This window comes from Paracoccus sp. AK26, from assembly GCF_011801365.1.
In the GTDB taxonomy this organism is placed as follows: domain Bacteria; phylum Pseudomonadota; class Alphaproteobacteria; order Rhodobacterales; family Rhodobacteraceae; genus Paracoccus; species Paracoccus aerius.
In genome coordinates this window covers 342122-397383 of the sequence record NZ_CP041045.1, presented here as the reverse complement: position 1 = coordinate 397383, position 55262 = coordinate 342122, and the positions used below count along the sequence as shown (strand labels likewise).

54 protein-coding genes and 1 other annotated feature (1 of these 55 cut by a window edge) are annotated in these 55262 nt (G+C 66.9%); of the genes, 29 read left to right on the top strand and 25 right to left on the bottom strand.

The genetic code is table 11. The features are described from left to right. The 5 genes from FIU66_RS17630 to FIU66_RS17610 form a co-directional block, all read left to right on the top strand. Nucleotides 1-1152 carry the 3' portion of an LTA synthase family protein gene (locus FIU66_RS17630; protein WP_167624188.1) on the top strand. 399 nt of this gene lie to the left of the window's left edge, so only the last 1152 of its 1551 coding nucleotides appear in the window; its start codon lies beyond the left edge, outside the window; it ends in the stop codon at nucleotides 1150-1152. 62 nt (nucleotides 1153-1214) lie between these two features. After that, the gene (locus FIU66_RS17625; protein ID WP_167624187.1) at nucleotides 1215-2207 is read left to right on the top strand and encodes an ABC transporter substrate-binding protein; all 993 of its coding nucleotides are present in this window, start codon (nucleotides 1215-1217) and stop codon (nucleotides 2205-2207) included. Then, on the top strand, nucleotides 2200-2985 hold the full coding sequence (locus FIU66_RS17620; protein ID WP_167624186.1) for an ABC transporter ATP-binding protein: 786 nt from the start codon (nucleotides 2200-2202) through the stop codon (nucleotides 2983-2985). The genes FIU66_RS17625 and FIU66_RS17620 overlap by 8 nt, the downstream gene beginning before the upstream one ends. After that, nucleotides 2982-4517 carry an ABC transporter permease gene (locus FIU66_RS17615; RefSeq protein WP_167624185.1) on the top strand — a complete coding sequence of 512 codons (1536 nt, stop codon included), beginning with the start codon at nucleotides 2982-2984 and terminating at the stop codon, nucleotides 4515-4517. Before FIU66_RS17620 ends, FIU66_RS17615 begins: the two co-directional genes overlap by 4 nt. Further along, on the top strand, nucleotides 4514-5560 hold the full coding sequence (locus tag FIU66_RS17610; protein WP_201281143.1) for a glycosyltransferase family 4 protein: 1047 nt from the start codon (nucleotides 4514-4516) through the stop codon (nucleotides 5558-5560). The genes FIU66_RS17615 and FIU66_RS17610 overlap by 4 nt, the downstream gene beginning before the upstream one ends. On the opposite strand, the gene FIU66_RS17605 is transcribed toward FIU66_RS17610, so the two are convergent. Then, the gene (locus FIU66_RS17605) at nucleotides 5557-7053 is read right to left on the bottom strand and encodes a phospholipase D-like domain-containing protein (RefSeq protein WP_167624184.1); all 1497 of its coding nucleotides are present in this window, start codon (nucleotides 7051-7053) and stop codon (nucleotides 5557-5559) included. The genes FIU66_RS17610 and FIU66_RS17605 overlap by 4 nt on opposite strands. Before the next feature lie 92 nt (nucleotides 7054-7145). After that, nucleotides 7146-7817 carry an SOS response-associated peptidase gene (locus tag FIU66_RS17600; protein ID WP_167624183.1) on the bottom strand — a complete coding sequence of 224 codons (672 nt, stop codon included), beginning with the start codon at nucleotides 7815-7817 and terminating at the stop codon, nucleotides 7146-7148. A gap of 109 nt (nucleotides 7818-7926) precedes the next feature. Here FIU66_RS17600 and FIU66_RS17595 point away from each other — a divergent pair, with 109 nt between their 5' ends. The 4 genes from FIU66_RS17595 to FIU66_RS17585 all read left to right on the top strand — a co-directional run bounded on the left by FIU66_RS17595 (nucleotide 7927) and on the right by FIU66_RS17585 (nucleotide 11718). Continuing rightward, nucleotides 7927-8343 carry a CopG family transcriptional regulator gene (locus FIU66_RS17595; protein WP_167624182.1) on the top strand — a complete coding sequence of 139 codons (417 nt, stop codon included), beginning with the start codon at nucleotides 7927-7929 and terminating at the stop codon, nucleotides 8341-8343. 21 nt (nucleotides 8344-8364) lie between these two features. Beyond that, a complete protein-coding gene (locus tag FIU66_RS17590; protein WP_167624181.1) occupies nucleotides 8365-9438 on the top strand; it encodes a PHB depolymerase family esterase in 1074 nt (357 codons plus the stop codon). Between the two features lie 77 nt (nucleotides 9439-9515). Next, nucleotides 9516-9644 (top strand): hypothetical protein, encoded by a 129-nt coding sequence (locus tag FIU66_RS18290; protein WP_255432437.1) that lies wholly within the window; start codon nucleotides 9516-9518, stop codon nucleotides 9642-9644. A 139-nt stretch (nucleotides 9645-9783) separates the two neighbouring features. Continuing rightward, nucleotides 9784-11718, top strand: a complete 1935-nt coding sequence (locus FIU66_RS17585; protein WP_167624180.1) for a potassium transporter Kup — start codon at nucleotides 9784-9786, stop codon at nucleotides 11716-11718. 33 nt (nucleotides 11719-11751) lie between these two features. Here the strand turns inward: FIU66_RS17585 and FIU66_RS17580 are convergent, their stop codons facing one another. Then, the gene (locus FIU66_RS17580) at nucleotides 11752-12855 is read right to left on the bottom strand and encodes a zinc-binding dehydrogenase (RefSeq protein WP_167624179.1); all 1104 of its coding nucleotides are present in this window, start codon (nucleotides 12853-12855) and stop codon (nucleotides 11752-11754) included. Nucleotides 12856-12997: 142 nt separating this feature from the next. Then, nucleotides 12998-13053, top strand: a sequence feature (sul1 is cis-regulatory element that is thought to sense ions involved in sulfur or methionine metabolism; They are found in Alphaproteobacteria). Nucleotides 13054-13086: 33 nt separating this feature from the next. Between FIU66_RS17580 and FIU66_RS17575 the strand changes: the two genes are divergently transcribed. Beyond that, nucleotides 13087-14487, top strand: coding sequence for a SulP family inorganic anion transporter (locus tag FIU66_RS17575; RefSeq protein ID WP_167624178.1), 1401 nt, complete (start codon nucleotides 13087-13089; stop codon nucleotides 14485-14487). A gap of 53 nt (nucleotides 14488-14540) precedes the next feature. Here the strand turns inward: FIU66_RS17575 and FIU66_RS17570 are convergent, their stop codons facing one another. Both FIU66_RS17570 and FIU66_RS17565 read right to left on the bottom strand, forming a co-directional pair. Further along, entirely contained in the window at nucleotides 14541-15224 is a 684-nt protein-coding gene (locus FIU66_RS17570; protein ID WP_167624177.1) for a gamma-glutamylcyclotransferase, read from the bottom strand. Between the two features lie 77 nt (nucleotides 15225-15301). Continuing rightward, nucleotides 15302-15757, bottom strand: a complete 456-nt coding sequence (locus FIU66_RS17565; protein ID WP_167624176.1) for an Lrp/AsnC family transcriptional regulator — start codon at nucleotides 15755-15757, stop codon at nucleotides 15302-15304. Between the two features lie 109 nt (nucleotides 15758-15866). Here FIU66_RS17565 and FIU66_RS17560 point away from each other — a divergent pair, with 109 nt between their 5' ends. Further along, the gene (locus FIU66_RS17560; protein ID WP_167624175.1) at nucleotides 15867-16463 is read left to right on the top strand and encodes a LysE family translocator; all 597 of its coding nucleotides are present in this window, start codon (nucleotides 15867-15869) and stop codon (nucleotides 16461-16463) included. 86 nt (nucleotides 16464-16549) lie between these two features. After that, on the top strand, nucleotides 16550-17776 hold the full coding sequence (locus tag FIU66_RS17555) for a serine hydrolase (protein ID WP_167624174.1): 1227 nt from the start codon (nucleotides 16550-16552) through the stop codon (nucleotides 17774-17776). Between the two features lie 59 nt (nucleotides 17777-17835). Here FIU66_RS17555 and FIU66_RS17550 read toward each other — a convergent pair whose 3' ends face one another. Beyond that, on the bottom strand, nucleotides 17836-18723 hold the full coding sequence (locus FIU66_RS17550; RefSeq protein ID WP_167624173.1) for a LysR family transcriptional regulator: 888 nt from the start codon (nucleotides 18721-18723) through the stop codon (nucleotides 17836-17838). A 97-nt stretch (nucleotides 18724-18820) separates the two neighbouring features. On the opposite strand from FIU66_RS17550, the gene FIU66_RS17545 reads away from it, so the two are divergent. From FIU66_RS17545 to FIU66_RS17530, 4 genes are read left to right on the top strand one after another with little or no spacing between them, the layout of a single operon-like run. Next, nucleotides 18821-20191, top strand: a complete 1371-nt coding sequence (locus FIU66_RS17545; RefSeq protein ID WP_167624172.1) for a VOC family protein — start codon at nucleotides 18821-18823, stop codon at nucleotides 20189-20191. Beyond that, on the top strand, nucleotides 20188-21588 hold the full coding sequence (locus tag FIU66_RS17540; RefSeq protein ID WP_167624171.1) for an FAD-binding oxidoreductase: 1401 nt from the start codon (nucleotides 20188-20190) through the stop codon (nucleotides 21586-21588). Before FIU66_RS17545 ends, FIU66_RS17540 begins: the two co-directional genes overlap by 4 nt. A gap of 8 nt (nucleotides 21589-21596) precedes the next feature. Continuing rightward, a complete protein-coding gene (locus FIU66_RS17535; protein ID WP_167624170.1) occupies nucleotides 21597-23108 on the top strand; it encodes an aldehyde dehydrogenase family protein in 1512 nt (503 codons plus the stop codon). Between the two features lie 9 nt (nucleotides 23109-23117). Continuing rightward, nucleotides 23118-24329, top strand: a complete 1212-nt coding sequence (locus FIU66_RS17530) for a pyridoxal phosphate-dependent aminotransferase (RefSeq protein WP_167624169.1) — start codon at nucleotides 23118-23120, stop codon at nucleotides 24327-24329. Between the two features lie 9 nt (nucleotides 24330-24338). Here FIU66_RS17530 and FIU66_RS17525 read toward each other — a convergent pair whose 3' ends face one another. After that, nucleotides 24339-24809, bottom strand: coding sequence for an Lrp/AsnC family transcriptional regulator (locus FIU66_RS17525; protein ID WP_167624168.1), 471 nt, complete (start codon nucleotides 24807-24809; stop codon nucleotides 24339-24341). A 114-nt stretch (nucleotides 24810-24923) separates the two neighbouring features. On the opposite strand from FIU66_RS17525, the gene FIU66_RS17520 reads away from it, so the two are divergent. Beyond that, nucleotides 24924-27002: a transketolase C-terminal domain-containing protein gene (locus FIU66_RS17520; RefSeq protein ID WP_167624167.1), complete on the top strand. Its 2079-nt coding sequence runs from the start codon at nucleotides 24924-24926 to the stop codon at nucleotides 27000-27002. Nucleotides 27003-27004: 2 nt separating this feature from the next. After that, complete coding sequence (locus FIU66_RS17515) at nucleotides 27005-28195, top strand: dihydrolipoamide acetyltransferase family protein (RefSeq protein WP_201281142.1); 1191 nt, start codon at nucleotides 27005-27007, stop codon at nucleotides 28193-28195. 54 nt (nucleotides 28196-28249) lie between these two features. On the opposite strand, the gene groL is transcribed toward FIU66_RS17515, so the two are convergent. Both groL and FIU66_RS17505 read right to left on the bottom strand, forming a co-directional pair. After that, nucleotides 28250-29896, bottom strand: coding sequence for a chaperonin GroEL (gene groL, locus FIU66_RS17510; protein WP_167624166.1), 1647 nt, complete (start codon nucleotides 29894-29896; stop codon nucleotides 28250-28252). 31 nt (nucleotides 29897-29927) lie between these two features. Continuing rightward, nucleotides 29928-30239, bottom strand: a complete 312-nt coding sequence (locus tag FIU66_RS17505) for a co-chaperone GroES (protein WP_167624165.1) — start codon at nucleotides 30237-30239, stop codon at nucleotides 29928-29930. A 304-nt stretch (nucleotides 30240-30543) separates the two neighbouring features. Here FIU66_RS17505 and FIU66_RS17500 point away from each other — a divergent pair, with 304 nt between their 5' ends. The 4 genes from FIU66_RS17500 to FIU66_RS17485 all read left to right on the top strand — a co-directional run bounded on the left by FIU66_RS17500 (nucleotide 30544) and on the right by FIU66_RS17485 (nucleotide 34189). After that, nucleotides 30544-31017: a hypothetical protein gene (locus FIU66_RS17500; protein WP_167624164.1), complete on the top strand. Its 474-nt coding sequence runs from the start codon at nucleotides 30544-30546 to the stop codon at nucleotides 31015-31017. Nucleotides 31018-31092: 75 nt separating this feature from the next. Then, nucleotides 31093-31521 (top strand): MarR family winged helix-turn-helix transcriptional regulator, encoded by a 429-nt coding sequence (locus tag FIU66_RS17495; RefSeq protein WP_167624163.1) that lies wholly within the window; start codon nucleotides 31093-31095, stop codon nucleotides 31519-31521. Beyond that, nucleotides 31518-33149 carry an MFS transporter gene (locus FIU66_RS17490; RefSeq protein ID WP_167624162.1) on the top strand — a complete coding sequence of 544 codons (1632 nt, stop codon included), beginning with the start codon at nucleotides 31518-31520 and terminating at the stop codon, nucleotides 33147-33149. The genes FIU66_RS17495 and FIU66_RS17490 overlap by 4 nt, the downstream gene beginning before the upstream one ends. Continuing rightward, nucleotides 33146-34189, top strand: a complete 1044-nt coding sequence (locus FIU66_RS17485; RefSeq protein ID WP_167624161.1) for an HlyD family secretion protein — start codon at nucleotides 33146-33148, stop codon at nucleotides 34187-34189. Before FIU66_RS17490 ends, FIU66_RS17485 begins: the two co-directional genes overlap by 4 nt. Nucleotides 34190-34208: 19 nt before the next feature. Here the strand turns inward: FIU66_RS17485 and FIU66_RS17480 are convergent, their stop codons facing one another. Then, entirely contained in the window at nucleotides 34209-34889 is a 681-nt protein-coding gene (locus FIU66_RS17480) for an SDR family NAD(P)-dependent oxidoreductase (RefSeq protein ID WP_167624160.1), read from the bottom strand. 66 nt (nucleotides 34890-34955) lie between these two features. Further along, on the bottom strand, nucleotides 34956-35144 hold the full coding sequence (locus FIU66_RS17475) for a hypothetical protein (RefSeq protein ID WP_167624159.1): 189 nt from the start codon (nucleotides 35142-35144) through the stop codon (nucleotides 34956-34958). Nucleotides 35145-35212: 68 nt separating this feature from the next. Between FIU66_RS17475 and FIU66_RS17470 the strand changes: the two genes are divergently transcribed. The 4 genes from FIU66_RS17470 to ligD all read left to right on the top strand — a co-directional run bounded on the left by FIU66_RS17470 (nucleotide 35213) and on the right by ligD (nucleotide 42227). After that, nucleotides 35213-36430, top strand: a complete 1218-nt coding sequence (locus FIU66_RS17470; protein WP_240544820.1) for a glycosyltransferase family 1 protein — start codon at nucleotides 35213-35215, stop codon at nucleotides 36428-36430. A gap of 163 nt (nucleotides 36431-36593) precedes the next feature. After that, the gene (locus FIU66_RS17465; RefSeq protein ID WP_240544819.1) at nucleotides 36594-38780 is read left to right on the top strand and encodes a glycosyltransferase; all 2187 of its coding nucleotides are present in this window, start codon (nucleotides 36594-36596) and stop codon (nucleotides 38778-38780) included. A 63-nt stretch (nucleotides 38781-38843) separates the two neighbouring features. Further along, nucleotides 38844-39716, top strand: a complete 873-nt coding sequence (locus FIU66_RS17460) for a Ku protein (RefSeq protein WP_167624157.1) — start codon at nucleotides 38844-38846, stop codon at nucleotides 39714-39716. Nucleotides 39717-39719: 3 nt separating this feature from the next. Beyond that, nucleotides 39720-42227 (top strand): DNA ligase D, encoded by a 2508-nt coding sequence (gene ligD, locus FIU66_RS17455; RefSeq protein WP_167624156.1) that lies wholly within the window; start codon nucleotides 39720-39722, stop codon nucleotides 42225-42227. Here the strand turns inward: ligD and FIU66_RS17450 are convergent, their stop codons facing one another. From FIU66_RS17450 to FIU66_RS17440, 3 genes are read right to left on the bottom strand one after another with little or no spacing between them, the layout of a single operon-like run. Next, complete coding sequence (locus FIU66_RS17450) at nucleotides 42228-43034, bottom strand: Ku protein (protein ID WP_167624155.1); 807 nt, start codon at nucleotides 43032-43034, stop codon at nucleotides 42228-42230. A gap of 55 nt (nucleotides 43035-43089) precedes the next feature. Continuing rightward, nucleotides 43090-44016, bottom strand: a complete 927-nt coding sequence (locus FIU66_RS17445) for an NAD(P)/FAD-dependent oxidoreductase (protein WP_167624154.1) — start codon at nucleotides 44014-44016, stop codon at nucleotides 43090-43092. A gap of 25 nt (nucleotides 44017-44041) precedes the next feature. Next, on the bottom strand, nucleotides 44042-44551 hold the full coding sequence (locus FIU66_RS17440; RefSeq protein WP_167624153.1) for a ferritin-like domain-containing protein: 510 nt from the start codon (nucleotides 44549-44551) through the stop codon (nucleotides 44042-44044). Nucleotides 44552-44725: 174 nt separating this feature from the next. Between FIU66_RS17440 and FIU66_RS17435 the strand changes: the two genes are divergently transcribed. Further along, on the top strand, nucleotides 44726-44905 hold the full coding sequence (locus FIU66_RS17435; RefSeq protein ID WP_167624152.1) for a DUF3606 domain-containing protein: 180 nt from the start codon (nucleotides 44726-44728) through the stop codon (nucleotides 44903-44905). A gap of 14 nt (nucleotides 44906-44919) precedes the next feature. Here FIU66_RS17435 and FIU66_RS17430 read toward each other — a convergent pair whose 3' ends face one another. The 10 genes from FIU66_RS17430 to FIU66_RS17385 form a co-directional block, all read right to left on the bottom strand. Next, nucleotides 44920-45366 (bottom strand): DUF421 domain-containing protein, encoded by a 447-nt coding sequence (locus FIU66_RS17430; protein WP_167624151.1) that lies wholly within the window; start codon nucleotides 45364-45366, stop codon nucleotides 44920-44922. Between the two features lie 13 nt (nucleotides 45367-45379). Beyond that, nucleotides 45380-45895, bottom strand: coding sequence for a hypothetical protein (locus tag FIU66_RS17425; protein WP_167624150.1), 516 nt, complete (start codon nucleotides 45893-45895; stop codon nucleotides 45380-45382). Nucleotides 45896-45957: 62 nt separating this feature from the next. After that, nucleotides 45958-46128, bottom strand: a complete 171-nt coding sequence (locus tag FIU66_RS17420; protein WP_167624149.1) for a hypothetical protein — start codon at nucleotides 46126-46128, stop codon at nucleotides 45958-45960. Further along, on the bottom strand, nucleotides 46125-46325 hold the full coding sequence (locus FIU66_RS17415; RefSeq protein WP_167624148.1) for a hypothetical protein: 201 nt from the start codon (nucleotides 46323-46325) through the stop codon (nucleotides 46125-46127). Before FIU66_RS17415 ends, FIU66_RS17420 begins: the two co-directional genes overlap by 4 nt. Nucleotides 46326-46328: 3 nt before the next feature. Further along, on the bottom strand, nucleotides 46329-47528 hold the full coding sequence (locus tag FIU66_RS17410; RefSeq protein WP_167624147.1) for a zinc-dependent alcohol dehydrogenase: 1200 nt from the start codon (nucleotides 47526-47528) through the stop codon (nucleotides 46329-46331). Then, the gene (locus tag FIU66_RS17405; protein ID WP_167624146.1) at nucleotides 47528-48148 is read right to left on the bottom strand and encodes an SRPBCC family protein; all 621 of its coding nucleotides are present in this window, start codon (nucleotides 48146-48148) and stop codon (nucleotides 47528-47530) included. The genes FIU66_RS17410 and FIU66_RS17405 overlap by 1 nt, the downstream gene beginning before the upstream one ends. 58 nt (nucleotides 48149-48206) lie before the next feature. Next, nucleotides 48207-49142, bottom strand: a complete 936-nt coding sequence (locus FIU66_RS17400) for a manganese catalase family protein (RefSeq protein ID WP_167624145.1) — start codon at nucleotides 49140-49142, stop codon at nucleotides 48207-48209. Nucleotides 49143-49503: 361 nt separating this feature from the next. Next, complete coding sequence (locus tag FIU66_RS17395) at nucleotides 49504-50241, bottom strand: DUF4336 domain-containing protein (protein ID WP_167624144.1); 738 nt, start codon at nucleotides 50239-50241, stop codon at nucleotides 49504-49506. Beyond that, complete coding sequence (locus FIU66_RS17390; protein WP_167624143.1) at nucleotides 50242-51219, bottom strand: SDR family oxidoreductase; 978 nt, start codon at nucleotides 51217-51219, stop codon at nucleotides 50242-50244. A gap of 141 nt (nucleotides 51220-51360) precedes the next feature. Further along, the gene (locus FIU66_RS17385) at nucleotides 51361-52368 is read right to left on the bottom strand and encodes a GlxA family transcriptional regulator (protein WP_167624142.1); all 1008 of its coding nucleotides are present in this window, start codon (nucleotides 52366-52368) and stop codon (nucleotides 51361-51363) included. Between the two features lie 239 nt (nucleotides 52369-52607). On the opposite strand from FIU66_RS17385, the gene FIU66_RS17380 reads away from it, so the two are divergent. Both FIU66_RS17380 and FIU66_RS17375 read left to right on the top strand, forming a co-directional pair. After that, complete coding sequence (locus FIU66_RS17380; RefSeq protein WP_167624141.1) at nucleotides 52608-53474, top strand: alpha/beta fold hydrolase; 867 nt, start codon at nucleotides 52608-52610, stop codon at nucleotides 53472-53474. After that, nucleotides 53467-54333, top strand: coding sequence for an alpha/beta hydrolase (locus tag FIU66_RS17375; RefSeq protein ID WP_240544842.1), 867 nt, complete (start codon nucleotides 53467-53469; stop codon nucleotides 54331-54333). The genes FIU66_RS17380 and FIU66_RS17375 overlap by 8 nt, the downstream gene beginning before the upstream one ends. A gap of 104 nt (nucleotides 54334-54437) precedes the next feature. Here FIU66_RS17375 and FIU66_RS17370 read toward each other — a convergent pair whose 3' ends face one another. Next, nucleotides 54438-55028 (bottom strand): exopolysaccharide biosynthesis protein, encoded by a 591-nt coding sequence (locus FIU66_RS17370; RefSeq protein ID WP_167624139.1) that lies wholly within the window; start codon nucleotides 55026-55028, stop codon nucleotides 54438-54440. Nucleotides 55029-55262: the final 234 nt, after the last annotated feature.

The window sequence follows — 55262 nt, the reverse complement described above, 5'->3', positions numbered from 1 at the left end:
CGCTGGCGTCCTTCGCATCGGCTGGCCCTTTGCCTGGGGGCAGTGCTGGCCCTGGGCGGTGCCTGGCTGGGGCAGGTCTGGCCGGGGAACGGGCCCTATGCCCTTGCGCGGGCCGAGGTCCTGGGCCGAACCGCGCAGGATCTGCGCCGGATCCGGCAACTTGCGGCCGAGGATCCGCTGGCCCATGCGCCGGGCTTGCTGTCCGCGATCGACCGCGACGTGCTGGTGGTCTTCGTCGAAAGCTATGGCAGGGCCAGCTTTGACGTGCCGTTCCATGCGGGGCGGCACCTGCCGACCCTGCGCCGCGCCGAAAGCCGGCTGGCCGGGGCGGGGCTGGCGATGCGGTCAGGTTTCCTGGCGGCGCCGACGCAGGGCGGGCAAAGCTGGCTGTCCCATGCGACCTTCGCCAATGGGCTGTGGATCGCGGACCAGGCAAGCCATGCCGCCGTTCTGGCCAGCGGGCGGCACGGGCTGTTCCACCATGCGCGCCGTGCGGGCTTTCGCACGGCGGCGGTCATGCCCGCCATTACCCGCCCCTGGCCCGAGGCCGCGACGATGGGCTTTGACCGCGTGCTGGCGGCCTCCGACCTGGGCTATCGCGGGCTGCCCTTCAACTGGGTCACCATGCCCGACCAGTTCACCCTGGCGGCGACGGACAGGCTGCTGCGCGACGGGGCGGGGCCGCCGCACCTGTTCGCGCAGGTGGCGCTGATCTCATCGCACGCGCCCTGGGTGCCGGTGCCCGATCTGCTGCCCTGGGACCGCCTTGGCGACGGCAGGGTCTTCGACCCCATGGCGGTGGCGGGCGATCCGCCCGAGGTGGTCTGGCGCGACCGCGACCGGGTCCGGGCCGCCTATCGGGATGCGGTGGATTACAGCCTGTCCACTGTGATGGATTACGCCCTGCTGCACGCGGGCGACCCGCCGCTGATGATCGTGCTGGGCGATCACCAGCCCGCCCCCTGGGTCGCGCAGGACGGCGGCCCCGATGTTGCGATCCACCTGATCGGCCCACCCCACCTGGTGGATCGCGCCGCCGAATGGGGGTTCCAGCCGGGCCTGGTGCCGGCCGAGGGCAGCACGGCGATGCCGATGGACCGGATGCGCGACCTGATCCTGCGCGGCTTCGGCGGCAAACTGCCGCAGGCATGAAAGTCTTGCCTGCCCATGCCCTTGCGCCCCATGATGATCCTGTTTCCTGTCGGAGAATTGCCATGACCCCTATCCCCCTGACACGGCGCCGCCTGATGCAAGCGGGGGCGGCGGGGCTTGCCCTGGGGGGCTTGGGGCTGGTGCGGCCCGCTGCGGCGCAGGTGCCGGTCGGGCTGCAATTGTCATGGCTGCATTCGGTGCAGTTCGCCGGCAGCTATATCGCCCGGAAGAACAACTGGTGGCGTGATGCCGGGCTGGAGGTGACGCTGCTGCAGGGCGGACCGAACGCCCCGGTCGAGCCTCCGGTCGTGGCGGGGACGGCGCTGATCGGGATTTCCGCCGCCGACTATACCGCCGCTGCTGTCGCCCAGGGTGCGCCCTTCAGGATCATCGGCGTGGCGATGCAGAAGAACCCCTTTGCCATCGCCTCGATGCCTGCGAACCCGGTGCGGGTGCCCGCTGACCTGGTGGGCAAGCGGATCGGCATGGCGGTGGCGAACACGCCCGTCCTGCAGGCGCTCTGCACGTTGAACGACGTCGACATCGGCGGGGTCCAGGTCGTCCCCACCCAATATTCGGCCCAGCCCCTGCTGGCGGGCGAGGTCGATTGCCTGTTGTGCTGGGAAACCGACCTGCCCGTCGCGATGGAGATGCAGGGCGTCCCGGCCGAAACCATGCTGCTGGCCGATCACGGCTATGCGCTGCATTCCCAGACCTATATCGCCACGACCGACAGCATCGCCAACCGCCGGGCCGAGCTTGTGGCCCTGCTGGGCGGAGAGGTGCGGGGCTGGGACACCTATCGCGCCGACACCGATGCCGCGGCCGTTCTGACGGTCGAGATGTTCCCGGATGCCGGGCTGGACCTTGAGACCCAGAAGCTGCAGGCCCGCCGACAGGTCCCGCTGATGTTTTCCGACCTGACCCAGGCCAACGGCTTTGGCTGGTGGTCCGAGGAAACCGTCGCCCAGAACATCGAGACGCTGGCCCTCTTGGGCCGCAGCGTGACGCCGGATCTGTGGGATCGGTCGATCCTCGAGGAAGTCCATGGCTGAGGCCGCCGTCCCGGCCGATATCCAGTGTTCCGGCGTCTCAAGGCTTTTCGACGGCAGCATCCTGGCCGTGGACGGCATCGACCTGACCTTCGCTGCAGGCCGCACCACGGCGCTTCTGGGACCATCGGGCTGCGGCAAGTCCACGCTTCTGCGCCTGATCGCGGGGCTGGAGGATCCGACGGCGGGCCAGGTCCTGATCGCAGGCCAGCCGCCCCAGGCACTGTGCAGGCAGGGCGGTCTGTCCGTCGCCTTTCAGGATCCTTGCCTGCTGCCCTGGCTGACGGTGACGCGCAACGTGGCGCTTGGCCTTAAGCTTGCGCGGCAGGCGCCCGACCCGCAGGCGGTGGACCAGATGATCAACCTGGTGGGCCTGGGCGGTTTCCAGAACGCCCGTCCCGCCGCCCTGTCCGGCGGAATGCGGCAGCGCGCGGCCATCGCCCGCGCCCTGGTCACCCGCCCCCGCGTCCTGCTGCTGGACGAGCCCTTCGGTGCGCTTGACGCCCTGACGCGCCGCCAGCTTGCCCATGACCTTCCGCCCCTGTGGCAGCGGCAGCAGGCCACCACGCTTCTGGTGACCCATTCCGTGGACGAGGCCGTGATGCTGGCAGACCGCATCGTCGTCCTGTCGCCCCGCCCGGCCCGGGTGATGGCCGATCTGGACGTGACCCTGCCCCGGTCGCGCGACCCTGAATCCGCCGCATTCCGCCGCCTGTCCGCCGAGGTTTTGGCCCTGCTGATCCGCGGGGGCGAACAGGCGCAAGCGCTGGCGGCGCAATGACGGCCCGCACCCGTTGGTTCGGGTTGGCGACGTTTCTGGGCCTGTGGCAGGGGCTTGCCCTGCTGGCGGGTGGCTGGCTTCTGGCCGGGCCGGTGGGCGTGCTGGAATGGCTGGCCGCCCATCCCGGCCTGACGGCGCGCGCCGCCGCCGTCACCTTGGCCAATGCCGCCTGCGGCTTCGTGCTTGGCAACCTGGCGGCGATCCTGCTGGCTGCGATCCCGGCGCTGTGGCCGCGCACGCTGAACCTGGTGGCGGGCCTGGCGCTTGTCGTCTTCTGCCTGCCGCTGATCGCCACCGGCCCGATCCTGCGGGTGCTGATGGGGCCGGGGAACGGCCCGCAGATCGTGCTGGCCGCGCTTGCGGTCTATTACACCACGCTGATCCCCTTGCTGGCTGGCCTGCGGGCGATGCCTTCGGCCTGGCTGGATCTGGTGCAGATCTATGGCCGGGGCCGCTGGGCCGAACTGGTCCATGTCCGCGCGCGCGCCTCGGTCCCCTATCTGCTGGCGGGGCTGCGGATTTCCGCGCCCGCCGCGATCCTGGGGGCCATGGTGGGCGAGTTCACGGGGGCCGAGCGGGGCCTGGGCGTGCTGACGATCCGCTTTACCCGCGATCTGGACGTGCCGGCGCTGTGGTCGGTGGCGGCGGTGGCGGCGGGACTGGCGATCGCGGTTCATGCCGCGGTCGGCTGGCTGGGCCGCCGGGCGTTGCCCGACGCGCCGCCGGTGATCCTGGCCCCGCCGCGCCTGTTGCGCGGATCGCCGGGGCGCAAGGCGGCCCATGCGGCGCTGCTGGTCGCACTGATCCTGGTGCTGTGGTGGGTGGCCGTGGCGGAGCTGAACCCGTTCTTCGCCAAGCGGCCCGCCGATGTCGCGGCCGCCGTGATCTGGGCGCCGGACGCGGCCATGACGCGGGCCGCATTGATGACGGCGATGATGCAGACGCTGGCGCTTGCGGTGCCGGGATATCTGGCCGGGCTGGCCCTGGGCGCGGGGCTTGCGATCCTGCTGGCCCTTCGACCGGGGCTGTCGGCGGTGATGACGCCCTTGGCAGTGTCCCTGCGGTCGATCCCCATCGTCACCACCGCGCCGCTGATCGTCCTGCTGCTGGGGCGGGGCGCCGCGGGCACCGTGACGCTTGTCGCCCTGATGGTGTTCTTCCCGACTTTCGCGGCCTGCCAGGAGGGGCTGCGGCAGGCGCCGGGGCCGATCCTGGATCTGTTCCGCAGCTATTGCGCCGGGCCGCTGCGCCAGACCTTGCATGTCCGCATCCCGGCGATGCTGCCCGCGCTGTTCGCCTCGGCCCGGATGGGGGTGCCTGCGGCAATCCTGGCCGCAACGGTTGTCGAGTGGCTGGCGACCGGGCGGGGTCTGGGCAACCTGATGGCGCTGTCGGCCTCGGTCTCGGACTATGCGATGCTGTGGCTGACGATGGTGGCGGTGACGGCGATGTCGGCGCTGCTTTATGCCGCCGTGGCCGGGGCCGAGACGCGGGTGCTGGCGGTCATGGCGCCCGAGCAGGTGCGCGCGTGAAGCCCCCGCTGGCCTTTGCCATCCCCGGCGACATCGCCACGCTGACCGGCGGCTATATCTATGAACGCCGCCTGCTTGAAGGACTGCGCCAAGCGGGCCATGACGTGCAGCACCTGCAGCTTGCGGCCAGCTTTCCCGACCCTTCGGCCGCGGACATGACCGAGGCCGTCGCGATGCTGGCGGCAGTGTCCCCGGACCGGCCGCTGATCCTGGACGGACTGGTCTTCGGGTCCATCGACACCACCGGGCTGGCGCGGGTCCGCGCGCCATTGGTGGCGATGATCCACCATCCGCTGGCCGTGGAAACCGGCCTGTCCTCCGACCGGCAGGACCACCTGTTCCGGACCGAGCGTGACAACCTGCGCCTGGCCCGGCACGTGCTGGTGCCCAGCCCCCATACCCGCCGCATCTTGGTGGACCGATACGGCGCCGATCCCCGCGCGATCACAATCCTGCGGCCCGGCGTGGACCGGCCCCGCCTGCGGCCCGCGCCCGATCCCATGCCGCTGATCCTGTCGGTGGGCATCCTGCATCCGCGCAAGGGCCATGACATCCTGCTGGACGCGCTGTCGCGGCTGGCGGATCTGGACTGGCGGGCGGTGGTCGTGGGCAATCCCTGGGACGCCGATCACGCGGCTGCCCTGTCACGCCAGCGGGCGGCAAGCCCGGTTGCCGATCGTGTCAGGCTTGCAGGGCGCGTGTCGGCGGATGAGCTTGAGGAGCTTTACGCCCGCGCCTCGATCTTTGCCTTGGCGACCTGGTACGAAGGCCACGGCATCGTCTTCGACGAGGCCTTGGCGCGCGGCCTGCCGGTCGTCACCTGCGATACCGGCGCCGTGCCCGATACCGTGCCGCCCGGCGCGGGGCTGCTGGTGCCGCCGGGCGATCCGGCGGCCCTGGCCGATGCGCTGCGGATGCTGCTGGTCGACCCGGCGCGGCGGCAAGCCATTGCCCGTGCAGCACGCGAGGCAGGGCAGGGGCTGCCGTCATGGCAGGACATGGCAGACAGCGCCAGTCTTGTGCTGTCGGACTGCGCACCCTAGCGTCGCAGCCGCCGCCAAGCCCAAGCTCCGCCTGCCAGCACGCCTGCGCCCAGCATCAGGTGGCGCGCCGTGATGCCGGTGCGCGCCTGCGCGCTGCGGCGATAGCGGGGATCGAAGAAGCGCGTGTTGGCCAGCAGGCTGCCCAGCCATGACTCTCGCCTCAACGGCAGGGGACGCAGGCTGCGGCCTGTGTCGCGGATCAGGCCGTCGAGTGCGGGCACAACCCGCCCGTGCCGGTCGATCGCCCGCGCCACCTCGGTCTTGTCGCGCCCCAGGTGTTCCGCCAGCAGCCCGTCGCGGAAATCGCGGATCAGGTCGCGCGTCGCATCGTCCCGGGCCTGGATCGCCACGTCGCATTCCGTGTCGAAGCCCATGGACCGGCGGTCGATATTGCTGGATCCGATCCGCAGCAGCATGTCGTCGACGATCATGATCTTGGCATGGACATAGATCGGCTGGCCGCTGTCCGTGACGGGATACAGGATGCGGAACCGGCCATAACGGTCGTGCTGGCGCAGCATGCGGACCATCCGGCTGCGGGTGACATGCATCGCCTGATCCTCGACATGGCCCTGGGCGGCATAGGGGTTGATGACCACCACCTCGGGTCCGTCGGGATCCGACAAGCGGCGGCGGATCGCGCGGGTGATGCTGCCTGCGCAGAAATACTGCGATTCGATATAGATGCAGTCCCGGGCCGCGCGGATCGCGTCCAGATACAGATCCTCGATCTCGTGGATGCCGGACCGGCCTGCCTCGGGCGGGGCGGTCCGGGCGATGGCCACGGGGATGTCGTGGAAGGCGGGATTGATGCTGTCGGGCCAAAGATTGGCGCCCGGCGCGAAGTCCTCGTCGACCTCGGCGTCATGGGCGCGGGCCCAGCGGGCGCGGGCCAGTTCCGACATGGCCGCCGCCGCGGGCCCGCACATCACGGTCGAGGCGTCGTGCCAGGGTTGGGCCTCGGCCCCGTTCTTGAGGCAGCGCAGCGGGTTGTCGTCCAGATGCTCGCGGTCGTCCCAGCGGCCGTCGGTCATGTCGATCCCGCCGCAGAAGGCCAGGCTGTCGTCGATCACCACGATCTTCTGGTGGTGGCAGGCGCCGATCGGATGGCGGCCGTCAAAGGCCAGGTGAATCTGGTCGGGCGACATCAGCTTGACGGCAAGCGCGGGCAGGATGCCGCCGGGCGCGATCAGGGCACCCCCGCTCCATTTCAGCAGGTAGATGTCAAGATCCTGGCGACGGTCCACGATGGCTTCAAGAAACGGTCCGACCTTGTTCGGAAAGCCGTCCGGGGCCAGCCCGTCCGCGTCGCTTTGGCCGGGCAGCATCTCGATCTCGAAGTCGAAATCCCAGCCGATCATCATGACCATCCGCTGGGCCTTCAGCATGGCTTCGCGCAGGGCGCGGAAATAGGCCTGGCCATCGATGATGACGGACAGGCGCTCGGCCGTCTCGATCCGCCAGCAGTTCCGCCCCGGCTTCAGTTCGATCATCCTGTCGTCCCCGTTTGCTGGCCTCCTCCGGCGGAGGAAGCGGAAGGGAAATGGCCGCGGGGCTGCGCAGGTTCCGTGGCGGCCTTGCGGCATCATGGCGAACCGTCGGCCAAGATCCCCACCCCCTCGCGCACGATGCGCATCCGGTCCGCGGGATAGGGCCGCAACAGCGCCATGGCCTGGGCGGGGCTGCCCTTCAGCCACTGTTCATGGTCCTGTGGGTCAAGGATCACCGGCATCCGCGTGGGATGCACCGGCCTGACCAGGTCGTTGGCGGTGGTGGTGATCATCGTGTGGGTCAGCCACGCCCCCTGGTCCCCCGCCACGCCCGGCTGGCCCGCGCGCCACAACCCGGCAAAGGCGAAGGGCGGCCGGTCGTCATCACCCGCCAGGGCGAACCAGACATCGGTTGCTGGGCTGCGGCCCTTGGCCTCGCGGAAGCTGGTGGCGGGGATCAGGCAGCGGCGGTTCAGGAAACTGTCCTTCCACAGCCCGCCTGTCATCTTGTCGTCACGAGCGTTGTTCCAGGCAACAGGCGCGATCGGCTTGCCGGTCTTCTTTGACACCGCGGGCGTCAGAAAGCCCCAATGGGCGCTGACGAGTTCCCGCGCACCGTCGGGCGCCAACCGGACGACCGGGGCCTCGTATTTCGGCCAGACCGCCGGCCATTCAGCCGCATTGCCCAGGTGGTCCAGGCCCGGCACCACGTCGAAGATCCGCCGCATCTCGTGCTGGCTCATCCGGTTGGAATACAGATTGCACATGCTTGGACCCCCTTGGCCTTCATCCTGCCTGCAACCAGAAACAGCCGCAACCGGCCTTGCAATCATCCAAGATACATCCATATACCATCCATGCAGATGGAGAAGTGCCGTGGCCGATATCAGAACCCTTCGCGACAGGGTACCCGAGACCGAAAAGATCACGATCAACCTGGGTTATGTGGACCTGGGGCGGATCGATCTGCTGGTGCAGGAAGGCTTTTATTCAAACCGCAGCGACTTCATCCGCACCGCCATCCGCGGCCAGTTGGACAGCCACCGCGACGTGGTCAGCAAGTCGCTGGAACGGCACACGATGGAACTGGGCCTGCGCGATTACAACCGAGCCGAACTTGAAGCCCTGCGCGACAAGGGCGAGGTGCTGCATGTCAAGGTCGTGGGGCTTGCGCGGTTTGCCCCCGATGTCACGCCCGACCTGGTTCGCGCCACGATCGGATCGATCTCGGTCCTGGGTGCGTTGCAGGCAAGTCCCGACATCAAGGCGGCCCTGGCCGACCGGATATCCTGAATCCCGCAAGGAGCAAAGCAGATGAAGACACTGAACCTTGGCGCCATGCGCCAGGCCATGGAGGGCTTGCGCCTTGATGAATTCGGCGCAGGCAATGCCCAATCGCTTGTCGAACGCACCCTGGCGCAGCACGGCTTGTCCATGCCGGCACAGGCGGCGGGCGGGGCGAGGCCCTTTCCGCCAGCCGGCGCGCAGCCTGGCGGCGGAACGATCCCGCAAGGGGCCAGCTTCACGACCGATCGCTTCACCTGCCCGGCAGGCAGCCGGGAAATGATGGTCTATGTCCCGGCTTCGGTCGCGGCGGGGCAGGGGGCGGAAGGCCTGGTCCTGATGTTGCACGGCTGCACCCAGACCCATGCGGATTTCGCCCGCGGCACCGGCATGAACGACCTGGCCGAACGCCATCGCCTGATCGTCGTCTATCCCCAGCAGGCGCGGGGCGACAATGCCCAGTCGTGCTGGAACTGGTTCAGCATCGGCGACCAGCGTCGCGGCCGCGGCGAACCCGAGATCCTGGCGCAGATGGCGCAGGCCCAGGCGGCGCTGCATCGCGTGCCGTCGGACCGGATCTTCGCGGCGGGCCTTTCGGCGGGCGCGGCGATGGCGGTGATCCTGGGGCAGACCCATCCCGAGGTCTTCGCGGCCATCGGCGCCCATTCGGGCCTGCCCTTTGGCGCGGCCCGCGACGTGCCCGGCGCCTTTGCGGCGATGAACGGCACCGGCATGGCCGATTCCGCGCGGCCGCGCGCCGCCACTGCCACGCCCACGATCATCTTCCACGGCAGCGCCGACCGGACCGTGCATCCCCAGAACGCCGCCAGCATCGCGGCCGACACGCTGGCTGCAGGCCCGGATCAGACGATCGCCGATCAGGCAACCGCCACCACCGGCGGGCGCAGCCACCGGCGCGACATCACCTCGACCCTGGACGGGCAGGTGATCGTCGATCACTGGACGGTCGAGGGGCTGGGCCATGCCTGGTCGGGCGGACGTGCCGGCGGATCCTACACCGATCCGAAAGGCCCCGATGCAAGCGCGGAAATGGTGCAGTTCTTCCTGGCGCAACCGCGTGGGGGCAGCGGCAAGGCGGCTTGACAAATGATCATCCGCCGGAACCCGAGGGCAGGCTGCGGGTGTTGGTCTTTCGAAATCGTGGTGCAAGGATCAGCCCAATGCCCGTCTTCAGCTTCGCCCCCAGCCCCCTTGAATGGACCGTTGGCGTGTTTTCCGACACCGATGAGCGCGGGAACGTGACCGCCCGCCGATACTGCTTCGGACCCTATGTGGTGACGTGGCACTAGGCATTCGTCCCGTCGCCTGCCTTTGCCGGCGACTTGGCAGGGCGGCCGGTGCCGCGGACGCCACGGCACGATCCGATTCTTCTTGAACACCCCCGCCGGCGCGCGCATACCTCCGCCAAATCGCAGTCGGAGCGCCTGAATGGCCAGCGAAGAAGCCGCGTCCAGCCCCCGGGCATCGGACAGCGCAACCCCCCAGCATCATCAACCGTCCCGCCTGACGCCGGCCCTGGTGCTGGCCTGCCTGGGCGTCGTCTATGGCGACATCGGCACCTCGCCGCTTTATGCGCTGCGCGAATCGCTGGTCCACGCGCACGAGGAAGGGCTGCCCGAAACCTCGGTCATTGGCATCGTGTCGCTGCTGTTCTGGACGGTCGTTCTGATCGTCACGATCAAGTATGTCATCCTGATCTTGCGCGCCGACAACAATGGCGAAGGCGGCACCCTGTCGCTGGTCGCCAAGGCGCAGGGCGCGCTGAAGGTCGGGCCGCGCGCACGCAGGCGGCGGCTGCTTCTGCTGCTGGGGATCGTCGGCGTGTCGCTGTTCTTCGGCGACAGCATGATCACCCCCGCCATTTCCGTTCTGTCCGCGGTCGAAGGCCTGACCCTTGTCCAGCCGGCCTTCCAGCCCTGGGTGGTCCCGGTCACGCTGGGCATCGTGATGGCGCTGTTCTGGGTGCAGAGCGGCGGCACCGACAGGATCGCGCGGCTGTTCGGGCCGGTGATGCTGGCGTGGTTCACGACCATGGCGATCCTGGGGATCAGCCATATCGCGGACGACGCCCGCATCCTGCAGGCGCTGAACCCGCTGCGGGCGGCCAGTTTCCTGACCGACTACGGCATCGCCGCGATGCCGGTGCTGGGATCGGTCTTCCTGGCCGTCACCGGGGCCGAGGCGCTTTACGCCGACATGGGTCATTTCGGCCGCAGCGCCATCCGCACCGCCTGGAGCGTGCTGGTCTTTCCCGCCCTGGCGCTGTCCTATCTGGGGCAGGGGGCGATGGTCCTGGCCCATCCCGATCGGGTGTCCAACCCGTTCTTCCTGATGGCGCCCGACTGGTTCCTGGTGCCGCTGGTGATCCTGGCGACGGCGGCCACGGTGATCGCGTCGCAAGCGGTGATCTCGGGCGCGTTCTCGGTCGCGGCGCAGGCGGTGCAGATGGGCCTGCTGCCCCGGCTGCACATCCAGCACACCTCGGACCAGCAGGCGGGCCAGATCTACCTGCCCAAGGTCAACTTCGTCCTTCTGCTGGGGGTCGTGGCCCTGGTCATCTCGTTCGGGTCGTCCGCCCGGCTGGCCAGTGCCTATGGGATCGCGGTGACGGGGGACATGGTCATCACCTCGCTTCTGGCGGTGATCGTGTTCCGCTGGTCCTGGAACTGGGGCTGGCCGCTGATCGCCCTGGTCATGGTGCCGGTCCTGGGGATCGAGCTGATCTTCTTTTCGGCCAACCTGATAAAGCTGCTGGACGGGGGCTATATCCCCCTGCTGTTCGCGGCCCTGGCCATTGCCATGATGATGATCTGGGTCGAAGGAATGCGCCGCCTTCAGGACAAGCTGGCGCAGGAAAGCATCAGCATGGACATGCTGGCCGCGAAGCTGGCCAAGTCGCCGCCCACCATCGTGCCCGGAACGGCAGTGTTCCTGACCGCCGATCCGATGATCGGGCCGCCCGCGCTGCTGCACAACCTCAAGCACAATCGCGTCCTGCATGAACGCAACTTCATCGTGAAGGTCGAAAGCGCGACCACGCCCCGCGTGTCGGACGACGCGCGCCTGCGGCTGGAACAGATCGCCCCTGGCTTCTGGCGGGCCTGGCTGTCCTTCGGCTATATGGAACAGCCCAATGTCCCCCGGGCCCTGGCCGAGGCGAAGCGCCAGGGGCAGAAGTTCGACATCATGTCCACCTCGTTCTTCCTGAACCGCCGCATCCTGCGGTCGGGCAAGGGAACCCTGATGCCCCACTGGATGAGCAGGGTCTTCGTGCGGCTGTATCGTTCGGCGGCGGAACCCACGAACTATTACCGCCTGCCGTCGAACCGGGTGGTGGAACTGGGGCAGCAAAAGAACATCTGACGCCCCGCCTGCCTGCGACGGAGCGTGCTGGGATCAGGGCGTGATCAGGTATTTCTCGCCCGTCGACTTGCGGACATAGGCCGCCACCGTCTCGGGCTCCAGCACCTGCTCCAGCGGGATGCGGGCGGTATAGTGGCTGGCGAAGGTGGTCGTCATCTCATCCGCGACGCGCTTGCGCATCCGCTGCACGGCGGCCGGGTCCAGCCTTTGCAGCGCGCGGAACAGCAGCCAGCCGCCGATGTTCCAGCTGAAGCCGAAGCCTCGCCGCAGGATCGTCGGCCCCGTGTCAAGCGCGCCATAGATATAGGCCTGCTTGGCCGATGCCGAGCCATAGCGGTCATAGGCCGCCGCATCGCGCGAGGCGACGGTCTCCATGGCGTTCAGGATGATGCTGGTCGTCTCGCCACCGCCGATGGCGTCAAAGGCCAGCGTTGCGCCGGTTTCCGCGATGGCCTCGGTCAGGTCGCTGCGGAAGGTGTCGCTGCTGCTGTCCACGACATGGGTCGCGCCCAGTCCGCGCAGCAGCTCCATCTGCCGGGGGCTGCGGACGATGTTGACCAGGCCGATGCCGTCGGCCTTGCAGATCTTGACCAGCATCTGCCCCAGGTTCGAGGCCGCGGGCGCGTGGACGATCGCCTTGTGCCCTTCCGCCCGCATGGTTTCCACGAAACCGAGCGCGGTCAGCGGGTTCACATACAGCGCCGCCCCCTGTTCGGCCGTCGCCCCTTCGGGCAGGACCATGCACTCGGCAGCAGCGACCAGGCGCAGTTGCGCATACATCGCGCCGCCCAGCATCGCCACGCGCTTGCCCATCATGCCCTGCTGGTCGGGCCCGGCGGCGATAACCGTGCCCGCGCCTTCGTTGCCCACGGGCATCGACTGGCCCAGCCGTGGCTTCAGCGAGGCCATTGCCGCATCGGGGATGCGGGCGGTCAGGGCGTCGCCGTCGCGCGCCAGCGTGGACATGTCCGCCGGGCCGAACATCAGGCCCAGGTCGGACGGGTTGATCGGCGCGGCCTCGACCCGCACCAGGACCTGGCCGGGTCCGGGTTCGGGCAGGCTGACCTTTTCGAGGTTGAGCCGCAGCGTCCCGTCGGCGGTCACGGTCGATCTGAGTTCAAGGCTGTCGCGGTCCATGTTCGATCCTTTCCGTTGCGGGCCGATCCTTTCGCAGGCGGGGCCGGTGTGCAACCGCATTGCGGCCCGTGGCGCGGAAGGGCGCCTGCCGGACATACCGGCTTGGCAGGGGCAGCATTTGCGGCTAGGACAGCGGCAATCGCATGGACCCGGTGCAAGCCCGGGTGGCTATTCCGGCCGCCGATCCGCCGGACAACGCATCCAAGACGCGTCCGTCGCACCAATATCATCATGACCTTGACACGGCACTATCTGCGCCAGTGGCGGGACAATCCTGTCCGCGAAATCCTGGCCGGGGCGGTGGCGACCTTTGCCCTGATCCCCGAAGTCATTGCCTTTTCCTTCACCGCCGGGATCGACCCGGCGGTCGGGCTTTACGCATCCTTCGTCATCAGCATCGTCATCGCCCTGTTCGGCGGCAGGCCCGCGATGATCTCGGCCGCGGCGGGTTCGATCGCCCTGGTCGTGGCACCCCTGGTGCGCGATCACGGCGTCGAATACCTGTTCGCGGCGGGACTGCTGGCGGGGCTGTTCCAGATCCTGTTCGGCTTTGCCCGGCTGGCCACGCTGATGCGCTATGTCTCGAACTCGGTGCGCACGGGCTTCGTGAACGCCCTGGCGATCCTGATCTTCGCAGCCCAACTGCCGCATATCCTGAACGCAGGCCTGGCCGGTTACGCCGTGATCGCGGCGGGGCTTGGCGTCATCTACCTGGCGCCGCGCGTGACGACCGCGGTTCCGGCGCCGCTGATCTGCGTGGTGCTGCTGACGGCGGCCTGCGCAGGACTGGGCGTCGACGTGGCCCGGGTTGCGGATCTCGGGGCGCTGCCCGACGGGCTGCCGGTCTTGCACATTCCCGATGTGCCGCTGGGCCTGGACCTGCTGGGCATCATCTTCGTGCCTGCCCTGGCCATTGCCATGGTGGGGCTTCTGGAAAGCCTGATGACGGCGGGGGTGGTCGACGACCAGACCGGCACGCCCTCGGACAAGAATGCCGAGGCGCGGGGCTTGGGCCTTGCCAATGTCGCGGCCAGCCTGTTCGGCGGCATCGCGGGTTGCGGGATGATCGGCCAGACCGTGTCCAACGTGAAGTATGGCGGGCGTGGCAGGCTTTCCACCATGGCGGCCGGCGGCCTGCTGCTGCTGTTCATGGTCGCGGCGGGCGACCTGATCGCCCAGGTGCCGGTGGCGGCGCTTGTGGCGATCATGATCACCGTGTCGATCGACACGCTGGACTGGGCCTCGCTGAAGCGGCTGCGGACCACGCCCGCGCTGTCGAACCTGGTCATGCTGGCAACGGTTGCGGTGACGATCCTCAGCCACAACCTGTCGCTGGGCGTGCTGGTCGGCGTGCTGATGAGCGGCCTGTTCTTTACCGCCAAGGTGGCCGCGATGCAGCAGGTCCGCCGCGAGGGCGACCGATATGTGGTCGAGGGGCAGATCTTCTTCGCCTCGGCCGAGGCCTTCATCGAGGCCTTCGACCCCATCGACCACGACGGTCCTGTCACCATCGACCTGTCGCGCGCCAGGCTGTGGGACATCACAGCCCTGGCGGCGGTGGACAAGGTGCGCGACCGCTTTCTGCGCCACGACCTGCCGGTCACGATCCACGGGCTGGAACGGCCGGTCTGACAAGGCCATTGCCGCCGCCGGTGCAAGGCCCGGGCATCCTCGGCCCTGACCGGTCAGGCGGCTGCCGCCTCGATTTCTCGGGCGACCTGATGCTGCAAGGTCCAGATGTAATCGTCGTGGATGCCGTGTTCCGCCAGACCGCGAACGGTGCGCAGAAGATATTCCGCGCCCGATCCGGCGGCACCGGCGGCATGGGCAAGGCGCCGGGCCTGCTGGGGGATCGTCAGCCGCTCGACCGGCGTGCCCACGGGATCGGCATAGAAGGTCAGCGCCTCCTCGATGCCGCGGTCGGTCTCGACGGTGATCCAGCAGGCATTGGCGGCCAGTTCATGGGCAACCAACTCGCGCTTCAGGATGGCGCGCAGGGATTCGGTTTCGGTCCCGGCGGCGATGTCCAGGACCAGCCCCTCGCATTGCCCGCCCGAGGCAAGTGCAAGCATCAGCCCCGGCCGGTCGGGCGAGCCGCGGAAATGCTCAAGCGGGATCGAGAAGCTGCGATGCCAGCCATTCGCAGTCCCCCGCCTTTGCCCGCCCACTGCAAAGCCGGGGTTCCAGATCAGCGAGCCATAGGCGAAGATCGGGATGGGCCGCGCGCGCCCCGCAGTCAGCCGGGCCGCCAGCAGGTCAAGATCGCCGTCGTCCAGCATCCGCCACCGAGGATCGTAAAGCGGCCCGTCGGCTGCGGGAACCCGCGCCACATGGCAATCGGAAAGGGTAATGGGCCAGGCTTTGGTCATCGGGTTCCTGTGAATGCAGCGTCTTCCCCTGCAAGGTGGGGTCTTCCGGGGCGCGGTCAACCGCCCGCCCTGCGGTGCTAGGTCGCGCGATCATCCTTGGGCGAGCCCATCACGATATAGGACGTGATGGCATTGACATGGGACCGCGTGCCCAGAACTTCGGTGTGAAAACGCTTATAGTCCGCAAGGCCCGCGCATTCCACCCGCAGCAGGTATTCGAAGGCCCCCGCGATATTGTGGCATTCCGCGACCTCGGGCGCGATTGACATTGCCCGCTCGAAGCCTTCCTGCGCGGCCTTGGTGTGCGAGGACAGGCCCACCATCACATAGGCCACGAATCCGCGGCCCATCTTTTCGGGATCGGTGACGACGCGGTAGCCCCTGATGATCCCCGACCGCTCGAGTTCCTGGACACGGCGCAGGCAGGCCGAGGGCGACAGGCCGACGCGCTCGGCCAGTTGCACGTTGCTGATCCGGCCATTGCGCGCCAGTTCATGCAATATCTTTCGGTCCATGCCGGAAATAGCGGTCATTTGTTGTCGATTACCTGCGAAAGGATCAACTTCTGGCGCATCATTGCGCTGCGGGCAGGATAGATGTCCAGCGAAACATCCTGCATCGGCAAGACCCAAGGCAAGCCACATGACCCTAGCATTGTTTTCCGCCCTTCTGGGCTTTGCATTTGTCACCACCGTCACGCCGGGGCCAAACAACCTGATGCTGATGGCTTCGGGCGCCAATTTCGGCTTCCGCCGCACGCTGCCGCATATGCTGGGCATCGTCGGCGGGGTCTGCCTGATGGCTTTCCTGGTGGGGGCGGGGCTGATGGCGCTTTTCGAGACTGTTCCGGCGCTCGAGATGGCGCTTGGCATCCTGTCTGTCGGCTATCTGCTGTGGCTTGCCTTCAAGATCGCCACCGCCGCGCCGCTTGGCGACAGCGCGGCGGCGGGAAGCCCGATGACCGTCTGGCAGGCGGCGGCGTTCCAGTGGGTCAATCCCAAGGCCTGGGCGATGTGCCTGTCGGCTGTGACGCTTTACGCCCCTGACCGGTCCATCCTGTCGGTCGCGATCGTCACGGGGGCCTTCGCCCTTGTCGCGTTTCCGGCGATCTCGGTCTGGGCCTGGCTGGGCACGGTGATCCGGCAATGGCTGTCCAGCGCCGTTCGACTGCGCGCCTTCAACGTCGGCATGGCGGCGCTGCTGATTGCCTCGCTTTATCCGCTGCTGAGCTGGACCTGACCGGCAGGGGCATGTCCAGCGACAACCTTTCCTTGCATCGCAGCCCGATCCGGGGGACCAATATCTGTCAACCGGAGGAGGGTGGAATGCTGACGGGCGGGAAAAACTGGGCTTTTCTGGCGGGCGCCTTGCTGTGCCTTGCGCTTCCGGGGCCGGTTGCGGCGCAGGGCTATCCTCATGCAGAGGAGCCCATTGGCACGGTCGAGCAGATCTATGACGGTCACCTGACCCCCGACCTGGCGGTCAGCACCTTCCGCAATATCGACCGCCTGTTCCCTGTCAGGACGATCGAGACCGGCGACAGCCCCCGCGCCCTGCCCGAGGCGCCGCAGGATCTGCCCGGAATGGTATCCTTCGAAATCGAGGGGCAGGCCTATGACCTTTATGACTTCCTGGCGCTTGACAATGTGACGGGCCTGATCGTGCTGAAGGACGGCGCCGTTGTTTATGAAACCTATCAGCGCGGCAACACGCCACAGACCCGCTGGATGTCGATGTCGGTGGCCAAGTCCATCACCTCGACCCTTGTGGGCGCGGCGATCCGTGACGGCCATATCGGCAGCGTCGACGACATGGTGGTCGATTATGTTCCCGGCCTGAAGGGCAGCGCCTATGACGGGGTCAGCATCCTGGACATCCTGCGCATGGCTTCGGGCGTGGAATGGAACGAGACCTATACCGACCCGCAATCGGACCGCCGCGACCTGCTGCGCGCGCAGATCGCCCAGCAACCGGGCGCCGCGATGAAGGTCATGGCGGCGCTGCCCCGCGCGGCCGAGCCGGGCACGCAGCATACCTATTCCACCGGCGAAACCCAGGTTCTGGCCGAGATCCTGCGTGGCGCGGTGGGCAAGCCCCTGGCCGACTACCTGTCCGAGACGATCTGGCAGCCCTATGGAATGGAAGCCGACGCGACATGGTGGCTGGATTCCCCGGACGGGGTCGAGATCGGCGGCAGCGGCCTGTCCGCGACGCTGCGCGATTTCGCGCGCTTCGGGCAGTTCTTCCTGGAAGGCGGCGTGATCGACGGCACCCCCGTCCTTCCGGACGGCTGGACCGAGGATGCGGGCAAGCCGCAGACGCTGAAGGATGGCAGCGTGATCGAATACGGGCTGATGTGGTGGCCTGGCTGGACCGAGCCGTCCATCGCCGACAAGGCCTTCGCGGCCATCGGCATCCAGGGCCAGAACATCTATATCAACCCGGCGAAGAACATCGTCATCGCCACCCACATGGCGCAGCCCAAGCCGGTCGGCAAGGAACCGATCGACCCCCTGGTGTTCTTCGACGCCGTGGCAAAGGCCCTGGAATAGGTCGGGCGGCGGCCCAACGGGGTCATTGCCTTCCGAAAGTTCGCTCACGGCCGGCCACCCTAACGGGTCGCGACGGTTTCGGTGATCCACTTCAGAAAGGCGCTGCAAGCGGGGTCTGATTTGCGGTCATCGGGAAGCACCACGTAATAGGCCGCGTCGGTCGTCATGGGTGCATCGCGCATCACCTGCAAGCTGCCCTCGCGAAGTTCGCGTTCAATCAGATAGGGCGGAACCAGGGAAACGCCCAGGCCCGCCACCGCCGCCTCGATCAGCAGCGCGAACTGGTCGAAGCGGTGCCCGCGGAAGGCGTCATCGACGCCCTCTCCATTGGCGATCAGCCAGTCGAACCACAGCATCGGCCGCGACTCCATGTGCAGCAGGAAGGGCGTCAGGGGCGCGGACCCCTGGCGTTCCGCAAAGGCGGGAGAGGCGACCGGGACAACCGTCTCGCTGCACAGATAGGTGCAGGTCGCGCCCGGCCAGACCGGCTGGCCATAGTGGATCGCGACGTTCACGCCAGCTTCGCCAAGATCGAACGGCTCGGACCGGCTGATGACCTGGGCCTGCAGGCCCGGGTTCCGTTCCAGGAACCCGGCCAGCCGCGGAACCAGCCAACGGCTGCCAAAGGTGGGCAGGGTCGCGATCGACAGGTGGCCCTGCACGTCGCGCGATCCCGCCGCGCGCAGGGCAAGCGTCTCGACCTGGCGCATCAGGCGCATCGCGTCGGGCAGCAGCCGCGTTCCGGCATTCGACAAGACGACCCGTTGGCGCACGCGCTCGAACAGGGCGACGCCCAGTTGCGCCTCCAGATCCTTGATCTGGCGGCTGACCGCGCTTTGCGTCAGGTTCAATTCCTCGGCCGCGCGGGTGAAGCTGCCGTGGCGGGCGGCGGCTTCGAAAGACTGCAGCGACAGGATGTCGGGGACAAGGCTGCGGCTCAACTTCATTCCGAATCCACATCAACATAGCCAAAATCAGCGCGTTTCGGCCTTGATCCGATACGCTATGGTGATGAACAACGCAAATCTCCCGTTCGCAGGCCCCATGTCATCCCGCATCCCCCGGCTTTCGCCCGACCACATCCGCGCCCGCTTTTCATCGGCCATGTCGGCCATGTATCGCGACGAGGTGCCGGCCTATGGAACGCTGCTGTCGCTTGTGGCCGAGGTGAATGCTGAGGTTCTGGACCGTGACCCGGTCCTGGCTGCCAATCTTGCTGCCACCGACCAGCTTGACCGCATCTCCGAGGAACGGCACGGCGCCATCCGCCTTGGCACCGCACAAGAGCTTGCGACGATCCGCCGCCTGTTTGCGGTGATGGGCATGTATCCGGTCGGCTATTACGACCTCAGCCAAGCGGGCGTTCCCGTCCATTCCACGGCCTTCCGGCCAGTCGGGCAGGCGGCCCTGCGCCGCAACCCGTTCCGGGTCTTCACCTCGCTTCTGCGGCTGGACCTGATCTCGGACGGCGCGCTGCGGAACGAGGCGGCGGCGATCCTGGCGCGGCGCGACATCTTCACCCCCGCCTGCCTGTCGCTGATCGACAGGGCCGAACGCGACGGCGGCCTGTCCGACAGCGAGGCAGAGCAGTTCGTGGCCGAGGCGGTCGAAACCTTCCGCTGGCATTCCGACGCCTTGGTTTCGGCCGACCTCTACAAGCGGCTGCACGGCGCGCACCGGCTGGTCGCGGATGTCGTGTCCTTCAAGGGGCCACATATCAACCACCTGACGCCGCGGACGCTGGACATCGACGCGGTGCAGGCCCGCATGCCCGCGCTTGGCATCGCGCCGAAGGCGGTGATCGAGGGTCCGCCCCGGCGCGACTGCCCGATCCTGCTGCGCCAGACCTCGTTCAAGGCGCTGCAGGAGGCAGTGAGGTTTCCGGGCGATGCGGCTGTCGAGGGGTCGCATACCGCCCGGTTCGGAGAGATCGAGGCCAGGGGAATCGCGCTGACGCCCAAGGGGCGCACGCTTTACGACAGGCTGCTGGACCAGGTTCGCGCCCGCATCGTCCCCGCAGCCGACGGATCGAATGCGTCCGAATACATGCGCATCCTTGGCGATGTCTTCGAAGCCTTCCCCGACGACTGGGACGCGATCCGCAGGCAGGGGCTGGGCTATTTCGAATGGTCCGCGACGGGCAGGCCGGCAGCCGGGGACGACCCGGAAGCCTTGCTGGCCCAAGGCGCGTTGCGCTGCGATCCGATCATCTACGAGGATTTCCTGCCGGTATCGGCCGCCGGCATCTTCCAGTCCAACCTGGGCGACGAGGCGGTCCAGAATTTCGCGGCCAGCCGCAATCAGCGCCAGTTCGAGGACGATCTTGGCGCCCCCGTCCTGGACGAGTTCGCCCATTACGCCGGCATCGAAGCCGCATCCCTGACAGCCAGCTTGCAGGCGATCGGCCGCGCATGACCCTGCTGGCAGAGATGGAGGCGATCCTTGGCCCGGAGGGTTTGATCCGGCAGGACGCGGACCGCGCGCGCTATGACCAGGGTGCGCGCTATGACCGGGGCGTCAGCCTTGCGGTGCTGCGCCCTGCCGACACACGGCAGGTCGCAGCCTGCGTCGCCGCTGCGGCACGGCATGGCGCGCGGATCGTGCCGCAAGGCGCGAACACGGGGCTTGTGGCAGGATCCACGCCCGATGACAGCGGCACGGATCTGATCCTGTCGCTGGAGCGGCTCAAGGACATCGCGATCGACGGTGACAATGCTTCCGCCCGTGTCGGGGCGGGGGTGCTTTTGTCCGACCTGAACGCGCAGGCCGCGGCCGAGGGTTATGTCCTGCCCATCGATTTGGGCGCCGACCCTTCGGTCGGGGGGATGGTCGCGACCAATACGGGTGGGGCACGGTTCCTGCGCTATGGCGACATGCGTGCCAATGTGCTGGGCCTGACCGCCGTGCTGCCGGACGGCCGCGTCCTGTCGATGGGCCGGGGGCTGCGCAAGGACAACACCGGGCCCGACTGGAAGCACCTGCTGATCGGCACCAGCGGCGCCTTCGGCATCGTCACCGAGGTCGAACTGCGCCTGTCGCCCGTGCCCGGCGACACGGCGGTCGCCGTCCTCGTCCCCGCCGGACCGGACACGATCCTGCCCCTGCTGCGGCAGGCCGAGCGCCGGTTCGGCATGATGCTGACCGCCTTCGAAGGAATGTCCGGCGCGGCCATCCGTGCGGCCCTGGACCATGTTCCGTCGCTTCGCGATCCCTTTGCGCCGGATCCCGTGCCCGATTATGCCATCCTCATGGAGATTTCCCGGACCGCCGCAATGCCGGGCGATCCGCCCCTTGACGATCTGCTGCAAGGCAGCCTTGGCGCCCTGACCGAGGAGGCCCCCGAGCTTCTTGCCGATGCCCGCTTCGGGCGGCCGGGGCAGGGCTGGGCCTTGCGCCATGCTTTGTCCGAAGGCGTCAGGGCGGCCGGCAAGCTGATCGCCTTCGACCTGTCCTTCCGGCGGGGCGACACAATGCGCTTTTGCGCCCGGATGCGCGAGGAACTGTCCTTGACCCATCCCGAAGTGGTCGTCTGCGACTTCGGCCATATCGGCGACGGAGGCGTCCATTTCAATCTGGTCGTGCCGCCCGCCAGCCCCTGCGCCACCGATCCCGCGGCCGAGGCAGCCTTGCGGGACCGCGTCGTGCGCGTCGCGGTGCGCGATTTCGGTGGCAGCTTCAGCGCCGAACATGCGATCGGTCGGCGCAACCAGGCCTACTATGACGCCTATGCCGATCCGGTGCTGCGCGGGTTGGCAGGCGGGCTTTTGCGGACCCTTGGCGGCGCCCGGATTGGCGCGGCCCGTTTTGACTGAGGAATGACATGACGATCACCGATGACTGCACCCGGATCCTTTCGAAACTGGGCGTTGACGCGGCCCTTTACACGAACGGGACGCTTCACAGCTTTTCCCCCGTCACCGGAGAGCGGGTGGCCGAGCTGCCGCAGCATTCGGCGGCCGAGGTTCAGGCCGCCGTGGCCCGCGCGGCCGACGCCTTCCGCATCTGGCGCGACGTGCCTGCCCCGCGCCGCGGCGAACTGGTCCGCCTGCTGGGCGAGGAACTGCGCGCCGCCAAGGACAATCTGGGGCGCCTTGTCTCGATCGAAGCGGGCAAGTCTCCCTCCGAAGGCGCGGGCGAGGTGCAGGAGATGATCGACATCTGCGACTTTGCCACAGGCCTGTCGCGCCAGCTCTACGGCCTTACCATCGCCACAGAACGTCCGGGCCACCGCATGATGGAAACCTGTCATCCGCTGGGCGTGGTGGGCGTGATATCGGCCTTCAACTTTCCCGTCGCCGTCTGGTCATGGAACACGGCCCTGGCCCTGGTCTGCGGCAATCCTGTCGTCTGGAAGCCGTCCGAAAAGACGCCCCTGACGGCCTTGGCGTCCCAAGCGATCCTGGACCGCGCCCTGGCCCGGTTCGGCGACGCCCCCGAAGGCCTGAGCCAGGTCGTGATCGGCGGGCGCGAGACCGGAGAGGCGCTTGTTGACGACCCGCGCGTCGCGCTCGTCTCGGCCACCGGGTCCACGCGGATGGGGCGGCAGGTCGGCCCACGGGTCGCGGCCCGCTTCGGGCGCACGATCCTGGAACTGGGCGGCAACAATGCGGGCATCGTCTGCCCGTCGGCCGATCTGGACATGGCCCTGCGCGCCATCGCCTTTGGCGCGATGGGCACAGCCGGGCAACGCTGCACCACGATGCGGCGTCTGTTCGTCCATGACAGCATCTACGACGCCCTGGTGCCGCGGCTGATCAAGGCCTATGCCTCGGTGTCGGTCGGCAATCCGCTGACGACGCAGGCTTTGGTCGGACCCCTGGTGGACCGGGATGCCTTTGAAGCCATGCAGGCCGCCTTGGAACAAGCGCAAGCAGCCGGTGGAACGGTCCACGGCGGCGAACGGGTCACCGATGCCGGTCCCGGTGCGGCCTTCTATGTCAGGCCCGCCCTGGTGGAAATGCCGTCGCAGACGGGCCCGGTTCTTGAGGAAACCTTCGCCCCGATCCTCTATGTCATGCGCTACGCCGACCTGCCTGCCGCAATTCAGGAACACAATGCCGTCGCGGCGGGCCTGTCGTCGTCTATCTTCACGACCGACCTGCGCGAGGCTGAATTGTTCCTGTCCGCATCCGGGTCCGATTGCGGCATCGCCAATGTCAACATCGGCACATCCGGGGCCGAGATCGGGGGCGCCTTCGGCGGCGAAAAGGAAACGGGCGGCGGGCGCGAAAGCGGATCGGATGCGTGGAAGGCCTATATGCGCCGGGCGACCAACACCATCAACTATTCCCGCGCGCTGCCCCTGGCGCAGGGTGTCGTCTTCGACATCTGAGGGACCGGCATGAACAGCATCTTCCGGCCCGCCAGCCGGATCGAGGATCTCGGCGTGTCCGAGATCCTGGCGATCACCGCACGCGCCGCCGCCCTGAAGCGCGACGGGCGGCCCGTCATCGCCCTTGGGGCGGGCGAGCCCGATTTCGACACGCCCGACCATGTCAAGGAGGCCGCGATCGCCGCGATCCGGCGGGGCGAGACGAAATACACCAACCTCGACGGCTCGCCCCGGCTGAAGCGCGCCATCCGCGACAAGTTCTTGCGAGAGAACGGGCTGGACTTCGGCCCCGACGAGGTGACGGCAGGCGCGGGCGCCAAGCAGATGCTCTACAACGCGATGATGGCCAGCCTTGACCCGGGGGACAAGGTCATCATCCCCACCCCCTGCTGGACCAGCTATTTCGACATCGTGCGGATCGCGGGCGGTGTTCCCGTTGCGATCCCTTGCCCCGGCGAGGGCGGCTTCCGCCTGTCGCCGGCAGCATTGGAGGCCGCGATCACGCCGCGCACAAGATGGCTGCTGCTGAATTCGCCCTCGAATCCGACCGGCGCCGCCTATGCCGAGCGGGATTATCGCGCGCTGCTGGAGGTTCTGGACCGCCACCCGCATGTCTGGCTGATGGTCGACGACATATACGAACATCTTGTCTATGACGGGTTCCGCTTTGTGACGCCGCTGGCGCTTGACCCGTCGCTGAAGGACCGCTGCCTGACGATCAACGGGGTGTCCAAGGCCTATGCCATGACCGGATGGCGCCTTGGATATGCCGGTGGGCCTGCTGGGCTGATCGCGGGGATGGCGGTGGTGCAAAGCCAGTCGACATCCTGCCCCTGTTCGGTGACACAGGCAGCGGCCATCGCGGCACTGGACGGGCCGCAGGACTTCCTGGCCGCCCGGCGCGACAGCTTCGCGGCGCGGCGGGACCTTGTGGTCGATGCCCTGAACCGGATCGACGGCATCCAGTGCCGCCGCCCCGAGGGCGCGTTCTATGCCTTTGCAAGTTGCGCAGGCATCCTGGGCCGCACCACGCCTGGGGGCAAGGTGCTGGAAAGCGACCGCGACTTCTGCGCCTGGCTGCTGGACGAGGTGGATGTGGCCGTTGTGCCCGGCTCGGCCTTCGGGCTTTCGCCCTATTTCCGCATTTCCTACGCGACATCGGCGGCCGAGTTGACCGAAGCCATGACCCGCATCGGTGACGCCTGCGGCCGCCTGACCTAGGCCTGCCCGTCAGACCGGCAGCGCAGTCTGGTGCTTGATGCGCCTGAGGACGAATTTCGACGAAGAGTTCGCGATGGCGTCATGGTTCAGGATGCCCTGCATCAGCACCTTTTCGTAATCCGCCATGTCGCGGGCGACGATGTGCAGCAGATAGTCCCAGTCCCCGCTGATCGAATAGCAGGCCACGACATCCTCCTGGGCGGCGATGAAGGCCTCGAAGGCGGCGCGGTTGGCGCGGTTCTGCGACTTCATGCGGATCTCGCAAAAGATATCGAGGCCGCGCCCCAAGGCCGCCGGATCCACAAGCCGCACGGCCGGGCCCAGCACGCCGGCCTCTTGCATGGCCTTGACCCGGCGCCAGCACGAGGCGGCCGATGACCCGACCCGTTCCGCAAGGTCCTGGTTCGACAGGCCCGCGTCCACCTGAAGCTCCTGCAGGATTCTCCGGTCGATCTGGTCCAGTTGGTATGTCTGGTTCATGTAGTGGATCATCTTGAAACGAACCCATCATCATTAGGCTGATCCTGCCCCGTTTTGAAAGCCCATTTCACCCCTTTCGCGCAATGATGATCCAAACGATGCCAAGGGGGAAACATGGCCAGATCGCAAGCCGCCACGGCGTTCCGCAACGCACCCGATGCCGATGTCGACTGGGCCACGGTGCTGCGTCACATGGCGTTGAGCCGCGCCCTGGACGAGATGGAGGAAACCCGCCTCGTTCCCGAAAAGAAGGTGCTCTACCAGTTCTCGGCGCGCGGGCACGACATGGCGCAGATCCTTCTGGGGATGCAGCTGACCGAACGCCATGACGCGGTCTGCGGCTATTACCGGTCGCGGCCGCTGCTGCTGGCGCTTGGCGTGGACCCGGTCGATGCGCTCGGCTCGGCCATGGGGCGCGCGGGGGGCTATTCGGACGGGCGCGACATCGGCGTGGTCTTCAACCACCCCAACCGCGACGGCGCCACGGCCCTGCCGATGTGTGGCGGTGTCGGCGCGCAATACACGCCCACGGCGGGCTGGGCGCAGGCGCTTGAATACCAGGCGAAGGTGCTGGGTTCGGACGCGCATGGCCGTTCGATCGCGGTCGTGCTGGGGGGCGACGGATCGGTCGCGTCCAACGGCTTCTGGTCCGCGCTGACCATCGCCACCACCCAGAAGCTGCCGATGCTGTTCTATGTCGAGGATAACGGCTTCGGCATCTCGGTCGCCTCGACGGTGCAGACGCCGGGCGGCAACATCGCGGCCAACCTGGCGTCCTGGAAGGGCCTGCGCATCTTCGCGGGCGACGGCACCGACCCGGTCGAGGCCGCGCAACTGGTGGCCGAGGCCGTGGCCTTCGTGCGCGAGGAACGCGGCCCGGCGATGCTGCGGCTGACCGTGCCGCGGCTTCAGGGCCACAGTTTCCAGGACACGCAGGCCTACAAGCCGGAAACCGTCGTCGCCGCCGAACGCGCCCGCGATCCCTGGCGCAAGCTGCAGGCCCATCTGGTGCCGCGCATCCTGAGCAAGTCGGATTGGGACGGGGCATTGAAGGACGCAGCCGAGCGGGCCGAAGCCGCGCGCGAGGCGGCCGAGGCGCGGCCGGTGGGCGATCCGGCCACGGTCCTGCGGCACGTGTTCCATGACGGAGAGATGCAGCACCTGGGCGGCCTGATGCCGTTGGGCTGGACCCCGCCGCCTTCGACCGACCAGGCCCGGCCCGAAGGACAGCGCATCAACATGGTCACCGCGATCCGCCGCGTGCTGGACCAGGAACTGGCCCTGAACCCCCGGATGGTGGTGTTCGGCGAGGATGTCGGTCCCAAGGGCGGGGTCCACGCCGTCACGCTGGGCCTTCAGGACAAGCATGGTGCCGACCGGGTCTTCGACACCTCGCTATCGGAAGAAGGCATCATCGGTCGCGCGGTGGGCATGGCTTTGGCCGGGCTGCTGCCCGTGCCGGAAATCCAGTTCCGGAAATACGCCGAACCCGCGACCGAGCAGTTGAACGACTGCGGCTCGATGCGGTGGCGGACCAACAACCGCTTCGCCGCGCCGATGGTGGTGCGGATGCCGGTCGGCTTCTTCAAGTGCGGCGATCCCTGGCACAGCCAGACGAACGAGGTCGCCTTCGTCCACAGTCCTGGCTGGAAGGTCGCCTCGCCGTCCAATGCCGAGGACGCGGTGGGCCTGCTGCGCAGCGCCCTGCGCGGCAACGACCCGGTGATCTTCCTCGAACACCGCGCGATGCTGGATCATTCCTGGGCACGGAGGCCTTGGCCCGGCGACGACTTCGCGCTGCCCTTCGGCAAGGCCCGTCTGGTGGCCGAGGGGACGCAGGCCACGATCGTCACCTGGGGCGGCCTTGTGGATCGCTGCCAGGAAGCCGCGCAGGGCCTGTCGGTCGATGTGATCGACCTGCGCACACTGGTTCCCTGGGACCGCGAGGCCGTGCTGGCCTCGGTCGCCAAGACGCATCGCTGCCTGATCGTCCACGAGGATCTGCAGACGGCGGGCTTCGGCGCCGAGATTGCCGCCGTAGTCGCATCCGAAGGCTTCACCGACCTTGATGCCCCGGTCGAGAGGCTGACGATGCCCGACATCCCCAGCCCGCATAATCCGGTCTATCTGGACTGGGCCGTGCCCTCGGTCGCGGCGATCCGCGCGAAGCTGAACGATCTGGTGGGGTTCTGAAGATGGTCGATGTTCTGGTCCCCCTTGAACAGGAAGGCACCGAGGCCGTCGTGTCATCCTGGCTGCGCCGGATCGGCGATCTGGTGCAGGAAAACGACCCGCTGCTGGAACTGGAGACCGACAAGGTGTCGGTTGAAGTTCCGGCCCCCGCATCCGGACGCGTGGCCGAGATCCTGATCGAGGCCGGGCAGAAGGCGGTGCCGGGATCGGTGCTGGCGCGGATCGAGGCTGCCGATGCCGCGCCTGCCCATGACACAGCGGCCCCGGATGCGGCAGAAGATGCCCCTGCGGTCCAGCCCGCGCGGCGCGACATGTCGTCCTGGCATTCCCCTGCCGTGCGCAAGGCGCTTGCGGAGACGGGCGTGGATCCTCAGGCCTTGCAGGGCAGCGGCCGCGACGGGCGGCTGACCCGCGCGGACGTGGATGCCGCGGCAACCCGTTTGCAGGACGAACCGCCTGCAGCCCCTGTTCCTGTTCCTGCCGCCGGACCGCAGCTTGCGGGCCGGTCCGTGGCCCATGACGCAATGCGCCTTGCCATTGCGCGCAACATGCTGAAGTCCGTGACCGAGGCCCCGCAGGTGACAGCCGTCTTCGAGGCCGATTTCAGCGCGATCATGGCCCATCGCAACCGCCACAAGGCGGCCTTCGCGGCGGACGGGATCCCGCTGTCCTACACGGCCTATATCGTCCTGGCGGCCGCCCGCGCGATGCGATCGGTACCCCAGGTCAACAGCCGCTGGCATCCCGACCGGCTGGAGATCTTCGACCAGGTCAATATCGGCATCGGCACCGCGCTTGGCGACAAGGGGCTGGTCGTGCCGGTGATCCGGGACGTCCAGGACCTGTCGCTGCGCGGCGTGGCCGCCCGCCTTCAGGAGGTGACGCAGCGGGCGCGCGAGAACAGGCTGACCCCCGCGGACATGCGCGACGGCACCTTTACCATCTCGAACCACGGGGTGTCGGGATCGCTGCTGGCGGCGCCGATCATCATCAACCAGCCGCAATCGGCCATCCTGGGCGTGGGCAAGCTGGAAAAACGGGTGGTGGTGCGCGAGGTGGGTGGCATCGACACCATCCAGATCCGGCCGATGGCCTATGTCTCGCTGACGATCGACCACCGGGTTCTGGACGGGCACCAGACCAATGGCTGGCTGACGGCCTTCGTGGCCGCCCTGGAGGGCTGGCAGGACTGAAAAAGGGCGCCTTCTGGCGCCCTTTTCCGTGTTTTTCCTGATGCAGGCGTTTGCTTACATCATGCCGCCCATGCCGCCCATGCCGCCCATGTCGGGCATGCCGCCGGCGGGGGCCTTGGGCTCGGGCTTTTCGGCGATCATCGCCTCGGTGGTGATCAGAAGGCCCGCGACGGATGCCGCGTCTTCCAGCGCCGTGCGCACCACCTTGGCCGGGTCGATCACGCCGAACTTGAACATGTCGCCATATTCCTCGGTCTGGGCGTTGAAGCCGAAGGCCTTGTCCGAGGACTCGCGCACCTTGCCCGCGACCACCGCGCCGTCGACGCCGGCGTTCTCGGCGATCTGGCGCATCGGCGCTTCCAGGGCGCGGCGCACGATGGCGATGCCGGCTTCCTGGTCGCTGTTGGCCGCCGTCAGGCCTTCCAGCACCTTGCCGCCCTGGACGAGCGCCACGCCGCCGCCCACGACCACGCCTTCCTGAACGGCCGCGCGGGTCGCGTTCAGCGCGTCGTCCACGCGGTCCTTGCGCTCCTTCACCTCGACCTCGGTCATGCCGCCGACGCGGATCACGGCCACGCCGCCGGCCAGCTTGGCCACCCGCTCCTGCAGCTTCTCGCGGTCGTAGTCCGAGGTGGTTTCCTCGATCTGCTGGCGGATCTGGCTGACGCGGGCCTCGATCTCGGCCTTTTCACCGGCACCGTCGACGATGGTGGTGTTGTCCTTGTTGATCGTGACCTTCTTGGCGCGGCCCAGCATGTCGATGCCGACATTCTCCAGCTTCATGCCGAGGTCCTCGCTGATGACCTGGCCGCCGGTCAGGATCGCGATGTCCTGCAGCATGGCCTTGCGGCGATCGCCGAAGCCCGGAGCCTTCACGGCCGCGATCTTCAACCCGCCGCGCAGCTTGTTCACGACCAGCGTGGCCAGGGCCTCGCCCTCGACATCCTCGGCCACGATCACCAGCGGCTTGCCCGACTGGATCACGGCTTCCAGCAGCGGAACCATCGGCTGCAGCGACGAAAGCTTCTTCTCGTGCAGCAGGATATAGGCGTCTTCCAGATCCGCGATCATCTTGTCGGGGTTGGTCACGAAATAGGGCGACAGGTAGCCGCGGTCGAACTGCATCCCTTCGACCACTTCGACTTCCGTCTCCATGCCCTTGTTCTCTTCGACGGTGATCACACCCTCGTTGCCGACCTTCTGCATCGCATCGGCGATGAAGCGGCCGATATTGGCCTCGCCATTGGCCGAGATGGTGCCGACCTGGGCCACTTCGTCGCTGTCGGTCACGGGACGCGAGGCGGCCTTGATGGCCTCCACGACCTTGGAGGTCGCAAGATCGATGCCGCGCTTGAGATCCATCGGGTTCATGCCGGCGGCGACCGCCTTCATGCCTTCCTTGACGATGGCCTGGGCCAGAACGGTCGCGGTGGTGGTGCCGTCGCCGGCCTCGTCATTGGTGCGCGAGGCCACTTCGCGCACCATCTGCGCGCCCATGTTCTCGAACTTGTCCGACAGCTCGATCTCTTTGGCGACCGACACGCCGTCCTTGGTGATGCGCGGCGCGCCGAACGACTTGTCGATCACCACGTTGCGGCCCTTCGGACCCAGCGTCACCTTCACGGCATCCGCCAGAATGTTCACGCCCCGAAGCATCCGGTCGCGCGCGTCCGTGTTGAACTTCACTTCTTTCGCAGCCATTGGGTTCACTCCTCTCTGAACGCTTTCGGGATCAGGCGGCCTTGGCGATCGCCGGCGTATCCAGCACGCCCATCACGTCGCTTTCCTTCATGATCAGCAGATCCTCGCCATCAAGGCGGATCTCGGTGCCGGACCATTTGCCGAACAGGATGCGGTCGCCAACGCTGACCTCCAGCGGAATCAGGTCGCCCCGGTCATTGCGCAGGCCAGTGCCAATGGCCAGCACTTCGCCTTCCTGGGGTTTTTCCTTGGCGCTGTCGGGGATGATCAGCCCGCCCGCGGTCTTTTCCTGGGCATCGATGCGGCGGACCAGAATACGGTCTTGGAGTGGACGGAACGTCATGTCGTTTTCCCTCATGGACAAACAGATCTTTGAGCGGTTCCTCTGTGCCGGTCCGAGAACCGGAACAGGGCTTGCGCGACCCGTTCAGGCATCGCGCGGGACATGAATTGGCAAAACCGGAAGCGATTTCAAGAGGGGGTCGAGGAAAATATTGGCACTGTCTTCCGGCTGCTGCCAAAACCCGTAACCCTCCCGCAATATCCTGTGATTTCAGCGTGGTCCGCGCCACTGGGGGCTTGACGTGGAGCAGGACTGCGTCAAACCTTGAGGGACATGGATCTGTCACAATGATGCCGAGGGCTTCATGATGGACACTTACCTTTCTGTCGCCCGCGATCTGGTGGTCGAGGGGATGCGGGAAAGCCAGGTCGCGCTTTCCGCGCAGCTTGAATTCCACCTTGCCTCGACCCTGGCCCGCTACATGCACCGCCCGCTGGCGCCCGACCGGCTGACGGTCCGCCTGATGGATGCGGCCCAAAGGGGCGCCAGGAAGGGCGAATCGCGCCAGATCGGGGACGAATGCCTGATCTCCTGCGCGTTCTTCGCGGCGCGGCTGACGCGGCAGGGCGGCACCGTGGTCCATTACGCCGCCGTGGGGCAGACGGCATACGAGATCGCGGGAATGCCGGACGTGGCCAGCGGCTTTCCCGACATGCTGGACGTCCTGCACGCCAGCCGCCCTGCGGTCGAGGATCGGGCGCTGCCGCAACAGGACAATGCCGAGGGCGACAAGCCCGACCGCAGGATCCTGTTCATCTCGCCCAGACTCAACCACTGATCCTTGGCCGGTCTGCTGCGGCCCTTGACGCGGGGCGCCCAGATCATTAGCTAGCTAACGACCAAGGAACCTTTCATGCCGCAATCGCCCCATTTCTTTGACACGCTGCTTCACCTGATGCGCCTGCTGCGCCGCAGCTATGACGCGCGGGCCGAGGCGGTGGGGCTGACCCTGTCGCGTGCGCGCGCACTGACCACGCTGTCGCGGATGGACGGGGCGACCCAGTCCGAACTGGCCGCCGCCCTTGATATCGAGGCGCCGACCTTGAAGCGCCAGATCGACGCGCTTGAAGGCGCAGGCTTTGTCGAACGCCGGCCGGCCGAGGGCGACGCCCGCAAGAACGCGCTGTTCCTGACCATGCGGGGCCGCGACAACGAGATCGTCGAGTTTACCCACCGGATGCGCGCCGACCTGATCGCGGGCATCCCGCCAGCTGATCTGGCCGTGGCGCAGTCGGTGATGGATCGCATCGCCGCCAATATCGCCAGGCTGGACCGCGAATGACCGCCGCAGCCCCCACCCCCGCCCCGACCGCCCCCGCCCCGGTGGTCCACCCGCCGCTGCCGGTGCCCCGAGCCCTGGCCTATATGGGCGCGGCCGTCATGCTGGCGCTGTCGCAGGGGCTGGGGCAGGGCTTCGTGTCCGCCAATATCCCGCAAATCGCGGGAGATCTGGGCATCACCACGACCCAGGCCAGCTGGCTGATGGCGGCTTACATGATCCCCCGCGCATCCCTGCCGCTTCTGCTGATCAAGATCCGGACGCAATACGGGCTGCGCCGCTTTGCCGAGGTGGGGATCATCGCCTATGTCGCGGTGGCCCTCGCCTCGGTCTGGATGCAGGATTTCCGGTCCGCCGTGGTCCTGCAGGCGCTGTCGGGCGCGGCGGCCGCGCCCTTGTCCACCTTGGCCTTCATGTACATGCTGGAGCCGCTGTCCCAGCAATGGAAGATGCGCCTTGGCCTGCCCGCCGCGATGGCCGTGATGATGTCGGGGCCGACGCTGGCGCGGGTCGTCTCGCCCGCGCTGATCGGGGACGGGGGGCTTGGCGGCATCCATCTGACCGCGCTTGGCATGGCGATGGTGTCGCTGATGCTGGTCTTTCGGCTGCCGCTGCGCCCGGTGCCGCACATGAAGGTCATCCAGTCGCTGGATTTCCTCAGCTTCCTTTTGATCGGCTTCGGCTTTGCAGGGCTGACCATCGGCTTTGTGCTGGGGCCGATCCACAACTGGACCGACGCGCCCTGGGTCGGGGCGCTGCTGGCCGCATCAGTCGCATCACTGGCCGTCGCGGTCGCGGTCGAGCTGAACCGCGAAGCGCCGCTTCTGGACATCCGCTGGCTGGTCAGCCCGGCCATGCTGCACCTGACCGCGACACTGTTCCTGTTCCGGCTGATCCTGTCGGAGCAAAGCGCGGGCGCACCCCGGATGTTCCTGACGCTGGGCGTCGCCCCTGCGCAGATGACCGGCCTGTTCGCGATCATCGTGGGCGCAAGCCTGCTGGGCGGGTTGGCCTGCGTGGCCTGGATGCGCCCAAACCGGGTGGCTGTCCTGCACCTGATCGCGCTGCTGCTGATCGCGGGCGGCGCGCTGATGGACGCGCAGGCCACCATCGACACCCGGCCGGAACAGATGATCGTCAGCCAGGCGCTGATCGGATTCGCCGGGATGCTGTTCCTGCCGCCCGCGATGATGGCGGGGCTTGTGTCGGCGCTTGCGCGCGGGCCGCAGTATCTTCTGTCCTTCGTGATCGTCTTCATCTCGACCCAGTCCCTGGGCGGCGTCTTGGGGTCGGGGCTGTTCACGACCTTTATCAACAACCGCCAGGCGGCCCATTACGCGGTGCTGACCGAACAGATCGCCGTGGGCGACGCGCCGACCATGCAGGCCATCGCGGCGCGGGCCGCGGGTCTTGCGGCGCAGGTGCCGGATGCCGCCTCCCGCAGCGCGCAGGCTGCTGCGCAGATCGCGCAAGAGGCCACGGCCCAGGCATCTGTCATGGCCTATAACGACGCCTATCTTCTGACCGCCCTGATCGCCCTTGGCGCCGCCTTGGCCCTGGTCCTGCACATGCTGCGCGACCGGCTGGCGCTGCGCATGTCGCCCCAGGCAGAACCGGATGTGACACCATGAAGAAAGAAAACCTCCTTCCCACCGTTATCGCCTTGGTGATCGGCGCCGCGGGCGTGCTGCTGCTGCTTTTCGCCTGGCACCTGCCGCCGTTCCAGCCATCTGAACCGACGACCGAGAACGCCTATGTCCGGGGCAAGGTCACGACCGTCGCGCCCCAGGTCACCGGCTATGTCGCGGCGGTCGAGGCCACGGACTTCCAGGCCGTCAGGGCGGGGGACGTGATCGCGCGGATCGACGACCGCATCCCCCGCCAGAAGCTGGCCCAGGCCGAGGCGCAACTGGCCGCCGCCCGCGCCGCGATGGAGGTGGCGACCCAGGGCGTCGCCTCGGCCGAGGCAGTGCTGCGGGCCAATGAGGCGGGCGTGGCCTCCGCGCGGTCGGCCCTGACGACGGCGCAGACAAGCTGGAACCGCGCAGAGGAACTGCGGACGCGGGGCGTGGCCTCGCAATCGGCGGCGGAGCAATCCGAACTGTCGCTGCAACAGGCCGAAGCCGGCGTGACCCAGGCCGAGGCCCAGGTCGACGTGCAGCGGGAATCGGTGAAATCCGCGCGTGTCGCCCTGCAGTCGCGCCAGGCAGACATCGCCGCAGCCCAGGCGGCGGTGGAACTGGCGCAGATCGATCTGGACAATACCGTGATCCGGGCACCGGCCGACGGGCGGTTGGGCCAGGTCTCGGTCCGGGTGGGGCAATATGTGACGCCGGGCAGCGCGCTTGTGTCCCATGTGGGCACCGAAACCTGGGTCATTGCAAATTTCAAGGAAACCGCGCTGACCGGCCTGCGTCCGGGCGAAGCCGTCCGCTTTACGGTGGACGCTGTCCGCGACGTGGATTTCACGGGCCGGGTCGAGTCCTTTTCGCCCGCGACGGCATCGGAATACAGCCTGCTCGCTGGGACAAACGCGACCGGCAACTTCACCAAGATCGCGCAGCGCCTGCCGGTTCGCATCGCCATCGACCAGGACCAGCCCCATGCCGAGGATCTGCTTCCCGGCATGTCGGTGATCGTCCACGTGGATACCGACAGCGCCCCCCGATGACCTGCCGCCCGCGGTCGGCCTACCAGGGGATGGGCGTCCCGAACCGGTCCATGAAGGCGCCGCTGTCGGCAGGCGTCAGGCGGGCGATGCTGTCCAGCAGGGAGGCTGCGGCGTCTTTCGGATCCTGGACCTGAAGGCCGGTCTTGGCGAAGCCGTCGGACAGCGGCGTCGCCACGGTGCCGGGGTGGAAGGCCGCACAGATCGCCTTGGGATGTGTACGGCGCAGTTCGACCGAGGCGGTGCGGATGACCTGGTTCAGGGCCGCCTTGGAGGCGCGATAGGAATACCATCCCCCCAGCCGGTTGTCGGCGATGCTGCCGACTTTGGCGGACAGGACGGCAAGGACCGCGCGGCGGTCGCGGGGTATCAGTGGCAGGAAATGCTTCAGGATCTGCGCAGGGCCGATCGTGTTCACCGCAAAGGACACGGCCATGGCCTGCGGATCAAGCTTGCGGATCGTTTTTTCCGGCTGCATCCCCGGCCCGTGCAGAACCCCGGTCGCCACCAGAACCAGTGTCGGCACGCCGATCTGCCCGATGCGGTTCGCGGCCCGCGCGATGCTGCCCGGATCGGCTAGGTCCAGTTCAGGCCGCGACAGGCCGATCACCTGCCCGGAAAGCCGCCCCTGCAGATCGCGCGTCAATGCCCCGCCGATCCCGCCCGAGGCACCGATCACCACTGCCAGATCCTGCTGTTTCATGCATCCTCCGCCCTTGCCCCTGCAGAACAGGGCGCAGCGCAAGTAAAACTACCGGTCGGCCTTCGCCTAATAAAGATCAATGAAACCTTCCTGCACGGCTTCCGGTTTGGAAGACAAGTGTGAACGGGTGGACCATATGCCGGGACGGATTGCTGCGACTGCCGGCTTGTCGTGTCGACCCCCGCTCATCATCGCCAGGATCTCCAGGATGAACAGCCGTTCTTCCGCTGCGCCGTTTCGGCTGCGGAAAGCCATGGGCGGCATAGGAATGCAGGCCACCCGGCCATGACGCTGACGCAGGAAACGGCCGAAAGGATGGCGCAATGAACGATGTTTTCTCCGTGACCCCCCTTGCGCCCTCGGCCCGGCCTGCGCTGATCTGTTTTTCGCATCTCCGCTGGGATTTCGTGTGGCAGCGGCCGCAGCATCTGATGTCCCGCTTTGCCGAAAGTCACCGCCTGTTCATCTGGGAAGAAGCGATTCCCACAGACCATCACCTTCCCTATCTGGAATTTCATGCCTTCGAGGGCACCAGCGTCCAGTCCATCCGCCCCCGCCTGCCAGCCCAGTGGTCGGTCCAGCAGAAGGATCGCGCCCTGGCGGGGCTGCTGGACCAGATGATGGCCCTGGCGGGAATACGTCGCCCGGTCCTGTGGTTCTATACGCCGATGATGTGGCCGATCGCCCGGCACGTGGATGCGGCGGCTGTGGTCTATGATTGCATGGACGAACTATCCGCCTTCCGCTTTGCGCCGCCCGGACTTGCCGCCAACGAGGCTGCCCTGATGAAGGCCGCGGATGTGGTCTTCACCGGAGGCCAGTCCATCTTCGAGGCCAAGGCCGGACGCCACGGCAATATCCACGTGTTCCCGTCTGCCGTCGACACCTCGCATTTTGCCAATGCCCGTGCCGCCCTGGCGGAACCGGCGGATCAGGCAGCGCTGCCCGGCCCACGTCTCGGCTTCTATGGCGTGATCGACGAAAGGCTGGATCTTGGTCTGATCGCCGCCCTGGCAAAGGCCCGTCCCCAATGGTCGATCGTGATGATCGGGCCCTTGGCCAAGATCGGCCCCGAGGACTTGCCCCGCGCGCCGAACATCCACTGGCTTGGTCAGCGCGGCTATGACCAGTTGCCCGCCTATCTGTCGGGCTGGGACGTGGCGCTGATGCCCTTTGCCATGAACGAGGCCACGCGGTTCATTTCGCCGACCAAGACGCCGGAATACCTTGCAGGCGGGGTGCAGGTCGTCTCGACGCCCGTGCCTGATGTCGTGCGACATTATGGCGATCTGGGGGCGGTGCGGATCGCCCCGGATGCCACCCGCTTCATCCAGGCCAGCGAGGAGATCCTGGCGGGTCAGGACCTTGCATGGCGCGAGGCCGCCGACCGGATGCTGGCGGATCAAAGCTGGGACAACACCTTCCGGCAGATGCAGTCGCATCTGGATCGCGTCATGCGCAGGCGGTTGCTGTCGCCCTCGCCGCTGCCGGGGGTCGGGGGCCTGCTGGCCCCGGATGGCGTCACCTCCATGCCAGCCTGATGCGCTGCCAACTGCCGACTGACTGCACCCAACTGCCCGGCTTTTGCCAGTCCCGTCCCGTGGCTGCATGATCGGCAACGAAACCTGTGCAGGGCCCGGGGTCACAGCCGGTGCCTTTCCGGTTCCGAATGCGCAGCATCGGCTGATCCGCCTTGTTTTCGTGATGGCCCGGCTGGGGGTAGGACCGGACGAGGCGAACGTCCGCCTGCTGGCCCGCCAGTTGCCGCGCGACCGCTACAGCATCACGGTCATCCCTTGCTTCTGCGACCAGCGGACAAGCCCCCGGATCCATGAACAACTGGCCAGCCTTGGCGTGAATGTGGACACCACGCCCTATGACCTGGGATTCGAAGATACCGTGGACCATCTGCGCCGCAAGCTGGTGCAAGCAGATGTTGTCGTGTCCTGCCAGAACGTGGCCGACATCTATCCCGCCCTTGAAGGCATGGCGGTGCGCCCGCCGCTGATCGAATACGGTGCGCGGGTCAGCGATGCCCTGGCGGGGCCCAAGCATCTGACCGTCCGCTATGTGGGGCCTGGCAACGGCATCCGGGCGGCTGCGGCCTCCAGGATGCCCGACCGGTCGGGCGACGCCGTGGTGATCCCGCCGATGGTGGATCCGCAGGAGTTCCGCCCGGAACGCCGCGGCCCTGTCCGGGCCGCGTTGGGCATCGCCCCGGATGACCTGCTGATCGGCTGGGTCGGACGTCCGGATTGCGGGGCCGGGGTTCAGGACTTCATCGCCGCCGCCCTTTGCATCGCCGGCAGTGTGCCCAACGCCCGGTTCGTCGCCGTGGGTGTTCCCGATCCCCTTGTGCCCGAAGACGCGCAGCAGCTTCGCCTGTTGGCCCGACCCTTGGGACGCCAGATGATCTTTGCAGGCTACGGCTGGGACATGCCCGACCTGCTGGGGGCGATGGACCTCCTCTGCTGCCTGCCCCAGGACGGGGAAACGGCCCATGTCCTGGGACATGCGGGCGCAACCGCCTTGCCCGTGATCGCCGTTGCCGATCACGGAGCCGACCAGCAGATCGCGGAAGGGACCACCGGCCTGTCGGTGCCGGCAGGGGATCCCGGTGCGCTGGATCAGGCCATAATGCGCCTGCTGGGGGATGCCCCGTTGCGAAACCGGCTGGGGGCGGCGCTGCGCGACCATGTGCTGGCCAGGAATGCGGCCCGGGTTGTTGTGCCGCAATGGCAGGCGCTGATCGACCGGGTGCTGGCAGAACGTGCCCCCGCACCCCCGCCTGCCACCTTCAACAGCTTCGTCCTGGGCGGGTGGGAGTCGTCCACCCACCGGCTTCGGTCGGGGCAGCGGCTGGACGTGATCGCCTCGACGGGCCACGACACCCATGCCGCGCAGGATTACCGGCAACTGTCCGGCCTGGGGATCGGGGCCTGCCGCGACGGGGCGCGATGGCACCTGATCGAGCAGAGGCCGCGCCGCTATGACTTTTCCAGCCTGACCGGCATGATCGAGGCTGCCAGGGACACCGGCACGCAGGTGATCTGGGACTTGCTGCATTACGGCTGGCCTGACGATCTGGACATCTGGGCGCCGGCCTTCGTGGATCGCTTCGCGGCCTATGCCCGCGCCGTCGCCCTGCATCATCGCGAGACGACGGATGCCGTGCCCTTCTGGTGCCCCGTGAACGAGATCAGCTTTTTTTCCTGGGCAGGGGGAGATGTCCGATACCTGAACCCCTTCGCCGCCGGCCGCGGGTTCGAGCTGAAGTGCCAGCTTGCCCGCGCCTCGATCGCCGCGATGGGTGAATTGCGCGCCGTCGATCCCCGTGCCCGCTTTGTCCAGGCCGAACCGCTGCTGGCAATCCACCATGACCCCCAAGGCGACGACCCGCCATCGGTGGCGCAGGGCCATCACGAGGCGCAGTTCCAGGCCTTCGACATGATCTCGGGCCGAATCTGGCCGCAACTGGGCGGAGAGCCTGCGTTTCTCGATATTATCGGGGTCAACTATTACTGGAACAACCAGTGGATCCACGGCGGGCCGGCCATCGATATGGATCACCCCGCGTATCGTCCGCTGGCCGACCTGCTGTTCGAGGTCGCGGCCCGCTATGACCGCCCGCTGATGATTGCCGAGACCGGGACCGAGGGCGCGCGCCGCGCGTCCTGGTTCGCCTATATCCGCGATCAGGTTGACGGTGCGCGCAGGCGCGGCGTGCGGATCGAGGGAGTCTGCCTTTACCCCGTCGCCAACCATCACGGGTGGGACGACGACCGGCTTTGCCCGAACGGCCTGCTGGGCCAGGATCCCACGAGCGGCGCGCGAAGCGTCGAATGGCCGCTGGCCCGTGAAATCATGCTGCGGAACAACGGCCTGGGATGACGGGGCGGGAACCCGACGGCTTGGCGGGCCGTTTCGGACAGGATCACCAAGGGGATGGCGACCATGGCAGCCAGGGCGAACTGGAGAGGCTTTCTCAAGGTCGGAGAGGTCAGTTGCCCGGTCGGGCTTTACACCGCTGCGTCGACCTCGGACCGGATCGCCTTCCACACCTTGAACCGCAAGACGGGCAACCGGCTGCGCCGCGTCTTCGTGGACAGCGAAACCGGCGATCCGGTGGACCGCGACGAGCAGGTCAAGGGTTACGAGATCGCATCGGGCGAATACATCGTGCTGGACCCCGAGGAGGTCGCCTCGGCAGTGCCCGACAGCGACAAGACGCTGTCGGTCACCGACTTCATCGGCTGCAACGACATCGACGACCTTTACTTCGACAAGCCCTATTATCTTCTGCCCACCGACGAGGCGGCCGAGGAAGCCTTTGCCCTGATCCGGGAAGGGATGCGTGGAAAGAAGGTCGCGGCCCTGGCGCAGACGGTGCTGTTCCGTCGCGTCCGCACCGTCCTGATCCGCGCCCATGACTGCGGGCTGATCGCCACGACCCTGAACTTCGATTACGAGGTGCGCGACGCGGACGAGGTCTTTGCCGACATTCCCGACCTGCAGATCAAGGGCGAGATGCTGGATCTGGCCCAGCACATCATCAAGACCAAGCGCGGCACCTTCGACCCGCGCGACTTCGACGACCGCTATGAATCTGCCCTGGCCGAACTGGTCAAGGCCAAGATCGAGGGCCGCAAGATCCAGCCGCGCCGCGAACCCAAGCGGGACATGCCGGTCGATCTGATGGCGGCGCTGCGCGAAAGCGCGGGCATGGCCGGGCGCAAGACCACGCGGAGCAGTCCAGGCACCAGCAAGCCGCGCGGCGGGGGCAGGAAGGCGCCGTCGCGGTCCTCGGGCAGCAAGAAGGCGGGCTAGGTCATGGCGGGATCGTCGGGGGCGGGCCTGGAAACCTATAACCAGAAGCGCGACTTCACGCAGACGGCCGAACCCCCCGGTCGCAAGGCGGGCAAGACGGGCCGCTCTTTCGTGATCCAGAAGCACGCGGCCACCCGGCTGCATTACGACCTGCGGCTGGAAATGGACGGCGTGCTGAAAAGCTGGGCCGTGACCAGGGGGCCCAGCCTGGTCGCCGGCGAGAAGCGCCTGGCCGTCCATGTCGAGGATCATCCGCTGGACTATGCCGATTTCGAGGGCACGATCCCCAAGGGCAATTACGGCGCGGGCGCGGTGATCGTCTGGGACCGGGGCGACTGGACCCGGGTCGACGGGGACTATGCCAAGGGCAAGCTGGAAATCGAACTGAAGGGGGAAAAGCTGTCGGGTCGCTGGCATCTGGTGCGGATGCGTCCCAAGCGCGGCGAGACGCGCGAGAACTGGCTGCTCATAAAGTCCGAGGATGCCGCTGCCCGCCCCCCCGACGCACCGGATATTCTGTCCGAGCGCCCGGAATCCATCCAGACCGGACGCACGGTCGAGGATGTGGCCAACGGCGCCGAGGCCCCGTCGCGGCCCGCCAAGCCCCCTGCCGCGCCGCGCCGGAAGCGCCGCGCCAAAGCGGATGCCCCGGCGGCAAAGGCAGCGCCGTCGGCCATGCCCGATTTCGTCGAACCGGCCCTCGCGACGCTGAAGCCGTCGCCGCCCACGGGCCCGAAATGGCTGCACGAGGTCAAGTTCGATGGCTATCGCCTGCAAGCCCGGCTGGAGGGAACCAAGGTCCGGTTGCTGACCCGCAGCGGGCTGGACTGGACCGACCGCTTCGGTCCCGACATCCCGGATGCGCTGCGCGCCCTGCCGGCCCAGCAGGCGCTGATCGACGGCGAACTGGTGGTCGAATCCGGGGCAGGGGCCTCGGACTTCTCGGCCTTGCAGGCGGATCTGTCCGCCGGGCGCAATGACCGCTTCGTGTTCTATGTCTTCGACCTGCTTTACCTGGACGGCCAGGACCTTCGCGACGCGCCGCTGATCGAGCGCAAGGGGATCCTGGAGGATCTGGTGGGCCCGGAACCCGGCCGCGTCCGTTTCAGCGCCCATTTCGGGGAAACCGGGTCGATGGTGCTGCGCCACGCCTGTCGGCTGAGCCTGGAAGGGATCATCTCAAAGGAAGCCGATGCGCCTTATCGGTCGGGGCGGGGGAAAAGCTGGATCAAGTCCAAATGCTCGGCCCGGCAGGAATTCGTGGTGGCGGGCTTTCTGCCCTCGACCACCTCGGACAAGCTGGTCGGATCGCTAGCCCTGGGTGTCTACGAGGACGGCAAGCTGGATTATGTGGGCCGCGTCGGCACCGGCTTTTCAGCCGCCGTGGCCGAGGATCTGCGCAGCCGCCTGGAGGAAATGCGCATCGACAAGAGCCCCTTTGTCCGCAAGCTGACCGCCGACGAGGCGCGGGGCGTCCAGTTCGTGCACCCCGAACTGGTGGCCGAGGTCGAGTTCCGCGCCTGGACCGCCGACGGCCTTCTGCGCCACGCCTCGTTCCGGGGGCTGCGCGAGGACAAGCCGGCAGCCGACGTGGTGCGTGAAAGCGGCCCCGCCGGGGCGGCCCCCAAGGCGCAGAAGCGCCGGGTGGCCCTGACCCATCCTGACCGCATCTATTGGCCCGACGAGGGGATTACGAAGGAGGGGCTGGCGGATTACTATGCCCAGGTCTGGACCCGGATCGCGCCCTTTATCGTCGGCCGCCCGCTGGCGCTTCTGCGCTGCCCCAGCGGCATCACCGGGCAGAGGTTCTTCCAGAAACACGCCTGGCGCGGGATCAGCAAGCATATCGCCCAGGTCAAGGATCCCAAGGCCAAGGACGAGGAAGCGATGGTCGCCGTCAACGACCTGGACGGGCTGATGGCCCTGGTGCAGTCGGCGACGCTGGAAATCCATCCCTGGGGATCCACCGTCGCGGACTGGGACCGGCCCGACACCATCACCATGGATCTGGATCCGGGCGAAGGAGTGGCCTGGGGCGCGATCATCGCCGCCGCCGAGGAGGTCCGGCAGCGGCTGCAGGACGCGGGCCTTGCGGCTTTCGTCAAGACATCGGGCGGCAAGGGCCTGCACGTGGTGGCCCCGCTTCGGCCCAAGGCCGACTGGCCTACGGTCAAGGCCTTCACCAAGGGCTTGGCCGAGGCAATGGCCGCAGATTCCCCCGATGATTACGTGGCGACCATCACCAAGTCCAAGCGCAAGGGGCGCATCCTGATCGACTATCTGCGCAATCAGCGGGGCATGACGGCGGTCGCCGCCTATTCGACCCGCGCCCGCCCCGGCGCCGCCCTGTCCATGCCGGTCGCGTGGGAGGAACTGGACCAGATCGGTCCCGCCTATTTCACCGTGACCAACACGCCGGCGCGGCTGGACGACCTTGCCCATGACCCGTGGGAAGATTTCCGCACTGCCGCCCGTCCGCTGGAAGGCAAGGCAAGGCGCGGCAAGGCCTGATCAGCGGCTGCTGCGCTTGCCTTCGGCCTGCAGGCTTTTCTTCAGGGCAGTCATGATGTCGATGACATTGCCTTCTGGCTCGTGGGCCTGTGGCTTGGACTTGGCCGCGCGCTTCTTGCCCTTCTTCTTGGCCGCGATGATGTCGAGCAGCCGTTCCTGCACGGGATCGTTCACCATGGAGGGACCCCAATGCGTGGTCTTTTCGCCGATCAGCTTGCGGACAAGGGTCAGGGGCCTGGCCTCGGGCTTGGACTGCGAGATGTCGTCGAAGTAGTCTCCTTCGTCCCGCACCTCGTCGCCATAGCGCAGGGTCCACAGCACCATGCCCTTTCCGCGCGGCTTCAGCATGACCGCGCGTTCCCGGCGATACATCACCAGACGGGATATCCCGACGGTGCCGCTGGCGGCCATGGCGTCGCGGATCACGGCAAAGGCTTCCTGGCCCACCTCGTCCCCTGGCAGCAGGAAATGCGGACGGTCATACCAGACCCAGCCGATCGAATGATCGGGCACGAACATGTCGATGTCGATGGTGCGGGTGCTTTCCAGGCCGACGGCCTCGATCTCGGCATCCTCGAGCATGACATAGTCATTCTCGCCGCGCTCATATCCCTTGACCTCGTCATCGTCGCGCACGGGCCTTTCCGTGACGGAATCGACATACTGGCTGACGACGCGGTTGCCGGTCTGGGCGTTCAGGGTGTGGAAGCGGACCTTGTCGCCTTCCGTGATGGCGGGCATCAGGGTCACGGGGCAGGTGACCAGCGACAGTTTCAGATAGCCCTTCCAATAGGTCCGCGGTGCCATGACAGATGCTCCTAGCCAGCCCAATCCAACGGCGGCGAAGGGGCTTTGTTCCGCATCACAGGCTGTCGGGCACGCAGCGGTTCTCGGCCAAGCGCAGCAGGCTGTGGATGCGGGTTGCCGCGATCTCTCCCTGCGACATGGCGACGGCGATCTGGTTCAACCCGGTCACAACGTCGCCCGCCGCAAAGACATTGGGAAGCGATGTCTGCTGGTGCGGGTTGGTCAGGATGCGACCATCTTCGGCCAGATCCAGCCCGAGATCGGAAGCAAGGTCGTTGCGCGGGTCGTTGCCCAGGCCCGAATAAACGGCCGCAAAGCGGGTCTCGGCCTTGTCGGCGAACCGCACGGAAACGCTGGCGCGTTGGAAATCCCAGCCCGCCACCGGATCGCGCACGATCTTCACGCCTGCCTCCGCCAGCTTCTGCATCAGCCGGTCGGGCAGCGAAAGATCGTCGCCCAGCGTCAGCAGGGTGATATCGGGCGTGTAATGGCTGAGGAACAGCGCCTCGCCCGCCGCGCATTCGGCCGTTCCGATGACCGCCACCGGCTGGCCCGTCAGTTCATAGGCATCGCAGACCGGACATTGCCGGATCAGCCCTTCCCGGACATGTTCCCGTGCGTCCCTGATCGGGGGCATCCGGTCGCGGATGCCTGTCGCAAGGATCAGGTGGGACGCGCTGATCTGTTCGCCGGCAGAGATGCGGATCAGCCCGTAGGCATCCGTGGTCGCCTGCGTCGCGTCCGCGGAAACGACCGCTGCCGGGTAGTTCAGCAACTGTTCCCGCATCCGTCCCAGCAGGTCGTTGCCGTGGATCCCGTCAGGATAGCCCGGGTGGTTGTGCGACCGGGGGATCAGGGACGCGCGGCTGTCGCCGCCGTCGATCAGGACGATGCGGCGGCGAAACCGGGCAAGATAGATCGCGGCCGTCAGCCCCGCAGGGCCGCCGCCGATGATGGCACAGTCGAAGACGGGCTTTGTCATGGCAGGCGGTCCAGCGGCGCCGGGATCAGATATCGGCGCGCTGATCGCTGGCCGACAGGGCGATGTACTGGCGAACGACCTCGGGCAGGCCGTCATGGATCTGCGCAGCCATTGCGACTTCTTCCTGCAGGTTCTGTTCCAGCAGGGGCAGGGCCTGCGTGACATTGGCCTGCTGGCCCGCAGTGATCAGGGCGGTATAGGCCGCGATCTCGAAATGCTCGAAGGCGAAGTTCGCCAGCGAGTTCTTGAGGATCTCGTCCGTCGCCATGCTGTGGGTCATGGCCGCCATGGATCCGCTCAGCGACAGCATCGTGTCCTTCACGCCGGAAGCGGATTCGTTGAGGCCTTCGAAGATCTGGTCGATACGCTGGATCTGGACCTCGGTTTCGCGGATGTGGCGGTCCAGCAGGGCGGATACCTGCGGATAATGCTCCAGCCGGTTCAGTTGCGGCTGCATGATCGAAAGCGCCTGCTTTTCCATGGCATGGGCATTGCGCAGACCATCGATGAACACGTCATAAGCGGCGTTTGTCATGATCTTGGTCCTTTCCTTGGGATGGCCAGGGTGGCGGCCTTAAGCCAGAGCAACCTGCCCGAGCACGATCTGTTCCCTTTGGCGGTATTGAACAAAGGTTAATCATCACCGGGATCCGGAAACGTTAGGCCTCCCTGCGCGTTGATCTTGCACAAGAAACGGAAGGAGGATCCGATGGCCACCGAAGGCAAGAACCGCGGCCGCGCGCAAGACCGCCGCAAGGTCGCGGGCGGGCAGGAACATGAAGTGCGCTACGAGGCCGAGAAGATGGGCGTGTCCCGGGCAGAGGTCCGCGATGCGGTCAAGTCCGAAGGCAACAGCCGCGGCAAGGTCGAACAGAAGTTGAAGGACTAGGCCGCAGTCGCGGCCTATCTTTCCTTCGGGATGATGCTGATGCCGCCGCTGACTTCCAGCACCGCGGCATCGATGTCGGCCAAGGCCTTCAGGCCTTGCTGTTCGCGCGCGGATTCCAGCACGTCCTCGATGCTGACGCGCGCGCGCTCCATCGCCTCGTGATCGATGCGGCCCTGGCTGATGAGCACCGTCGGGTTGCCGTCCAGCAGCGACGCGACGCGGGGCGAGAAGCTTTTCAGCCAGGCCAGAAGCACATCGGTGGCAAACAGCGTCAGGATCAGCACCACGGCGTTGCTGATGGAAAAGTCGTCGCCCAGCAGCGCCTGCTGCGTCGTTTCGGCGATGATCAGCAGCAACACGAAGTCGAAGGGCGTCATCTGCGCCATCGTGCGCCGGCCCGACAGGCGCGTGGCGATCAGCAGGATGACATAGATCGAGACGCCGCGAATGACCGAATCCATGATTTCCCCTCCTTCAGGGCAGGACAAGCAGGTTGATGCGGCGCGTTTCGCCGCCGATGGTCATGTCGAAGCCCGTCCAGCCGAAATGCATGGCGCGGACGTCGAAATTGACCTGATGAGGCGGGTCGTCCTGCGCCGAGAAGGTCATCACCTGGGCGCCGGGCGCCAGGTCGTTCGTCTCGGGCTCGGGCTGGATGCGTTCGATCATGAAGCGGTCGAAGAAGGGCTGCGAGATGACCAGGCGGTGCGTCCCTGTCGGCTCGGTAAAGGTGATGGACATGTCGTCCGATCCTTCCCATCGGGACACGCGCGGCACCTCGACCGTGGCGGCCGCGAACTGGACCCTCTGCTTGTGGAAAAAGCCTCCGCTGCCGGTGAATCCCAGCACGGCCAGCAGCATCACCAGCCCGAAGCACCACCACGCGATGCGCTGCACCTTCCAATAGCGTCTCTGCCGTTCGCGCGGTTCGTTCAGCTGCAACCCGTCGGGCCGAACCGGAGGAATGTCCAACCTTGTGTCTTGGGTCATGTTCTGGTCCTAAGGGCTTGTCGGTAAACCTAAACCTGCCGCGACGGGTTTGGTTTCAAGCCTCAGGGCTGCTGGGACTGTCCAGTTGCCGGGGGCGGCTCGTCCACTTCGGTTGCGTGCCACAGGTTGCGACCGAAAAAGATCACCAGGACGATCGCCACAAGGATCGCGGCAACCGCGATCCCTGCGCGGCCCAGACGGCGGGGGCTGGGCTTGGGCTCATGGCCCGTCATGACAGCGCCCAGATCGCGCCCAGGATCACCAGCAGGATCATGGCCAGCGGCCAGACCAGCACCTGCCAGGCCAGCCGGTTGCGGACGGGTGCCGTGGCGCGAACATAATCGGTGTCGGAAGGCTCTCCTGCGGCTCCGGCGGATCTGTCGAGCGGCCCGCCTTCGGTCTTCTTGTCGCCGTCTTCAGTGGTGGACATGATCTAGTTCCCTGTTGAGGCACCGGCAGCAGCGCCCGGTGTCAGGACCACCTTGGTCCATTCGTTCTGCTTGCCGTGGAAGTTCCGGTATCCGGTCGGCGCATCCTCGAGCGAGAGGCGGTGAGAGATGAGGAAGGTCGTGTCGATCTCGCCTTCAAGGATGCGGTGCAGCAGTTGGCGGGTATATCTCTGCACATGGGTCTGGCCCGTCCGCACCTGCAGCCCCTTCTGCATCAAGGCGCCCAGCGGAAACTTGTCGGCCATGCCGCCATAGACGCCGGGGATCGATACCCGCCCACCCTTGCGCACCGCCGTCAGCGCCATGCGCAGGGCGTGGGCGTTGTCGGCGCCGATGCCGACCTTCTGCTTGACCGCGTCCATCATCCGGTCTGGGCTGAAGCCGTGGCTTTCCATCCCGACCGCGTCGATGACTGCATCAGGACCGATCCCGCCCGTCATCTCCATCAAGGCTTCCAGCACATGGGTCTGGGTATAGTCGATGATCTTGGCACCCAGCTTGCGGGCCAGTTCCAGCCTTCGGGGATAATGGTCGATGGCGATCACCTGATGCGCGCCCATCAGCAGCGCCGACTGGATGGCGAACAAGCCGACCGGACCGCAGCCCCAGACGGCCACGGTGTCGCCATCGCTGATATCGGCGTTCTCGGCCGCCATCCAGCCGGTCGGCAGGATGTCGGACAGGAACAGCACCTGTTCATCGGAAACCCCTTCGGGAATGACGATGGGTCCCACGTCGGAAAACGGCACCCGCACATATTCCGCCTGCCCGCCCGGATAACCGCCCGTCAGGTGGGAATAGCCGAACAGCCCGCTCATCGCATGGCCATAGAGCAGTTCGGACGCTTCCTGCTTTTCAACCGGATTCGAGTTGTCGCAGGCAGAGAACTGTTGCTGCCGGCAAAAGAAGCAGGCCCCGCAGGAAATGGTGAAGGGTACCACCACGCGGTCGCCCTTCTTCAGCGTCGACTTTGGACCGGTTTCCACCACACGGCCCATGAATTCATGGCCCAGGATGTCGCCTGGTTGCAGGCCGGGGATCACCCCGTCGTAAAGATGCAGGTCGGACCCGCAGATCGCAGTCGCCGTCACCTCGATGATCGCGTCGCGGGGGTTCACGATCTGCGGGTCGGGGACGGTATTGACGCGGACGTCGTGCTTGCCGTGCCAGGTCAATGCGCGCATCAGTCTGCCTTTCGGTTGGCCGAGGTGGCGATCTCGCCGGTCTCCAGAAGCATCTTCAGCCGCTTCAGGTCCTGCTTGCCACGGATCGCGGGATCGGTGCCGCGCAGCATGGCCGCCCAATGGCCGACGATGCCCATGCCGGGGCGCCAGGCGATGTGGGCCTCGACCTCGGTGCCGCGATCGCCGGGGGCATCGCGTAACTGGACCTTGGCCTCGATCTCGATATTGGCCCCCTCGACCGAGCGCCAGGCAAGGGCTTCGCCGGGGCGATCCTCGACAAGGCGGGTCTGGACGGAGAAGGGGCCGTCGGGCGACTGGACGACCCAGGTGATCCGATCCCCATCCACCTCGACCGACGACAGCCCCTCCATGAAGTCGGGCAAGCGAACCGGATCCCGCCACATGCGATAGATCTGGTCGCGCGGGGCGCGGATGGTGACGGTGCGGCCCACGACCTGGAAACCGCCAAAGTGGCTGCGCCGGGCCGTGCGGCCGGGGGCGCTGTCGGGGGGGCGGCGGGCAGGGGGGGCCATCATGGCCTTGCCGACTGCCAGTCCCGCGCCGATGGACAGGGCAAGGACGGTGGCTGCCAGGGGCAGGCCTTGGGAACGGCGGGGCATCCGGACCTCCTTTGTCAAGCGGGGCGGGGCCGCCCGCAAAGGCGGCCGCCGGCAAGGGTCAGCGCGACTTTTTGTAAAGCTTGGTCGCGATCTCGAACATTTCCTCGGGAGCGTAGTCGGGCGTGAAGGCCGAGGGCACGCCGGTCAGATCGTGGATCTTGCCGCCTTCGGGCAGCCCGTCGACGACCTCCAGCTCGCCCGGGGGATCGTCGGGCAGGGCGGTCTCGCCGCCGCCGCCCCAGATGCCGCGCATTTCCTCGTAATCGTTGGGGCTGAAGGTATAAAGCCGGCGATGCGACCCCTCGGCCAAGTATTTCTGGCATTCGGGGATATTGCCCAGCGGGATGTTCGGCGTGGGCAGGAACTTGTCCAGGTCCACGCCGGTCAATTTCTTCAGCGCCAGGGCATAGGCATGGGCATGGACCGAACCGCGCACCAGCAGGTAGCCGCAAACCTCGCGCCCGGTGATGTTGGCATCCGTCAGCGATTCATAGACCCGCAGCTTGTGCAGCCGCGCGCCGCATTCCAGGTGGAAGTTGTGCAGCAGGTCCACGATCACGTTGCCGGTCGTGGTGACCATGTCGGCGTTCCAGGACATCGAGTTCGAGTTGACCGGCACCGCGCCGCCCGCATGGCTGTAGAAAGAGCCCGCGGACCGGATGTCCTTCATCTCCTCGAACGGGGCCTTCGAGATGTCGCCTCCGTCACCCTCGTCGCCGCCGGGTTTATCGGGACCATTGGCCAGCATGGCCACGCCGTTGCTGACAAGTTCGACATGGCCCAGTTCCTCGGCCGTGATCGCCGCAACCAGGCTGTAGAAGGGGCGCAGCTTGCTTTTGCTGCGGAAGTTGAAGCTTTGGAACATATAGTTCCCCAGCGTCGACATCTCGCCGTATTTGCCACCCAGCAATTCCTGAAGGGCAGCCGCGGCATTCGAATCTTGTCTTTTCGGTGCAGGAAGTTCGACTTGCAGCTTGTCGACACGCAGGAACATGACCGTTCTCCGGGATCAGGACTGCAAGGGGAACACCCCTTCAGCCGGTTCGTTCCCGTGGCGGTCGTTAAAGGGTGGACCCGCCAGTCCAGATGCGACCATGATTGGCAAGAGAGTTTCCCTCTTCATTAGCCTGGTCCCCGGCAAATCGGCCTTGAACACCTGGCAGGCGTCCGCAAGCCCAGGCACTTGCGGGGCATGGCGTTCAGGTCTGTGCAGAACTGGCGGAGCTCCTCCTGAGAATAGCGTGTCCCCTGCCGAGCGTAGCTGTTAGGGCGAGCTGAAGGGACTTCACCTTTGGCCAAGGGCGGCGTCCGGGATGCGGACCGCTGGGGATGATGCCTTTCTCGCCGCCTTTGACTCAGTCTGTCAGCCAGCGGAGCGAGCGTTCAAGCGAGGCGGTCGCATTCTGGTCGAACCAGCGGCCGTGGGCGAAGATCACCCGGTCCGGGCGGGTGGCGATCAGCCGTCGCCCTTCCTCCTGCGCCTGCTGCCCGGCCAGTTTGACGATGGCACGCAGATAGGCCGGGGCACGGCCATCGGGGGCCAGGATGCCCGCGGCGGCCGCGAAAGGGCGCACGGGGATCGGCAGCTTGTGCCGTTCCAGGTTCAGCACCAGATCCACCAGGATCAGCGTCCGGCTGGGGCGGTGATGAAGCGCCACCTCGCAGAAGCCTGCCGCCCCGTGGACGGCGATCTGTTCCAGTTCCGGCGGCCAGCCGGGGGCCGCGTCATCGCCCAGGTCGTGATCCAGGCGCAGGCCTGCCTTCCTGACCTGCGCGCGCTTGCGCAGCCCCGGCGCGGCCCAGGTGACGGCCTCGGGCAACTGCTGCTGCCAATCCTTCAGGAAGGTCCAGTGCGCGATATTGGGCGCCACGAGATGACGGATCGGGCCGATCTCCTCGATCTGGCGACGCAGGCCGGCGGTGAAGCGGGATGGCGAGTGGATCAGCATCTCGCCCCCCGGCAACCGGATGGCCGTTGTCCGGACCGGGATTGGGATCAGGCCCATGGCCTTCATCGGGCCGCTGTCGATGATCCAAAGGTCGTCTGCGACGGGCTTCAGGACATCGAGGGGCGGATAGGTCACATCTGCCATCTATCGACGCCCCCGCAAGGCCACGGCCACCACCGCAAGCGCCCCCAGGCCAAGCGCCACGCCCGTGGCGATACGGCGCTGAGCGGGCGAACGAAGCCCGCCGTCTATCCCGCCAGAGCGGGGGGCGGGCCGGAACAGGTTTCCGCCACTGGAGGCGGTCTGCGGCGCCCTGCGGAAATAGGACTGCAGAAACAGCGCCATCCCCCGCGTCGTCAGTTCCGGCGAGATGGCATGGCCAAGCCTCACCAGGACAGTCGGCGCCCCGATCATCGTGGTGGGTTTCGGTCGCAGGGCAAGGCGCAGGATGGCATCGGCCACGCGTCGGGCATCCAGCACCGGGGGCGGTGCGGAAAGCCGCCGGCCTGTATAATTCGCGCCGTGGGAGATGCCGGGCGTGTCCACGAAGGACGGGTAGATGTCGCAGACATGGATGTTCCTGTGAGGGACAAGCTCGCCCCGAAGCGCCTCGGCGAAGCCGCGCAGGCCGAACTTGCTGGCGCTATAGGCCGCGGCGAAGGGTGCTGCCGCAAAGCCGCCCAGGGAAATCATGTTGACGAACACCCCGTGTCCCTGCCGCAGGAAGATCGGCAGCACGGCATGGGCGTCGTTCATGTGGCCGATCAGATTGGTGCGGATGACCTGCTCATGCGCCTCGAGCGGCACTTCGTGGAAGGCACCCACTGCCCCGGTCCCGACATTGCTGACCCAGACATGGATCGCACCGCCGAACCCCACCGCCTGGCGGGCGACATCCGCCATGGCAGAGGCATCGGTGACATCGCCCGCGACGGCCATGGCCCTTGCCCCCAGGTCCCGGCAGTCCTGCGCCACCGCCTCGATCGCGTCGCGGTCTCGGGCCACCAGGACAAGACACGCGCCTTGCCGGGCAAAGGCTTCGGCCGTGGCCTGCCCGATGCCGCTGGATGCTCCGGTGATGACGACCGTCGACCTGCCCAGGCTGTTCAAAGGCTTGCCCATCCGTGATCCCTTCGCCGCAATCTTAGAACAGCAGGCTCGGCATGATGTTCCCGAGAAACGCGATGATCAGTGAAGGCGAAGGACGTTCCAGCATGAGGCACAGTTGGGATTCGGGACAATCCACCTCCCTGCCTGGTCCGTTCAGCTTTGCCGAAGGCCGGACCTCGCCTGCTCGTCCATCTGCTTTCGATAGGCGCCGGGCGGCATCCCGTTCAGGCGCCGAAAGGCGCGGGCGAAGGCGCCTGCATCGGCATAGCCAAGGGCTGCCGCGATTTCCTTTGTGGACAGATGCCCGGCTTCCAGCAGTTCCCGGGCGCGGGCGGTCCGGACGGCGCGGCAGTATTCCATCGGCGTCCTGCCGGTGGCGCGCGTGAAGCGGCGGATGAAGGTGCGCCGCTCGAGCCGCGCCATGGCAGCAAGCAGATCGAGCGATACATCCCGCCCGTCGCGGAGATGAACAAGCTCCTGCGCGCGGCGGATGGCAAGATCGGTATGGGCCAGGGGCGGGGCGAAGCCCGGCAGATGGGCGGCCTTTTCCGGGGGCGGGTCCGACAGGATGAACTGCGCCGTCCGCGTTCGCGCCGCCTCGCCCAGCAATTCCGCCACCATGTTCAGCCCCACATCGATCCAGGCCAGGAACCCGCCCGCCGTCAGGATGCCCGGATACTCGATGATGCGCTGATCGGCGTCGGCCACGATGTCGGGAAACTGCTCCATCAGGGTTTGCGCGCAGATCCGGTGCGTCGACACGATGCGGCCGTCCAGAAGCCCGGTCCGCGCAACCAGGAAGATGCCCGAGCAGATCGAGACCAGCGTCACGCCCCGTTCATGCTGCGCCATCAACCACCGGGCGATCCCCCGGCAGGTTTCGGCATCCGGCAGATCGGTCAGGGTTGGCGGCAGGATCAGCGCGGCGGGCCGGGCCGCGGCGTGGGGATGGCTGCTGAAGACGCACTGCATCGCGCCCGCGCCGCGCCCTTCGCAGCTCCAGTGGGTGACATGAAGCGGGGGGCCTTTGCGTTGTCCTGCGCCTGCATCAAAGGTTCCGGCGATGCGGAACAGATCGGTCAGGCCGTGAACCGCAGCCTGCTGGACACCGGGATAGATGACAATCCCGATCTCGGCAGGCCTTCCGTCATGCGCACGCATTGTCACTTTCAGCCCATCTTATGACATGTCCGATCCTATCAGAAGCGCCTGCCTGCAGCCATCATTGCGGCGGATGCGGCCTTGTCCGGCCCCTGTCCGACTCTGTTCTGCCAATCCTGCGGGCAGCAGGGGATCCGGAGGAGACGGCGCCGCCATGCCGGAACCGGCGTCCCGGCAAGGGGGCATGGTCGCGGCCCATCCAGAACCACAAGGCCGATCAAGCAAACGGAGCATTGTTCATGAGTGTCTTCACGACCGCAGACGGAACCCGGATCTTCTACAAGGACTGGGGGCAGGGGCAGCCGATCGTCTTTTCCCATGGCTGGCCGCTGACCGCCGATGCCTGGGACGGGCAGATGGATTTCTTCGGCAGGCAGGGCTTCCGGGTCATTGCCCATGACCGCCGCAGCCATGGCCGTTCCGACCAGACCTGGGACGGCAACGACATGGACAGCTATGCCGATGACCTGGCCGCGTTGATCGACATGCTGGACCTGCGCGATGCCGTGCTTGTCGGGCATTCGACCGGCGGCGGCGAAGTCGCACGCTATGTCGGGCGCTATGGCACCGCGCGGGTCGCCAAGGTCGTGCTGGTGGGAGCCGTGCCGCCTCTGATGCTCAAGACCAAGGAAAATCCCGGCGGCCTGCCGATTGAGGTCTTCGACGCCATCCGCCAGGGCACCTATGACAACCGCGCGCAGTTCTTCCGCGACCTGACGCTGCCCTTCTACGGATACAACCGCGAAGGGGCCGCGATTTCCGAAGGCGTCCAGGACTCGTTCTGGCTGCAGGGCATGATGGGCGGCATCAAGGGCCAGATCGACTGCATCCGCGAGTTCTCGGAGGTCGATTATACCGCAGATCTGAAGCGGATCGACGTGCCGGTGCTGATCGTGCACGGCGACGACGACCAGATCGTGCCGATCGGCGCGTCGGGCCTTATGGCTGCCCGGATCGTGCCGGGCGCCATCCTCAAGATCTACAAGGGCGGCGACCACGGCCTGCCAACCACCCACCAGGATGCGTTCAACGCCGACCTGTCGGCCTTCCTGCGGGACGAGCCCGTGGAAGGGGCGCAGCAGCAAAGGAGCCGTGAAGATGCATGAGGAGGATTTCACCAGCACGGGCGGCGTCCGCATCCACATGCGGTCCTGGAACCCGGCAGGCGCGCCGCATGGCGTTCTTGTCATCTGCCACGGCGTCAATTCGCATGGCGGGCAACATGCCTGGACGGCCGAGCAGTTCGCGGCGCGCGGTCTTGCCGTCTTTGCGCTTGACCTGCGCGGCCGCGGCAAGTCCGAGGGCGAGCGTTTCTATGTCGAGGACATCGCCGACTATGTCGCCGACCTGCGCGGGCTGATCGCGATCGCCAAGAAGCGGCATCCGGGGCTTCCGGTCTTCCTCCTGGGGCACAGCGCGGGCGGCGTGGTGTCCTGCACCTACGCCCTGGACTACCAGGACGAGATCGACGGGTTGATCTGCGAAAGCTTTGCCTTCCAGGTGCCGGCCCCCGGCTTTGTCCTGACGGCGATCAAGGGTCTAAGCCACGTTGCCCCGAAACTGGGGGTGCTGACCCTGAAGATGAAGGATTTCACCCGCGACCCGCAGATCCTGGCCGTGCTGGAGGCCGATCCGCTGACCAAGGGCGAGAGCCAGCCGGCAGCGACGGTGGCGGCACTTGTGCGCGCGGACGAGCGGCTCCAGGCGTCTTTCTCGCAGATCACCGTGCCGTTGCTGATCCTGCACGGCACCGCCGACCGTGCGACCGTCTGCCAGGGCAGCGAATATCTCCATGAACATGCCGGCTCGACCGACAAGACGCTCAGGCTCTATGAAGGCCACTACCATGACCTTCTCGCCGATCTGGGACGCGAGGAGGTGCTGTCGGACATCAGCCAGTGGATCGACGCGCGTATGGCCAGGCAAGCCCAAGGGAGCAGCGCGGAACCCTCTGCGGCCGAGTAGGAGGCAGGCAGGACCATCGCACCTGCAAGGCGGATTAGCTGGCGCCGGGGCTATCTGAGCGGGCATCCGCAGGGCCCCGACATGATCCGCCTGCTGGACGGTGCCTAGCCGCTGAAGCCGAACTGCCAGACGGCCACGGGCACCGCCAGCAGCAGGATCAGCGACAGCGCGACCAATCCGCCGTCGCGGGTCAGAAGACCCGCCGCGAAAAGGGCGATGACGGCCGAGGCGATGGAGCCCGAGGTCGGGATCACCTCCATGAAGGGCATGAACAGCGTCAGCCCCAGGATCAGCACCTGGGGCAGATACAGCCAGGGGCGGTGCAGCAGCCATGTCAGGCGCTCTTTCAGGAAGCGTTCGACGAAACCCACGGGCTTGCGCAGCCAGCCGATCCCCTTGCACAGCTTGTCGGTGGGCAATTCGCGGCGAAGGATGAATTGCGGCAGCCAGACGCAGTTCCGCCCGGCGATCATCTGCAGCATCAGGATGAAGACGATCACCGCAACCGCGGCCGTCAGCCCCGGGATGGCGCTTGCCGGCGAGGTCGAGACAAGCGTGAAGATCAGGATAAGCGAGGCGAAGGACTTCTGGCCCAGCTTCCTGACGACCTCTTGCACGGTGATGCTGTCACCATGGGCGGCGGATTCCAGTTGATCCAGCACCGCGCTGAGCTTGTGGGATTGGTCCTCGGCCATGTGTCACCTTTGGGCTGATCGGATCGCCGGGCCGCGGAAAAATCGCAACCGGCTGTCTTGGAACAGATGTCCGCCACGGCTTGTTCCGACAAAAGGCGGCACGGCATGGCTGCCGAACTCGATGGGCGGCAGGAACAAACCGCTGCCGAACGGGTTCCGGGACAAGGCCCGGGCGACAGCCGGTTCGGGCACGTTGTGACCCTGAGGATACCATGCACCATCTTTTCCCGGACA

Bases quoted from the DNA above. Each gene is read 5' to 3' on its own strand.
- FIU66_RS17625 (WP_167624187.1), top strand. From the start codon at position 1,215: ATGACCCCTATCCCCCTGACACGGCGCCGCCTGATGCAAGCGGGGGCG.
- FIU66_RS17620 (WP_167624186.1), top strand. From the start codon at position 2,200: ATGGCTGAGGCCGCCGTCCCGGCCGATATCCAGTGTTCCGGCGTCTCA.
- FIU66_RS17615 (WP_167624185.1), top strand. From the start codon at position 2,982: ATGACGGCCCGCACCCGTTGGTTCGGGTTGGCGACGTTTCTGGGCCTG.
- FIU66_RS17605 (WP_167624184.1), bottom strand. From the start codon at position 7,053: ATGATCGAACTGAAGCCGGGGCGGAACTGCTGGCGGATCGAGACGGCC.
- FIU66_RS17600 (WP_167624183.1), bottom strand. From the start codon at position 7,817: ATGTGCAATCTGTATTCCAACCGGATGAGCCAGCACGAGATGCGGCGG.
- FIU66_RS17590 (WP_167624181.1), top strand. From the start codon at position 8,365: ATGAAGACACTGAACCTTGGCGCCATGCGCCAGGCCATGGAGGGCTTG.
- FIU66_RS18290 (WP_255432437.1), top strand. From the start codon at position 9,516: ATGCCCGTCTTCAGCTTCGCCCCCAGCCCCCTTGAATGGACCGTTGGC.
- FIU66_RS17585 (WP_167624180.1), top strand. From the start codon at position 9,784: ATGGCCAGCGAAGAAGCCGCGTCCAGCCCCCGGGCATCGGACAGCGCA.
- FIU66_RS17580 (WP_167624179.1), bottom strand. From the start codon at position 12,855: ATGGACCGCGACAGCCTTGAACTCAGATCGACCGTGACCGCCGACGGG.
- FIU66_RS17575 (WP_167624178.1), top strand. From the start codon at position 13,087: ATGACCTTGACACGGCACTATCTGCGCCAGTGGCGGGACAATCCTGTC.
- FIU66_RS17570 (WP_167624177.1), bottom strand. From the start codon at position 15,224: ATGACCAAAGCCTGGCCCATTACCCTTTCCGATTGCCATGTGGCGCGG.
- FIU66_RS17565 (WP_167624176.1), bottom strand. From the start codon at position 15,757: ATGACCGCTATTTCCGGCATGGACCGAAAGATATTGCATGAACTGGCG.
- FIU66_RS17560 (WP_167624175.1), top strand. From the start codon at position 15,867: ATGACCCTAGCATTGTTTTCCGCCCTTCTGGGCTTTGCATTTGTCACC.
- FIU66_RS17555 (WP_167624174.1), top strand. From the start codon at position 16,550: ATGCTGACGGGCGGGAAAAACTGGGCTTTTCTGGCGGGCGCCTTGCTG.
- FIU66_RS17550 (WP_167624173.1), bottom strand. From the start codon at position 18,723: ATGAAGTTGAGCCGCAGCCTTGTCCCCGACATCCTGTCGCTGCAGTCT.
- FIU66_RS17545 (WP_167624172.1), top strand. From the start codon at position 18,821: ATGTCATCCCGCATCCCCCGGCTTTCGCCCGACCACATCCGCGCCCGC.
- FIU66_RS17540 (WP_167624171.1), top strand. From the start codon at position 20,188: ATGACCCTGCTGGCAGAGATGGAGGCGATCCTTGGCCCGGAGGGTTTG.
- FIU66_RS17535 (WP_167624170.1), top strand. From the start codon at position 21,597: ATGACGATCACCGATGACTGCACCCGGATCCTTTCGAAACTGGGCGTT.
- FIU66_RS17530 (WP_167624169.1), top strand. From the start codon at position 23,118: ATGAACAGCATCTTCCGGCCCGCCAGCCGGATCGAGGATCTCGGCGTG.
- FIU66_RS17525 (WP_167624168.1), bottom strand. From the start codon at position 24,809: ATGAACCAGACATACCAACTGGACCAGATCGACCGGAGAATCCTGCAG.
- FIU66_RS17520 (WP_167624167.1), top strand. From the start codon at position 24,924: ATGGCCAGATCGCAAGCCGCCACGGCGTTCCGCAACGCACCCGATGCC.
- FIU66_RS17515 (WP_201281142.1), top strand. From the start codon at position 27,005: ATGGTCGATGTTCTGGTCCCCCTTGAACAGGAAGGCACCGAGGCCGTC.
- groL (WP_167624166.1), bottom strand. From the start codon at position 29,896: ATGGCTGCGAAAGAAGTGAAGTTCAACACGGACGCGCGCGACCGGATG.
- FIU66_RS17505 (WP_167624165.1), bottom strand. From the start codon at position 30,239: ATGACGTTCCGTCCACTCCAAGACCGTATTCTGGTCCGCCGCATCGAT.
- FIU66_RS17500 (WP_167624164.1), top strand. From the start codon at position 30,544: ATGATGGACACTTACCTTTCTGTCGCCCGCGATCTGGTGGTCGAGGGG.
- FIU66_RS17495 (WP_167624163.1), top strand. From the start codon at position 31,093: ATGCCGCAATCGCCCCATTTCTTTGACACGCTGCTTCACCTGATGCGC.
- FIU66_RS17490 (WP_167624162.1), top strand. From the start codon at position 31,518: ATGACCGCCGCAGCCCCCACCCCCGCCCCGACCGCCCCCGCCCCGGTG.
- FIU66_RS17485 (WP_167624161.1), top strand. From the start codon at position 33,146: ATGAAGAAAGAAAACCTCCTTCCCACCGTTATCGCCTTGGTGATCGGC.
- FIU66_RS17480 (WP_167624160.1), bottom strand. From the start codon at position 34,889: ATGAAACAGCAGGATCTGGCAGTGGTGATCGGTGCCTCGGGCGGGATC.
- FIU66_RS17475 (WP_167624159.1), bottom strand. From the start codon at position 35,144: ATGGCTTTCCGCAGCCGAAACGGCGCAGCGGAAGAACGGCTGTTCATC.
- FIU66_RS17470 (WP_240544820.1), top strand. From the start codon at position 35,213: ATGAACGATGTTTTCTCCGTGACCCCCCTTGCGCCCTCGGCCCGGCCT.
- FIU66_RS17465 (WP_240544819.1), top strand. From the start codon at position 36,594: ATGGCCCGGCTGGGGGTAGGACCGGACGAGGCGAACGTCCGCCTGCTG.
- FIU66_RS17460 (WP_167624157.1), top strand. From the start codon at position 38,844: ATGGCAGCCAGGGCGAACTGGAGAGGCTTTCTCAAGGTCGGAGAGGTC.
- ligD (WP_167624156.1), top strand. From the start codon at position 39,720: ATGGCGGGATCGTCGGGGGCGGGCCTGGAAACCTATAACCAGAAGCGC.
- FIU66_RS17450 (WP_167624155.1), bottom strand. From the start codon at position 43,034: ATGGCACCGCGGACCTATTGGAAGGGCTATCTGAAACTGTCGCTGGTC.
- FIU66_RS17445 (WP_167624154.1), bottom strand. From the start codon at position 44,016: ATGACAAAGCCCGTCTTCGACTGTGCCATCATCGGCGGCGGCCCTGCG.
- FIU66_RS17440 (WP_167624153.1), bottom strand. From the start codon at position 44,551: ATGACAAACGCCGCTTATGACGTGTTCATCGATGGTCTGCGCAATGCC.
- FIU66_RS17435 (WP_167624152.1), top strand. From the start codon at position 44,726: ATGGCCACCGAAGGCAAGAACCGCGGCCGCGCGCAAGACCGCCGCAAG.
- FIU66_RS17430 (WP_167624151.1), bottom strand. From the start codon at position 45,366: ATGGATTCGGTCATTCGCGGCGTCTCGATCTATGTCATCCTGCTGATC.
- FIU66_RS17425 (WP_167624150.1), bottom strand. From the start codon at position 45,895: ATGACCCAAGACACAAGGTTGGACATTCCTCCGGTTCGGCCCGACGGG.
- FIU66_RS17420 (WP_167624149.1), bottom strand. From the start codon at position 46,128: ATGACGGGCCATGAGCCCAAGCCCAGCCCCCGCCGTCTGGGCCGCGCA.
- FIU66_RS17415 (WP_167624148.1), bottom strand. From the start codon at position 46,325: ATGTCCACCACTGAAGACGGCGACAAGAAGACCGAAGGCGGGCCGCTC.
- FIU66_RS17410 (WP_167624147.1), bottom strand. From the start codon at position 47,528: ATGCGCGCATTGACCTGGCACGGCAAGCACGACGTCCGCGTCAATACC.
- FIU66_RS17405 (WP_167624146.1), bottom strand. From the start codon at position 48,148: ATGCCCCGCCGTTCCCAAGGCCTGCCCCTGGCAGCCACCGTCCTTGCC.
- FIU66_RS17400 (WP_167624145.1), bottom strand. From the start codon at position 49,142: ATGTTCCTGCGTGTCGACAAGCTGCAAGTCGAACTTCCTGCACCGAAA.
- FIU66_RS17395 (WP_167624144.1), bottom strand. From the start codon at position 50,241: ATGGCAGATGTGACCTATCCGCCCCTCGATGTCCTGAAGCCCGTCGCA.
- FIU66_RS17390 (WP_167624143.1), bottom strand. From the start codon at position 51,219: ATGGGCAAGCCTTTGAACAGCCTGGGCAGGTCGACGGTCGTCATCACC.
- FIU66_RS17385 (WP_167624142.1), bottom strand. From the start codon at position 52,368: ATGCGTGCGCATGACGGAAGGCCTGCCGAGATCGGGATTGTCATCTAT.
- FIU66_RS17380 (WP_167624141.1), top strand. From the start codon at position 52,608: ATGAGTGTCTTCACGACCGCAGACGGAACCCGGATCTTCTACAAGGAC.
- FIU66_RS17375 (WP_240544842.1), top strand. From the start codon at position 53,467: ATGCATGAGGAGGATTTCACCAGCACGGGCGGCGTCCGCATCCACATG.
- FIU66_RS17370 (WP_167624139.1), bottom strand. From the start codon at position 55,028: ATGGCCGAGGACCAATCCCACAAGCTCAGCGCGGTGCTGGATCAACTG.